This window comes from Acinetobacter sp. 10FS3-1 (assembly GCF_013343215.1).
GTDB lineage: Bacteria > Pseudomonadota > Gammaproteobacteria > Pseudomonadales > Moraxellaceae > Acinetobacter > Acinetobacter lwoffii_C.
Window position 1 is genome coordinate 1,670,987 of record NZ_CP039143.1, and the last position, 57,252, is coordinate 1,728,238.

Here is a 57,252-nt window from a genome sequence, read left to right on the forward strand (position 1 = left end):
GTGGCTTCTACATAATCTTCAGCTTGTTTTAAAGGCAGGCCTGTAATTTTCGCTAAATTTTCGATCACATGCTTGGCATAACCTGAAGGCGTGTTGACACCGGTTCCAATTGCAGTAGCTCCCAGATTCACCTCAAGCAATAACTGGCGCAGTTGCTCAATCAGCTTAAAATCTTCCTTTAATAAAGTTGCAAAAGCCCGGAATTCCTGCTCCATGGTCATTGGCACTGCATCCTGCAACTGGGTACGCCCCATCTTGATCACATGCTGAAATTCAAGCGCTTTGCTATATAGGCTCTCAGTTAAGGATTTAAGCGCAGTTAAGAGCTCATCTATTCGAGTATATGTGGCCAGACGCAAAGCCGTAGGATAGACATCATTGGTAGACTGGGAAGTATTCACATGATCATTCGGATGAAGAAGCTGGTACTCTCCTTTACCATGCCCCATCAGCTCCAGCGCCCGATTGGCAATAACCTCATTGGCATTCATATTCACGGAAGTACCCGCACCGCCCTGATAAGGATCAAGTGGAAATGAAGCCTTCCAGTCTTGCGGCCGCTGAATCAGTTCATCACAAGCTTGCTGAATAGCAATACTTTGCTGTTTTGAAATTTTCTGAAAATGCAAGTTACTTTGGGCCGCAGCTTTTTTAACCTGTGCCAGAGCACGAATAAAATGAGACTCCTGGCCCACTACCAATCCTGAAATCTGAAAGTTTTCAAGCGCACGTAAAGTGTGAATTCCATAATAACTGTGCTGTGGTATGTGTTTCTTCCCCAATAAATCCTGTTCAATCCGGGTAGATTCTAGTTGAAGCATATTGTCCATGTAATATTACTCTTGGCGATGATGCACCCCTACGGTGCGGATTTACTATGCGTAGCTGGGCCTGGAATAAAGCAGGCTTTTTCAACAAAATTTGCTACAAATTATATCTAATTTAAGCTTCTTGTTAACTTTGTAATTTTATGTAACAAAAAACTTAAAAGCCAGTAACTTTTTCATACCACTTAAAAATACCCGTCATTAGCCAAAATATAGACAAAATAAGTCTTGGAAAGCGCCTTTTCAGCATTTAAAATAAATTTTCAAAAACAAAAATATTTACAATAAATACACACAAAAGCCGCTAAAATGTTACTAAATATAAACACTCAACTTTATTTGCGGCACTGGCTCATGATTTTGGTACACAAATCATCCAGATGTTGTTTTTATTTTTTTTAAGGATGCTTGCCTATAACTTCTCTAAGTTTCAGCCTGATGACTTTCATACTGATAATTGCCAGGATCAATCAGTTTATATGCCTAGCGTGCAAGCTCCAGTTTTGCTGAATATATTCTGAGCCGAGGGAATCTGGGCAGTCTAGTCACCACACTTTCGGCCAGAACAATTTATCTGTCTGGTTTATCCGCAGTCTGGATTGCGGTAGATTTGATTGTTGGAGCATGGTTGAACTGGTTGCTGCTCGCCGGACATAGAGTTAGTAGGCGCGCATACAAAATATCAGAACCACGGCGTTATCGCTGGCTGCAACTACAACCCTTCTATATATTTGCATTGGGGGGGTCTGACCAGATGTTATTTTTATTTTCTTAGCCATGTCCAGCGAAGCTGTAGACACGCGGGTAATACCAGCCTGATGACCATGTCGGATTAATCAGCCCTTTTAAGCAAGTCTTTCTTTTGCTCTTGATGGCCAAGTTTCTCCCCTTAGAAGATTCGGTCTTTTTTATACAGCCTTCCCCGTGTTTGCCTGAATAATCTTAGGCAGATCAGCAAATTTTTGCTACCATCTCGACTTTCAAGTATTTGCGATGTTTTAGTGCATATGACCTCATCTTATCAGCAACAACTGGATGCCAAAGTTGAACGTATTCGGACGCAATTTGCCGAGTATCAACCACCTGCTTTAGAAGTATTTGAATCTCCAGAACAATACTATCGCATGCGTGCTGAATTCCGTATCTGGCATACTGAAGATGACCTGTTTTATGCCATGTTTGAACGAGATGAAAATAATAATAAAAAAGTCATCCGTATTGACACGTTCCCAATTGTCGATCGGCGCATTAATGAGTTAATGCCCCAGCTCCTCCAAGCATTTAAGGCAGATCCAATTCTGGGGACACGCCTGTTTGAAGTGCATTTTCTGGCGACCTTAAAGGGCGAAGTTCTGGTGTCTCTGATTTATCATCGCAAATTCGATGAAAGCTGGGAACCTGCGGCAAAAGCACTGGCTGAAAAACTCAATATCAAACTGATCGGTCGTAGCCGTGGACAAAAGTTTGTGCTCTCTGACGAATTCGTGATTGAAGAGCTGGCTGTATTTGATCGCCGTTATCAATATAAGCAGATTGAAAGCAGCTTTACGCAGCCTAATGCGCAAGTTTGTCAAAAAATGCTGGAATGGGCATGTGAGGCTGCAGAGCAATCTGATAAAGATTTACTGGAACTGTATTGTGGAAATGGCAATTTCACCCTACCACTCTCCACCAGATTCCGCCGTGTGTTAGCCACCGAACTGGCCAAATCTTCTGTGTATGCCGCTGAATGGAATATCGAACAGAACCATATTGATAATATTCAGGTGGCTCGCCTGTCTGCTGAGGAGTTTACCCAGGCCTATAAGGGTGATCGTACTTTCCGCCGCTTGCAGGAAGCCCAAATTGATATTTCAAGCTATGACTTCAGTACCATTTTTGTCGATCCGCCACGTGCTGGTATAGATGATGAAACGCTTAAACTGTTGCAGCACTTTGAACGAATTATCTATATTTCATGTAATCCGGACACATTACATGACAATTTAAAACAATTAACCCAGACCCATAAAATTAGCAAATTCGCCCTGTTCGATCAGTTTCCTTATACCCATCATATCGAGTCGGGTGTGCTGCTAGAAAAGCGCTAATACTTTGTTTCAATTTATTTTTTAGTTACACAAATGGAGTCTACAGAGACTCCATTTTTTATTTTAAAAATTAAGTACTTACATGAGTCAAAAGGGATCTCAATCAAGAAATATCGTTGAGAACCAGCTTGTCTATCGGAAATTCAAACGACTGTTTGCTGCTTTTATCGCACAGCTTGGCTTGCTTTATTTATTATATTGGCTATATTTCATTCTATGTTAGGTTGTGTATGAAGGCTCTATGAGTTTTTGGCAAAAGTTGTTTTCTGATGAACAACAGAATGATCACAAGAATCAAATTGCTTGTGTTGAAAATGATTGCTCTTGCAAGACAAATGAACAGCTTCTTGAAGCACTATCTAAAGCAACTGAGGAAGATGTTATTATCGGAATCAAAAAGGTTCTCGCTTCTCGCGGCTATAGCCGTAAAGAACTTAATGAACTTCAGCACCTGCCGCTGCAATAAGCAGCTTAGGTCACTTAAAAAAAGCATTTGCGCAAGCAAATGCTTTTTTTATCGCTGAACTTTAATTTTCTGATTTATTTTTAAACGACAACTGCCTATTTTTGAGGTCATTCCACTCCCTGGTCGCTCAGCTAGGCTGTGGTGAGACTGGCCAGAACGTTTTGCTTTAGAGTCAGTCGTGCATACTCACTTTAGCCGTTGGGGCTAAAGCAGGCCTGTGACAGAGGATATTTGAAATGTTGTCATATAAATAGTGACAATGAATATGCCACGTTGAACTCAACGACTGTACGTACTCATCAGCACAGAGCTGGAAAAAACGAGCAAGCGTAATACGTACTAAAAATGGCTTACACACTGAAATTCATCCCCCTACCGGTATTTGAGGCAGCATAACAGGATTTCTTCTGGCTGATGGACAGACTCATGATTTAAATGCTGCTGATGAGCTACTGGACTTATTAAACCAGACTTAGCGCATGGACGAAGTTTACAATTCCAGAGCACTGGTGATTGATCCAATTCATAAAATCAATGGTCAGGTTGATGCCATCTAAAAATTTTGAAGTAAACATCAAGGCCGGTTGACACTTCTTCTATATTTACAAGGTGAGAGTTCTATTTCGCCAGAATTTTTGCTGCTTCATATTAGGGCGTGTCCTCATTTGGCTTTACACCAAATAAACATGCAAGAAATGTAAATTATAGAATGATAATTTCGTGCAAGCTTATCAAATCGGGTAGCAATAGCACGGAAATGTTTTAATCTCGCAAATGCATTTTCAACTAAATGTCTTAATTGATATAGATATTTATCAAACTCCTTATTAGACCTCTTACTATTTGATCTCATTGGAATAATGGAAATCATATCCTTATTCTGGGCATATATTCTAATCTGCCCAGCATCATACCCCTTATCAGCAATAAGATAAGTTGCCTCGTCTACAGTATCAATCAGTTGTTTTGCAACCTGACTGTCGTGGACGTCACCCCCAGTGATTTTAAAATCAATCGGTAATCCATTCGCGTCGGTTGCAAGATGTATTTTTGTTGTTCGTCCACCACGTGATTGTCCAATTGCTCTTTTGAAACCATGCCGAGCTCCACTTGCATGTTGATGCACGCGTATGTAGCTTCCGTCAATGAATACCCATTCTTGATCCAGGACGCCTCGTAATCTAAAAAAAATTTATCCCACAATCCCTTGCTTGCCCAACGATTAAAGCGATTGTAAGCAGTTTGCCAAGGACAAAATTCTTGGGGAATATCCCGCCATGTGGCGCCTGTACGCAGTTTCCATAAGATCGCTTCCATGATATTTCTACTATTCTTTGAACAGTAGCAACCATGTAATCGCATAGTATCTTGAATTTTCTGCCGGATATCATCGGTAAGAAGAGTGCGTGCCATTGAAAATGTAGAAATAAAAATAACTCAAAGGAGGATTTTAAGTATTTAAAACCAATTCTTCAAATGAGGACACGCTCTAGATTTCTAAAAGAAATGATTCACCTTTAGAGCAATCACCATTAAGCCATTGCCAATTTTCTATGAGTTTAATTTTTCCATTATTCTGGATTTCAATCTCAGTATTACACTGCCCTACACGTAATTCATTCTTTTCATTTATGTGATGGTAGCTCATTGTAAATGTGCTTTCAGAAGTCATGAAACCTATTAAATGTCCACTTATAATCCGACCTCCAGAATATGTAGCTTCTATTTGTTTACCAACTTGCTGATAGTGAAAAATAGTTTCACAGGATACTTCTCCATTCGCTGTATTGTTAGTATTCATGAATTTTTTATTATTCAGCAGTAATTTCATTTTTATCCCAAGATTTCCTAAAATTAATATAGACCTGATGAATTTATAAAAATAAATTTAAAATGACATGCATTTTCTTAATCAATATCCGGGCAACTGATTATAAAAATGTCTCATTTTCAAATAGTCACACCGCTTGCTGGGCCAAAAACTTCTCAATGGCCATTTGTGCTATTTCAGTATCCTGAAATGATTTCGCCCCAGAAACACCCATCGCCCCCACCAGTTGGCCTTGATATAAAATCGGCTCTCCACCTTCTAGCATGCCCGAAAAACTTTCCATAGTCAGAAAACCCATTTGACCACCTTTAATCATATCTTCGAATAGTTTGGATGGACGGCCACTTATGGCTGAGCATTTTGCTTTTTCAATTGCCAGATTTGCAGTCATTGGTGAACTGCCATCCATACGCTTCATTACCAGCAAATGACCGGTTTCATCCATAACCGCAATACTGACCTTAAAATTGTTCTGCATGGCATATTGATATGCCTGATCTAATAAAAATTCGGCATCATTTAAAGTCAGATAATGTTTGGTGTGCATCCCTCTTTTTCCTTGTTCAAGATCTCTATAAAAAAAGCCCGAAAGAATTCAGGCTTAAATAAATAGCAGAAAACTAAAAAGTTTAGGCTTTCATTTCGGCAAACGTCTCAGCCGCAGCCTGAAGCGTAAAGGCAATATCGTCATCACTGTGTGCTGCTGAAATAAAGCCAGCTTCAAAAGCGGATGGCGCCAGATTTACTCCACGTTTTAACATACCGTGGAAGAATTTACGGAAAGCATCAACATCACATTTCAACATGGAATCAAAACTGGTGATGTCTACCTGATCCGTGAAATACAGACCGAACATGCCGCCCACTTGTTGAGTCTTGAATGGAATACCCGCTTCATCTGCTGCCGCTTGCAAGCCTGTAAGAAGTTTTTCAAGTTGTGCAGTCAGTTTTTCATAGAAGCCTGGCTCGCGCAGATGTTTAAACATCTCAATACCTGCACGCATTGCCAGCGGGTTACCAGACAATGTGCCTGCCTGATAGACCTTACCAAGTGGTGCGATGCACTCCATGACTTCTCGTTTACCACCAAAAGCACCCACTGGCAGACCAGCCCCAATGATTTTACCTAGAGTCGTTAAGTCTGGCGTAACCCCATAATGCGCCTGTGCACCGCCTAGTCCGACCCGGAAACCGGTCATGACTTCATCAATAATAAATACCGAACCGTGCTCATCACACACGTCACGAATCGCTTGCAAAAATCCTTCAACGGGTGCAACCAGGTTCATATTACCTGCAACTGGCTCGACAATTACACCGGCAATTTCAGAACCGAACTTGGCAAAGCATTCTTTTAAAGTTGCAATATCATTGTATGGCAGCGTTAAAGTATGTTTGGCAAAATCAGCCGGCACACCTGCCGATGTCGCCTCGCCCTCACCTGTAGTCAAAAGACCTGAGCCGGCTTTGACTAGCAGAGAGTCGGAATGACCATGGTAACAGCCTTCAAATTTGACAATCTTGTCACGGCCTGTATAACCACGTGCCAGACGGATCGCAGTCATGGTCGCTTCAGTACCCGAGTTGGTCATACGAACCAATTCAATTGATGGCATGATGTCACAGATAATATCTGCCAGTGTCGTTTCATGCACGGTCGGCGCACCAAAGCTCAAGCCGTCTACAGCGGCATCTTGTACAGCCTTAATAATCGCAGGATGTGCATGGCCCAAAATCATTGGCCCCCACGAACCAACGTAGTCTACATAGCGTTTACCATCGACATCATAGAGATAAGCCCCTTGCGCCTTCTCAATAAAAACTGGCGTACCGCCTACGCTATTAAATGCACGCACTGGTGAGTTCACGCCGCCTGGAATATGTTTACTGGCCTGTTTAAACAATTGCTCTTGCTTTGGAGATAAGCTCATGGATGCACTCAACTAAAAAATGAAATATAAACAAAAAAAATCAAATTAAACTGTTTCTGCAAACAATGCAGCCCACGCATTTACACGCGCAGGAATGTCTTGAACCGCTAAGGCTAATATATCACTGATCACCGCACAAAGGTCAGCCCCTGCTTCAATCACGGCCTGAGAGTTTTCTACGCTTAACCCCCCAATTGCACAAATCGGCAACTGATATTTTGCTTTCGCCTGCTTTAGCGTTTCAAGCCCGATATTACCTGCTTCAGGTTTGGTATCGGTGGCATAGATCGCCCCGAAAGCGACATAAGTGGCGCCATCAGCAATCGCTTTGTCTGAAAGTTCAATTGAATTATTGCATGAACGTCCAATAATTGCGCCATGTGGCAAACGTCCAGCAGCGTCGGAAATCTCACCATCCGACTGTCCCAGATGCACCCCCAAGCCGAATTTTTCTGCCATAGCCAGATCATCATTAATCACAAAAGGTGTCCGGTATTTCTCTGCTAACGCTTTTATTAGCTCAACTTCTGCGTCTTGATCCGGTTTTGCCACTTTTTTACGGCGGTATTGCAAGATCGCAATATGGCCTGTCGCCAAGGCTGCTTCGAGTTTCTCTAATAAAAGTTCCAATGCATCATCATTGGTAATTAAATATAGACCGCGCATCGTACTCGCCACTAATAGAATGGCTCTATTATAGCCCGAAGCGTTGTTATTTTTGTGGTTCAGTGAAGTAAACCGCTGAATATCAAAGCCTGAATCTATTTTTATCTAAGGGGAGACAGTGGACTTGTTCTCCAACCTCAAAAGTCTTTTTATAAGTAGAAAAGTTATGTAATCATCTGCTGTATAAAAAATTTGGCCCATTGCTGTCACCGACAGCTTGATCGATTCAGTATTTTTAGGCATAAAAAAAGCCCGGAGAAGGTCGCTCCAGGCTTGGAAAACTGGTTGATTCAGAATAATTTACCTTGATAAAAACCTCAACTAAGTCATATCACGATTAATAAAATAATAAAATTTCGCTTACAAGTCTTTTTATCTGTTTGCACTTATCCATTAAAGCACTATTCAATAAAACATGGATATGAATTAAACAGAAATTTTATCGTATTGAGTATCAATCAAACTGATATTCATCCGTAACACATCAGCAAACATACGCCAGTCAGAAATAAAGCTGTAGAAAGGCTGCTTGAAGCTGGCCGGTTTATTTTTTTCAAAAACAAAATGTCCAATCCATGCGCAGGCATAACCTGAAAGCAGCCCATAAGTCAGATATTTGGCCTTACGCTGACGAAGCGCCTTGCTAAAAAAATAAAGTCCTATACTGCTTCCCGTAATATGCAGACGACGGCTCATAATGTGGCGATGTTCAGTCAGATAAAATCGGTAAAATTCATGATAATCACGAATGGGCATTTGCGGAGACGCCGCAACTATATTTCCCTGCTCTACTTGAATCGGTGCATTCATAACATCATCCTGAAGTCTTTCTGCAACATTAGCGCATAATTTGGACAATTAAAAGACTGTTCATCCTATAGTCTCAATCTCATTCTGGGTCTATTAATTACTGAATTTTCTAGTATTAAATAAACATATACCTATGAAATTTTATATTAATTTCTTTAATCAGCACTTTTTCCCTTTGGTCAAGTCTTACATGTGATTTGAATTTGGTTACAATCTGCTGCTTAAAAATCTAAAAATATTTCCGCGATCTTTCGCAACCTCATTACAGCAAGCAGGCTTCAGTCTTATTTGAATAGCTGAGCAGACAGGATAATTATCATGGTTGAAGTTGAACTCAAGTTTCAGATTCCGGCAGCACGCCGTCAAGCCCTGCTCAAGGCACTTGATCCTAAGAAATCGCAACAGATCCAGCTTCAGGCCAAATATTATGATACCGCTGACCGTCAGTTAGCTCAGCATGGTGTGGCATTGCGTCAACGCCTTGAAGGAACACGCTGGATCCAGACTCTAAAAGCAGCTGGCAAAAGTCATATCGAACGCTTTGAGCATAATCATGATTTTGGAGAACTGGCTCATTCGCCTGAACTGGAGCTGGGTATTTATCAGCAGTGTCCTGAAGCTCAGGAAATTCTGGTGGGTGCCCTAGGGCAACAATTTGACCATCTAAAACTTCAGTTTGAAACGGATATTGTACGTACCTTACGTGTCATTGAGTATGAAGACAGCCAGATTGAAGTCAGTCTGGATGTTGGTCATATCCGCACGCCAGATGCTGAACAGGACGTACACGAGGTCGAGTTTGAGCTTAAACAGGGTTCTGTGCAAAACCTGCTGGCTATGAGCTTTGAATGGGTCAAAAAATATCAGCTCTGGCTGGATGTACGCAGCAAGGCTGAAATAGGCAATCTCCTGGCCAGTGCCCAAACGGTTAGCCCGGCAACACAGGCTAAAGAATTTCAGCTGAGCAAAAAATCCAGTGCAGGCGAGAATCTATGCAGCCTGATTGCCCAACAGATGCAGCATCTTTTACCTAATATTGCGGCCATATCGGCGCATGTGGCTGAACAGGAGCACATTGAGCAGGCACAACAGGCCCTGCATCATCTCCATTTAAGTCTGCTACTGTTTAAGGACTGGCATACAGGCGTTTCGGATAAATGGGCACATCAGCTGGAAGCATTTAAAAAACAGTTTGAACATTTACAGCATTTGCAACATATGCAAAACACGCTGGCCAGTTTCCTGCAAAATCCAACCACCGCAGAAAACCTGACCAAAGATATTCTGTATGCTCAGGAGAAACTGAATCATCTGGTGAAATCCACCCAAAATGTGCATCATTATCTGGAATTGCTGATTTTCAGTTTAAGCGGCCATCAGAAATCCGGGCCAGATCTGAAAACTGCAGCACAAACCTGTCTACAACAACAGTATAAAGCCTTGCAAGAACAAATGAATCAAACAGATAGTGCCGATTTTGACAGTCTGGATCAGTTGTCGATGCGTATTCAGGAACTGAAATTCAGCTTCCCGATTTTGACGCATGTCTATGATGTAAAGAATCTGCAAAAATACAGCAAGGCTTTGAATGATGCCCAGCAAGCCGCCCAAGAATATCAAACTCTGGCATCTTCAGCGCTTTATATCCAGCAGACTGAACTGGAAGCCAGTGACTGGTTTGTTCTGGGCTGGCTGACCGCCAAGCAGGAAGTTTATGCACAAAAGCTGCTAGAAACGACCGAACAGTTTCTGGTCAGTCGCAAATTTCTTAAATAAATCTCATCAAAGAGTTTCAAGCACGCTACGGCGTGCTTTTTTGTTGCAGAAGTGCCTCACACAGCTATGGATCTTTGGGATATATTGAATGCTATCCCGTTACATCGTGCAGGTGTGATCCGATGGCAGAGGTTGAATTGAAATTTCAAATCCCTTTACATACACGCAGCCAGTTTGAACAAGATTTTCAGCAGTATGCGCCTGCCCGGCATCATCTATATGCCCAATATTTTGATACTCACGATCAGCAATTACAGCAACATAAAATCGCACTGCGGCAACGTCTGGAAGATAAACAATGGTTTCAGACGTTAAAGGCACCTGCGCGGCATGAGTTTGAGCGTTTTGAACTGGAACATTGCCTGGGGGAAACCCAGCCAGAATCGTGTAATTTTCATCTATATCAAAAAGATAAGCAGGCCAAAAAAATACTCAAGCAGGCAATAGGCAAGCTGAATACTCCCCTACTGCTCCAATTCGAAACAGAGGTCAAACGTCAGGTCATCCAGTATAATTACCAGCAGAGCCAGATAGAAATAGCTTTCGATATTGGAGAAATTCGCTCTGGAGACCAGATTGCTCATATTTATGAAGTCGAATTTGAGCTTAAAACTGGTACACTGGATCAACTGATTGCATGTGTAGAAACTTGGGTTGAACCTTATCAGTTGTGGCTGGATGTACGCAACAAATCTGAACGCGGTTATGCCCTATTAAAGGCTGAACAGCAGCTTCCAGTTCAGCATCAGGTTGTACTCAATTTAGAAGAGGAAACCGATGTTGCTAAAATCCTGCAAAAAATTGTAGCAAACTGTCTGACTCATCTTTTTCCGAATGCAACGGCAATTGCCCTAGAACACTATAATAGCGACCATGTGCATCAGGCACGTGTTGCAGTCCGTCGTTTACGCAGTGCCTTAAAAATTTTCCAGTCCGAAACCAAAAAATGTCCAGCTGAATGGCAAGATCAGCTGCGGGATATTTTTCAGCAATTAGGCGCTACCCGCGATCGGGATGCCTTAGCTGGAAGCCTGCTCCCACAATTAAAACAAGCCGGTTCACCACTTTTAGTATTACCTCCTGCTCCTAAAGGGCAGTTCAATATCAGTCAACTGTTTCAACAGCCCGCGATTACAAAGCTGTTTCTTGAACTTTTAGGCTTTAGCCAGCGCAAATTTAAGCCACATCCATCTTCCCATAAAACACTTTGCACCAGTCTCAGCAGCTTGCACCACAAAATTTGTGAGGATGCAGCCAATTATATACAGCTGGATATTGAGGCACGACATCGTACTCGCAAGCGAGTCAAGCGTTTACGCTATAATATTGAGTTTTTGCAAAGCCTGTTTGTCGAGCAGGAAGTAAAAGCGTATCTCAAAGCATTAAAGCCTGTTCAGGAAAGTTTAGGACATTATAACGATCTGTTCGTTGCAGAAGAGCTATTCCTTCCCTATGTGAAAAAGCAGCCCAAAGCCTGGTTTGTGCTGGGATGGATTAAAGCTGAACAACAACGCCTGTCTGCTGAAGCTGCGGCCCGGTTAATACAGTTTACTAAAACCGAGCCATTCTGGTCATAGCGACATGGCTTTAACGATTTTTGCCATACACTTTCCAGATATTATTATCTGCCAATGGATCGCTATAACTATCACTACGTTGTTTGCGTGGCTTATCGCGTGCATCCACCAGCTCAAAGTCTGGCTCGACACTCAGCACGATCCCATTTACATAAAATCGGGTGCGCGTATATTCACTTTGCCTATGCTGAAATACATAAGTCCGTAAGTCAACAAATTCACGGTGTGCCACCAACGCTGCTGTTTCATCACTGTCCAGCCAACGCTGCATGGCAGCCACCTGTTCTGCTTCAAACTGTCCGCATTTTTCTATCAGACTGGCAGTACCGCGAAAGGTTTTGGATTCTTTGGCCCGAGTCTTATTAATACGGATGCGATCCACATGAAAATAGAATAAGGGTAGATTCAGGTGACCGGGCAGGTGAACTGCATCTACGACCTCATCTTCCATAAACGGCTGAAACAGGTCTTGTGCTCTTTCAATCAGACCCAGCCATTGTGTGTAATATTCATCCACCTGCGACTTGGTGCCATAGTAAATCGGTAAACCTTCAACATTGGCCAGATTTGCGGGTGGCCATATATTCTGGCGCAACAAGGCAATATCACTTTTCAGGCTTTGTACCGCAATTGCATCTTGCATGGTATTCACACTTTAATTGCTTAGGCTATTTTTAGATTAAGGCAAAGGTTTAGTTTCTGCAAGGCTTTGCCTATAATTAGACATCAAGATTTTATAGTCAGGAAAAATTCATGGTTCAAAAGATTGAAGCAGCCGATGTAACCGAAGAAGAAGCGTTAAATGCTGCATTCTTTGAACGTGCTGATGAATTTATTAAACAGGCCAATGAATTTAGCCGCGTAAAAAAAGGTTCTCAGGAAAATCCGGCAGACAAACGCGGTCAGGTCAGCGCTGCAATGCTGTTTGGTACAGCCCGTTTTAATACCTGGGTCGCTGCCAACAATTTTAAAGATGGCAATGAAATGCGCGATGCTAAAGATCAGGTCATGTCTTATATCTTGCAGCAGTTCCAGATGATGCTGGAAGACAATTATGATGAATACTGCGAGCAGTTTGAAAACTATTTACGTTTCCGTCGTAATGAAGAGTTTCATGCCAATAAGCATCAACACGACCATGATCATTAATGAAAGCCCTACGGGGCTTTTTTTATGGACACAAAAAAATTGACTGTAGGCTGACTGTAGGCCTATATAAAAAATAATAAAAATTAAGGACGGACCAAGAATATTATGCAATCACTTCCCTTTTCAATCATTGACCCGCATATCCACCAATGGGATCCCTATACTACCCCGCATGCCGCGGCTTTCGCGGTGAAGCTGTTTGGCAAACATCCTAGATTGCTAGACAAGATGGTTCGACTGTTAAAACCCAAAGATGTGATTGAAACGATTGGCTTGACTGAACATCTGACTGCACCCTACCTGCCTGGAAATTACAAGAAAGATGCAGGTCATTATAAGGTGGAGCAGATTGTGCATGTCGAAGCCAGTTGGCATCAACAGAAAGGTACGGGCGTGGTAAACGAAACCCGCTTCATCGCTGGACTTCCTTTTGATCAGCATAATATCCAGTTAGGTGGCATTGTCGCCACGGCGGATCCACGACAGAAAAATTTTAAACAGCTCCTGCAATTACATCGTGAAGCCTCACCCAAGTTTCGTGGCATCCGTAAAATGGCAGCAGTCCATGCAGATAAAGCTATTCATGCATGGGCAGATGAACCGCATCTGTACCGCAATAAAAAATTCCTCAAAGGTTTTGAGGAACTGGCCAAGCAAGATTTAAGCTTTGATGCCTGGGTATATTCTCTCCAGATTTCAGATGTTACTGCGCTGGCCAAAGCCTTTCCAGACACACCTATCGTGCTGGATCATCTGGGTACGCCTGCTGGTTTATTTGGCAAGGTGGGTAAAAGCACTGGCAAGACAGCTCAGCAACGTGAATATATTTTTCAGGCATGGATAGAGGATCTGGCTGAACTGGCACAATGCACGAATGTATCGACTAAAATGTCTGGCTTGTTTATGCCTGTTTTAGGGCATGATTTTCATCAGCAGAAACGACTGGCAACTAAACAGGAACTAGTAGAACGTGCAGCTCCCCTGATTCAGCATGCTTTAAACTGCTTTGGAGCTAAGCGCGTGATGTTTGCGTCCAACTTTCCGATGGATCGTGTCAGCAGCTCACTCACTAACATTATTGATGCGTTTAGCGATATTGTGCAGGCTTATGATGAAAATGCCTTAAAGCCGATTTTTTATGAAAATGCTAAAGCGTTTTATAAATTATAAGAATAAGCGTCTGGATCCTTAAAAAAGGAGGAAAATACATATGCTCTGGGAAGAAATGATCGCTAGTCCCTTGTCAGAAAAACTTTTATATATTTGCCTGGTGATCTGTTTTAGTGGAATGGCATCCTGCTATTACCAACATATGATTCACTTACCCTTTAATAAAGATATTGCTTTCGGAGCAATCTTAATATCAGGTGGTATTTTCCTGTTTCTTTTTGCCACTTTCTGGTGGAGCTTAGCCAGTGCTGTGCTATCTGGCGTTTTAGGTGGAATCCTGTTTACCAGAAAAGTTACTTAAATTAGGGCTTTAAATAATATTGAAAAATAAAAAATCCCCGACTTGAGGGGATTTTTCTATTTACCTACTCACACTATGATTGCTTAACTTCTTTTCCATACTGATCGGCCATCACTTCCACCAGCTGATTTGGCTTGATGTATTTTTTAATCACGGCATCAATGTCGGCTTTACTGAGTTGGGCAATCGCCTGATCACGTTTTTCCCGATACAACAGATTACGGTCTTTATCCAGTTGCGGAACCAGCATGTTATGAATACGGCGATCATCTTCCAGCGCATTTAAGCGTTTTTTTAGAATACTGGCTTTGGCAGCTTCCACTTCCTGTTCCGTGACACCCCGGGTCAATAGCTCATTCAACACTTTATATACTGCTTGTGAAACTTGTGCTGATTTCCCTGCCGTATAGTTTGCATCAATGGAGAGCGCGCCTGACTCCGCCCATTCATCAAACTGGAGATTGGCACCAAATCCATAGACCAAGGCATTTTTTTCACGTAGCTCCTGAGCCAAACGGGAAGACAACTGGGAATTCCCCAGAATATATTCAAAGACCTGCAAAGCCGGCACATCAGGATTGTCCGCCCCCACCGGCAAAGTCATCAGTGCCTGATAGCTGCCAAACTCACGCTGCTCAGATAAGGCATGAACTTGTTGGGCAGGATAAGCTCTATATACCGATTTCAGGCGCTCATAAGGCTGTTGGGTTTTCCAGTCAGCAAAACTTTTTTTCAGGATGTTTTGCATGAACTTGGGGTTAAATTCACCCGTAACCGCAATTTGTGCATGATGGGTTTTAAAAAACTGCTGATACAAGGCCACTACCTGTTCACGGGTGGCCGCTTTAAACTGTCGGGTCGCCAGCTCAGGTTCAAAATGATAGCGAATATCTCCTGGCTGGTAGATTTCAATGATTCGCGACATGGTCAGCCCAGCAACAGTATCTGGCTCCGTATAAGGACGATCCAGAGTTGATAAAGTCTGCCCCTTGATCAGATCAAACTGGCTTTGTTCAAATACCGGGTTTTTAAGCACCTCAACCACATACTGAAAAAACTCTTCGAATTTTTCTTTTTTGGCACTGATTTGAATGGTCAAGCCATTCACCGCTGCACTTGCAGTGGCAGATCCGCCAACTTCAATAATCTTGTCTGCAATCTGCTGCAAACTCTGGGTTTCTGAAGAACGCAATAATAGATATGCCATCAGATCCAGTACTTCACCCTTATTCAATAAGGTTTGTGCTGTACCAAAATCCAGAGCAATGGTGGCATATACCTTATCATCACGTGTAGTGGTCGGAAACAGCGCATATTTAATGCCATTTTTCAGCTTACCGCGCTGGATCTGCTGTTCTTTTTCATGCAGATATTGCTTGGACTGCTGCACATAATCTTTTACTTCCGCCTGATAAACTCTGACATCCTTTAATGGTTCTTCTGCTTCAGCCGAAGGCGCTAAACTTTTTTGTGGGGCTTCGCTCTGCGCCAGTTGCTGTGCTTTTTTCTGATCTTCTGGTGTAGGCAGAATATTCCCGAAAATACGATGCTCTGGTTTAAAAAAGACCTGATAGGCTCGATTGACATCATTCACACTCAGCTTTTGGATCGAATCCAGATCTTTAAAGTATTGGCTCCAGTCCCCAGAATAAGCCACTGCATAATCACTCAGACGGGAACCTATCGCGGCTGCACTATTTTTGATCATATCGGCCTGGTTACGTACCAGATTTTTTGTACGGTTAAGTTCGACTTCATTAAAAGGCTGACTCTGCTCAATGCCTTGTATCAATCCTTCCTTTATACCTGGTGCCTGATGATTCGGTCCATAAATCGCACCCATCATCACCAGATTAAAATCCCGGTCGAGCCAGGTTGCGGATTGCACTGTGGTGGATTTCCCGGTTTCCACCATACTTTGATACAAATGTCCACTCGGTTGCAGCGTATATAACGTCGGCGAAATGGCCAATGCTGTTTTAACACTTTCATTGGCACCCGTTAAATAAATACTGTATTTTGCCAGATCACTACCTTTTTGCACGGTAAACTCACGCGGTGCGATCTGTTCAGGTTTTAAAGGCGGTACCTGAGCCTGTGCCGGAATATTGCGCGACTGGATCGGGCTGAAATGGCGATCAATCTGCTTGAGCACATCCGCCTTGTTAAACTTGCCTGAGATCACCATGAAGGCATTATTTGGTGCATACCATTGACGGTAAAACCGGTTCAGCTCCTGCATGCTAATGGATTGCAGTTCCTCCAGATCGCCAATCGCCAAACGTCCAAGATACTGATTGCCATAAGCCGCTTTAAAAATTTGATCCATCATGACCGAGAAAGGCTGATCCAGACGAATTTCACGCTCACGTTTCACAATATCAATTTCAGTCGGGACATATTTTTCTTGCAGTACCAGTTTGTCCATCCGCTCGGCTTCAAGAAAAATCACTTCATTGAGTGCCGTCTGCTCAGGCCGAACCACATTGGTATATTTGGTAGAATAATAGTCGGTACTGGCATTGGTCATTAAAGTATATTGATCCAGTCGACGCTGGAATTCATCTCCTTTGACATTGCGAGTACCTTTAAAGGCCAGATGTTCCAGAAGATGAGCCAATCCCCCCTTGCCTTGCGGATCATTCAGTGAACCGGTCAGATAAACCGTGTTCATAAATACTTTATTTTCTTTGTCATTTGGCGCGAGAATAATTCTTAAGCCATTTTCTAATTTATATTCTTCAACATTCTGCTCAGTTTTTAGTAGCACTGGCTGGGCCAGACTCAGCACCGAATAACCAGATAATAAAATCGCCAGTGTTAAACTTTTAAAGCGTATTAACATTCTTTATCCAAAATTTTAAAGGTGAATTTTTATTACCGGTCTATATTAGAAAACGACTCTTACTCTGAATAATCTTTTAAACCGGATTGCCAGAAATACCATACCGTCTGCCAAGACGATATTATGTTTTACAATGTAATTTAGATAAAAATTTCAGCCTGCATATATAACCTGGCATAGCCCGAAATTTCAATCCGATCTTCAGCTTTCAGACTGCAATACAGCTCGCCACCCCGTGCCGAAGCCTGATAGGCGACCAGTTCGGTCTTATTCAGTTTTTCCGCCCAAAGCGGTGCAATACCAGTATGGATTGAGCCTGTCACCGGATCTTCATCAATTCCGTTACTGGGCGCAAAGTAACGAGAAATACAGTCATATTGCGTAGCACCTGTGGTAATCGCCACATCCAGCAAGCTCCCCTTTGCCGTAATGGCCGTTCGCTTGCCATTTAACTGTTTGAGCAGTTCAAAGTTCGGCCGTTCGTCCAGAACATCCTGTACCGATTCATATTCAATAATATAGCCCTGAATATTCAAATAGACATTTTTAAAAGGTTTGCTCAGGGCCTGTCTGAGTTCATCCGGATATTCTGTCACCTGCTTGGCTCGACGAACTGGAAAATCCATTCTGATTTTGCCATCTGTATCCTGAGTGACCGTAAAAATCCCCAGATCTTTAACGTGAAACTGAATAGTCTTGGCTGATGTAAAATCTTTAAACAGCACAAAGCTGCTGGCTAAAGTAGCATGTCCACAGAAATCCACCTCTTTAGTCGGAGTAAACCAGCGAATCGCATAATTTTCTGCATCCCGTACCTGAACGAAAGCGGTCTCGGACAAATTATTTTCCAGGGCAATATTCTGCATCAGGCTGTCATCTAGCCACTGGTCCAGCACAATCACCGCGGCCGGATTTCCTTTAAACAGTGCTGTAGTGAAGGCATCCACCTGGTACATTTTCATTTTTATGCTCCTGTATATTAAGGTCTGTTGACCATTTATCTATGTCTATGTTTGTGACGTAAAAGGAATATCTCGCACTATTTTTAGCGAAGATATGGCAGGCAATGATGCACTGAAATTCAATCGCCAAAACAACTGCGCTACTAAATCACAGCAGCAAAATCCGAAACACTATTAAAATTCAGGCTATTTCGTCCTGTACACTCTTGCTTTAAAATAACTTCTGCAAAATCACATCTGCATACAATATCAAAAGAATGGCAAATAGCCATCAATATTGAAAAGGCTATGGAAGTAGCCACGTCAAAATCGCAAAGCACTATCGTTAATATAATTTCTTGATCAATCGGCACTTTATGCGAACGCTAAAACATCGATAAATATGTTAGGTTATCAGCAAAACCCTTTAGGCTGATTCGCTATGTCCTCATACAAAATTCATTGCATTGATGTCAAAAACTCCTTACAAAACTATATCTGGTTACTGGAACATCTACCTTCCCATCAAGTCGTGGTGATTGATCCGACTGAAGCAGAACTGGTTAAAACCTATTGCACCGAACATGCTCTGATACTCAGCCAGATCTGGCTGACTCACTGGCACAAAGACCATACGGGCGGTGTAGCCGGATTAATTCAGGAGCAGAACCTCCCTGTTTATGGTCCACGCGCAGAACTGAGTAAAATTCCGGTGATTAGCCATCCGCTTGAACATGAAAATCAATTTAACTTTCATGATATTGAAGTTCAGGTTATCTCCGTTCCCGGGCACACCTTAGGCCATATCGTTTATTTTATTGATACGCTTGATGTGCTGTTCTGTGGTGATACCTTATTTGCAATGGGCTGTGGCCGTGTTTTTGAAGGTACGTATCAGCAAATGTATCACTCTCTGTCGCGTCTGGCTGCCTTACCTCCCCGTACACAGGTCTATTGCACCCATGAATATACCTTGTCTAATGCACAGTTCGCCAAATATGTCGAGCCAGACAACCTGGAGATTCAGGAACGTTTGGAACAGGTGAAGCGTTTGCGTATGCTCGGTCAAAACACTCTGCCAAGTACCATTGAGCTAGAACTTGAAACCAATCCATTTTTACGCGCCAATAGTGTTGAAGAATTCCAGCAACTGAGAATGCAAAAAGACAATTTCTAATTCCTCATTCTCAGGATTTTAAATCCTTCTAAAGAATCTGGTTGCTTTGCGCATAAGCATCCAGTTCTGCCTGCGTTACTACGCGTAGCGTATTCATTTCATTCACTCTAACCAGCAGCAAACCACCCAGTGCTGGCTGGTAGCGACGTGCACTTCCAAAGGGTGTATAAGCCACCTGGGATTGCACACTAAACTCCAGCCAGTCTTCATGCCCCAGCATGACAGCAACCGGAGTTAAAGCCTGTTGCTGCATCTGTTCAATCTGCTGCTTTACATACTGTTCAATGTTGGGCTGAGTCATGATCTTTCAATTTCAATCTGTTTTTTCATAGTATAAATCAGAGAAATAGAAATACTGCTCAGAAAATCTTCAGCCAAGCATGCTTGAATAAAATAGAATCCAACCGGTTTATCATGAAAAGTCATGCAATAAATCTTTTACTTAACAGTCTCATTCATAATTTTCTCTTAACCAGTTGAATATTAAAAATAATTTATAATTTTTATAACCTAAAAACATACAACATTTAGTTACAACATCTTAAAAAACATAAAAATCATATACTTAAGCTATATTTGATGGCTTTTCTCCAGCTATGAATGTTCATTAAATCTGCATTTTCCTTTAAATTAAAATTATTTAAGGCAATCGCCCTTTAAAACAATTTTTTTCACCCTTATCTATCATTTAACAATGATGAAGGAGTTATCTCATGAAAAAAGTGGTTAAAGCTAAAAACTTGATCGCCTTTCGCCTGTGGTTAGAAAAATTAGGTTATTCAGTTCGCACTCTGGCTGATGACCGTGGCTTCAGTTTCAGTTTTAAAAAAGAATATGGCCTGGTGACCTGTGACCTCTCCGGCAATGCTTTAGCCATGCAGCTCGGTGAAGAATTTGAAGATCACTTAAAAGCCTGATCAGCAGGTTTGATACACTTGAAGATAGGGATGTCGATTCAAAGAAGTGAATGCAATAAAATTTTAAATCTTTTCAGCCCATTGTTATGGGCTTTTTTATACTTCTAAGATTTAGAAATTTCAGGCGAAAAAAAACAAGGTCATCGCCTTGTCTCTTTTGATGGTGGGGACGGAGAGACTCGAACTCTCACACCTCGCGGCGCTGGAACCTAAATCCAGTGCGTCTACCAATTTCGCCACGTCCCCATCAGGGTACCAACCCAAGGTTGGATTTTATAAACTTTGGCAGAGGATCAAGGATTCGAACCTTGACGAACGGTTTTGGAGACCGTCATGCTACCATTACACCAATCCTCTACTTCCACCCAATATCTAGTGACCTAAATACTGTTGGTGGGGACGGAGAGACTCGAACTCTCACACCTCGCGGCGCTGGAACCTAAATCCAGTGCGTCTACCAATTTCGCCACGTCCCCAATGGCTGTGTATACTATAGGGATCACACACTGTTGACAAGTGTTTTTGCAGTAAAAGGTAATCTAACCTGCTATAAATTAAGCAGTTAACTTTATTTTTCACATTCGATAAAATTTGAGGAATTTAAAAGCCACTCTAAACGTCTGGCCTTTATTCTTGTTTCAACCTTACTGATCTCATTAATATAACCTGAGTTCGATATAAAAAAGAGTATAAAAAAAAGCCTTGTATTTGTAACATATTGGTTATCAAGACAAAATGTTATAAAACAAGGCTTTTCAATGGATCATATTACCGAATTATTTTGTATTTTGGATGATTTCTGCAAAAAATTTAATAAATCTTTAGAGAAAGCTTTAATTTCTGATCAAAAATCCAGGCTAAAAAAGTCAGCTTTAAGCTTGTCTGAAGCAATGACCATTGTCATTTTATTTCATCAATCCGGGTTTAGATTCTTCAAATATTTTTATTGCCAAATGATCGTTCCATTCTGGAAATCTGCTTTTCCTAAACTGCTTAGCTACAACCGATTTATTGAAATTATGCCCCGTTGTTTGCAGGCTCTGAGTAGTTTCTTCCATCAAGTAAAAGGAAAAGATACGGGAATCAGTATCATTGACTCCACTAAATTGGTAGTTTGCCATAATCTTCGGATTAAAAGGCATCGTGTATTTAAAGGTTTGGCAGGTCGTGGAAAAAGTAGTACGGGGTGGTTTTATGGTTTTAAATTACATTTGGTTATCAATAATTTAGGTGAAATAATTAACCTCAAACTGACATCAGGAAATGTTCATGATGTTGCTATATTAGATTCTTTAACTCAAGAATTAAAAGGGATCCTACTCGGAGACAAAGGCTATTTGAGCAAAGCAAAAGCCGAAGTTTTAGCAGCAAGAGGACTGAAAATATTGACCCCATCACGTCGGAATATGAAAAACAAACCTATCCAAACAGAAGAAGAAAAACAATTGCTTTGCAGAAGAGGATTAATAGAGACAGTGAATGATCAATTAAAAAATTTACATCAACTTGAACATTCACGTCATCGTTCGGTAAATAACTTCATGGTGAATATCATGGCTGCTGTAGTGGCTTATTGTTTGAATCCCAATAAGCCAACTTTCCAAAATATGTTAAAAGGCTAAGTGGATTTCATCGAACTCAGGTTAATATAAAAACGATACCAATGCCCTACTTACGGGTTGCTATGCTTTTTATCCTATTATTTTTAATGGTTTCTTAACGCAGTAATTCACGACATTTCTATTCAAAATCTCAGACAAAATTGAGAAGCCAAGAAAATACAAAGCATCCTGCTAAATTCCAGGCAAAAAAAAACAAGGTATTCACCTTGCTTCTTGTATATATGGTGGGGATAGAGAGACTCGAACTCTCACACCTAGAAGGCGCTGCGACCTGAACACAGTGCGTCTACCAATTCCGCCATATCCCCGTGGCTGTGTATATTATAGAGATCGACTCGTATTGACAAGCACTCATCTAGAAAAATAAGTACTGTTATATCAAAAATTAATCAATTAACCCGGATTTTATTTTACAGCCCTTATTTTTGAACAAATTCACTTCATTTTATGAAAAAAATAAACACTGAATGGCTAGGTAGTATCTAATACAGATTTAGAGCTGACGGAGTTTAAAGTGGGGAAAATATCATCAGCCCATTGTTATGGGCTTTTTTATACTTCTAAGATTTAGAAATTTCAGGCGAAAAAAAACAAGGTCATCGCCTTGTCTCTTTTGATGGTGGGGACGGAGAGACTCGAACTCTCACACCTCGCGGCGCTGGAACCTAAATCCAGTGCGTCTACCAATTTCGCCACGTCCCCATCAGGGTACCAACCCAAGGTTGGATTTTATAAACTTTGGCAGAGGATCAAGGATTCGAACCTTGACGAACGGTTTTGGAGACCGTCATGCTACCATTACACCAATCCTCTACTTCCACCCAATATCTAGTGACCTAAATACTGTTGGTGGGGACGGAGAGACTCGAACTCTCACACCTCGCGGCGCTGGAACCTAAATCCAGTGCGTCTACCAATTTCGCCACGTCCCCAATGGCTGTGTATACTATAGGGATCACTTTGCCCTGACAAGAGCTTTTTAAGAAAAACCCACCCATTTGATTAAATAAAAAACAATCTGCAATTTATTGTATTTTTCTCATTCAATTTCAGTCATCAAGCAGTATTTGACCACTTTGAAATCAGCCAATCTGTTTTGCTGCTGCCTGCATAGCATTCCCTCCAACAGTTTTTGAAAGGCTTTTAAACCTGTCGGAAGCTCAAGTTTGAAACGCTGGCAATGTATATATGCCCAATCTTCATAACTGGCCGCTTGTAGACGTTGCCCAGACAGCCATTCATAAAAAATGATTCCCAAAGCATAGACCTCACTTTGCAAAGACTTAGGCTTGCCGTGAAATAACTCAGGTGCCATATAACGCGGTGTTGCATTCATTTCTTTTATTACTGATTCAGACAGGGAATGTACCTGCTCAAAATCGATTAGATAGACCCTGCCCTGATCATGCACAAAATGTTCACGCTTTAAATCGGCATGAAAATAGCCCAATTCCTGTAATTCAATTAAGGGTTCTAAGACGCGCAGCAAATATTGCTGAATTTCCAGAATAGATAGCGTTTCTGGTGTACCGTCAAAATAAGCAGGAAAATCTGGCAGAATCAAAGCCTGCTGAAAAGTGTCATAAGCAATTTTAACAGGTTGCTGAATGATCCAAGCGGGCAATAGGCATTGCAAACCTGCATGCTGATAAGCACGGTAAAATTCCAGCTCATGCTGAAAACCCTGTTGAACCTGTTGCCATACAGAACTGGAAGAATCAGCAAGCTGTGTCTTCAGCCAGTAAGGCCCTGGTTCATTTAAATAATAGAGACGGCGACCAAAGCCCAGGCTACGGGCTTTGGTTTTTAGCTGCCAGTTTAAAGAAGAGAGCGTGTCTGGATTAAGTTGCAATATATTCGTGCTGTAGATCTGGTGTCTTCTGATAATTTAACAGTTCCAGACAATGCTGAATAGTTTTACCTACCCGCTCCTGCATTTCGATCAGGGAAATTTTAGGCCAGGTCGCCCGTTCGCCCTCGCGCTGTAAGACTTTAAACAGATGCGGCCGCGGATTCTGGAGCATATAAGTATAGTGACGTAAGCCATATTTTCCGACGATGTTTACATCGCCATAATAACGCTGATTGACCACCCCATGCCCATGGTCCAGCAGACGGCGGACTGGTGGCACCCGACCGGCATGCTCACGGGCAAAGTCCATCATGCCTTTGGTAATGACCGCACCTTGACGGCGTACAATACGTTGTGGCCAACTTAAGGTCCCTTTGCGGAAACGTGCTACATCATCCTGCATAAATGGCACGATATGCGGGTTCACCTGACTGGCGATGGTGTAATTGATATTATAAAGCCGCGCCATTTTCTCTTGCGGAAAATCACTGCGCACACTGCCATCGACCCAGCGCGTGGCTCCCATATACGGGGTATATTGACCATCATAGCGTTTACTGGTCAGACGTACGGGTGGAAATAGAATTGGCACTGCACAAGAGGCCAGCACTGCACTCCAGACCAGCACATCTGGTGAGGTATAGGCATTCATAATCCGTGCCTCCTGCGCAGCATCATAAGGAGCAACCGCGATATTAATATGTAGACCGGAAATTTTTAAGGCTTCTGCAAAAGTGACATCTCCCAGATTCTCAATCAGAAACTTTTTCAGGTATTTGACATCGGCCAGTCCACCATTACCTTTGAGCAGTTCATTCAGCTTACGAAAGTGAAAAGCTTCATGAAAAAAGTTATGTCCCTTCAACAGTTCTACATAAGTGGAAGGCTTGGACACGCCCAGCATGGCAGTCATAATAGCGCCGGCACTGGAGCCGGACATGACTTTGGGCAGCAAGTCTTGCTCCATTAAAGCCTTACATACACCAGTATGAAATAACCCCAAAGTGGAACCGCCGGAAAACATCAAAGCTGGCTGGCCATAAGCACGCTGACAATGTTCAAAGTATTCGATCTTTTCTTCAAATTTCAAGCACTGACATTCATCTGAGGCGATATAGGCCAGACCCAGACTGACTTCTTCTACATATTCTTCAATAATTCTTTTGGTGCCGACATAAGTCTCGGTAAAAAGCAAAGGATGTGCAATATTGGCAACATCATAGCTCAGCCCTTCACACAGGATATGCATCAGATCTCGGGTACGCTTTTGCTGGCGGTAACGTCTTAATTTCCCTAAGCGATGCGCAATCACTTCAGCATCAAAATACGGCGAGCTATTATCAAACTTCCACTCTTGTGCACCTGATTCCTCATCAATCTTTAGCGCAATATGTTTCCACTCCTCATAAGTCTCAGCAAGCTGTAACTGCTGTTTCAGCTTTTTGATCCGATAGGCCTGATGTGGATTAATATCCTGGGTAAAATCTTTGAATAGCATCTGTCATTTTCCCTATATATTTCTCATTCAGCCCGTAGTCTTAAATATGGAAAATGCCCTTTTCCTCCTTCTAGACTAAAGGAGCAAAACTCTCTGCTTTAAGTAAATTATCACACTTTTCAGACTTTGACTGTGAATTTTACAGTGATAGTATGCTAGACATAATTTTAAATCTGCATTATTTCATCATGGCGAAAATCGACTTACCTGACAATATTTTAAATGCGCTTTCTACTGTACTTTTGCAGCTTCAACATAGCTTGCCTGAGCTGAAGCAGACACCGGATTTTTCTGCGTATGCTTATAAATGGCAAAACGGGGAACTAAAGCCGATTCATCAACTTAAACAGATTGCGCTGGAAGATTTAAAAGGAATCGAGAAACAAAAAGAAAAAGTGATTCAGAACACTTTACAGTTTTTAAAAGACCTGCCTGCCAATGATGTGCTGCTGACCGGCTCGCGTGGCACAGGCAAGTCGTCAATTGTCCGCGCCTTGTTGACTGAATACGCAGATCAGGGTTTACGCCTGATTGAAATTGAACGTGATGACCTGTCAGATCTGCCTCAAATTCAGCAACTGATCGCTGGCCGTCCAGAAAAATTTATAGTCTATTGTGATGATCTGGCCTTTAATGCAGAAGATGAAAATTATCGCAGTTTAAAAAGTGTTCTGGATGGCTCATTGCAATCTGGTTCCAACAATTTTGTGATTTATGCGACGAGTAACCGTCGCCATTTATTGCCAGAATTTATGCATGAAAATACGCCGGTCACCAAAGTCGATGTACCGCAATATACAGAGTTACATCCTCAGGAAGCGATCGAAGAAAAAATTTCCTTATCTGATCGTTTCGGATTATGGCTGTCTTTTTACCCGATGGATCAAAACCTCTATCTGGAAATTGTGGAACATTATCTTAAAAAATCCAGTATGGAACTGACTGCAGAGGCACGTGCCGAAGCATTACGCTGGTGCCAGGCACGTGGGCAACGTTCAGGTCGTGCTGCTTATCAGTTTTCGAAGCATTGGATTGGGTCAGAGCAACTTAAAAAAGCTTAAAGTAGAACCATCATGATAAAGTAGAACCATCATGATAAAAAAAGAACCGCAAGTGCGGTTCTTTTTTTGAATATAATAAACGAGGCGTTAACTCTTAATCCTGACAAATTGGTGGTAATACAGAACGAATACCTAAACCATTGGCAATTTTCTGCACCATGTTTACCACATTAACATCATTCGCTTGATATGAAACCAACTGAATACCCATCGGCAATCCGCTATCACTCAGAGCTATGGGGAAAGCATAACTTGGTGCATCTAAATAGTTAAATGGACGTGTATATTCACCCACATGACTAAACTCGGCATCTTCTGAACTTGACACAGCTCCAAGAAATGGGCTCACTGGAAACAACAAACATTGACCATCTAAAGAGGCTTTAAACGATTGCTGAAACTCAGTTCGCTCTGCAATCAATGTCTCATATTTTTGCTGTGAGATGGTCTTACCACGTAGCACACGCTGACGTACCAATTCCCACATTTTTACTTCAGCATTTTCAGCTGTATCACCATGATACAAATAGCTTTCATAGGCAATAATATCAGATGTTCGATCTGATAGATCATGAAAATCAAAATGTGCAGGTGGTTGCCAGTTTTTAATTTCAATTCCTAAAGCCTCTATGCGTTTTAGCACTCCGCGCCAAAGCGTTAATACCTCATGCTCAAGCGGATATGGAAATGCAGACTCATCTAAAGCATAAATTACATTTTCACTTGATGCCACTTCAACATTTGTATCCATCAATAAATTAATTAACGCACTAATGTCATCTGCAAAACGCGCAAACGGACCTAAAGTATCTAATGTTTTAGATAATGGCACTGCACCCATGTCAGCAATTTTATGAGCTGTGGGTTTAAATCCAAATATGCCATTCAATGCTGCTGGTGTACGAATTGAACCACCAGTATCACCACCAAATGCTAAAGGACTTAGATTACATGCAACTGCGACTGCTGAACCTGAAGAAGATCCACCTGGCGCGAATTGCTGTTCTGCCCAAGGGTTTTTAGGTGTACCCTGCATTGGATTTTGCCCTGACAAACCAAAGGCCAACTCGGTCATTTTAGTTTTACCTAAGATTACAAAACCTAAATTTTGTAACTGATCAACCAGTTCGCAGTTTGCTAACGCTTTTTGATCTAGATAAACTGTACCGGCATACGTTATATGACCCGCTACATCCAGATTATCTTTTAGTAAAATTGGAACACCATGAAATGGACTTAAACGTGTTCCTTGCTGAAGCAACTCATCTAAGTACTTAGCATGTTGCAAAGCCTCGGTTTCAAATAGTTCCGAAATGCAATCTAGATGTTTAAATGTCTGGTTTCGATCAATATAAAATTGAACTGTCTCTACTGAAGTTATCTTTTTGCAAGCAATCTGTCGACCTAACTCAAGTGCAGATAAATTCACAATATTCATTTTATATCTTCCAAACCTTTTCCTGCCGTTTCAGGCATCTTAATAAATGTGATTAATGTTAATAAAGCGCCAACCAGTACCATAAAGTAGAAGTAATCTTGTTTACCAATACTTTGTAACCAAGTCAGTACATATGGGGTCGTGCCGCCGAGTAAAGCCACCATCAAATTGTAAGGTGCACCAATACCGACCGCTCTAACTTCTGTCGGAAACTGCTCAGACATGACCGCGGGGCCAATGGCTGTATATAAAGCATATAAAACCAATCCAAAAAGCTCGACCAACAAAATCGATGCAAAAGTCCCATCCATCCACTTAATGATTGGATAAAAGAAAACTAAATATCCCGCAGCAAATACGATCAACTGCGGTTTGCGACCAATTTTGTCTGATAGCCAGCCAAATACAGGCTGACACAGTATGAAAATAATTAAGCCAACAGTATTCGCAGCAAAGGCTGTTTGTGGCTCTGCACCTAAAACTTTAATGGCGTAAGTTGGGACATAAACTACAAAAATATAAAATGCAAATGTCGTTAAGATAGAAATACCGACAATACGGAGCGTTTCTTTCGGATGACGTTTAATCAATACAGCCAAAGGATTTTTTACGGATTCTTTTTTATGGGTCATTTCACTATCAGGTACGGATTTACGAATCCACATACCCACCAAGCCGCCAATCGCACCCAGAATAAACGGAATACGCCAACCGTATTCACTCATTTGCGTTTCAGTCAAAGCACTTGTTAAAGCCCAAGCAAGACCTGAGGCCATCAAAATACCAATTGCTGAACTAAAAAACATAAAGCTCGAATAGAATCCACGTTTATGTTTTGCTGCCATCTCTGAAAGATAGGTTGCAGCTGAAGCGAACTCGCCGCCTAACGATAAACCCTGAAGTAATCGTGCCAATACCAAAATAATTGGTGCAAAAATACCAATTGATTCATAGGTTGGTGAAAGACCAATCATCAAAGATCCACCTGCCATCATAATGATGGTGACGGCCAAAGCGGCTTTTCGACCATAGCGGTCCGAAAAGATGCCCAATACGATTCCACCTAATGGGCGCATGAAGAAACCAACAGCAAAAATTGCGAAGGTCGCCAGCAACGATGCCGTTGGATCATCTGAGGGGAAAAACTGTTTCGCGAAAAATACCGCAAATGTGGCATAAATCGTCCAATCAAACCATTCAATCGCATTTCCTACAGTTCCTGCAAGAATAACTTTCTTTTGTGATACATTTCCTTGAGCGGAAATTGAGTTTTGCATTTTTGACTCATCCATAAGCGTCTCATTTAATATTTAGACATATATACAGGTTGTATTTTATTTTCTAGACTTTAATTAAGACTATAATTAGTTATTAGACAAGTCAATCATCATGAGTGAATCTTTTAGTTTCGACGAAATCGATACCGCATGCATCAAAGCTCTCATCTCTAATCCGAGAGGATCATGGAGAGAACTGAGTCAGATTAGTGATGTTCCGGAAAAAAAGCTGTCTCGGCGTCTGGTTAAATTGCTAAATGACCAAGTTATACGTACTGCGATTGAGTTAAATCCACTGGTTACCAATAAGGGTTACACAGTTCATGTATGGATCAGTGTGAAATTTGGGAAGGAAAAAGAAATTGCACAATTTTTTGCAAACCGCCCAGAAGTGCGTATTGTTTTTCTAACTACAGGACTTGCAGATATTTTCTTAGAGATTGGACTAGAAAAAGCAGCGGATCTCTCCATTTGGATGCATGACTTTGTTACGCAAATTCCAGATATTAAAACTGTAGAAACACAAGCGGTCTTAAAACCCTTTACATGGGCCAGTAAACCTAAAGCATTAGATGGCATCAGCGTTAAAAATGTTAATGTTAGAAACTTGACTGAAACTGAATTAAAGTTAATTCATGCTCTATCTATTGATGGCCGTTCATCTATTAAAAGTTTGGCAGAACAAATTGAGCTCAGTGAACATAAAACTCAGAAATTATTGAGTGACTTATTGGAAGAAGGTATTTTCAACATTCGTGTCGATGTAGAACCTAGTTTGATGGGCTATAAATCCGAAGCAATTATTTTGATTAAAGCTCGTCCAGATTCAGCGAATCATATTGCCAAGACCTTGTCTGAACTCAAATATACACGTTGTCTATTTGGAATTAGTGGTGATTCGCAATTTTTCTGGCATGTACTATGTAATGATTTAAGTGATTTATGGAAATTAATTACTGAAGATCTTGGTAATTTTGAAGGTATTCAATCCTGTAATACCAACATGGTGACTTTAGCTTTAAAGCGTGCAGGATTTATGCGAAAAATCAGCAGTGCACAGTTATTTTCAAGTTTGGAATAAAAAAAGAACCGCAAATGCGGTTCTTTTTAAACGATTGTCACGCTTCGTTTGGATTACTCAATTCCGTCATCGGCCAACGCGGTGTGGTAGTAACCGCCAGACCATCTTGCTGCCCGGCTTTTAAACGCTGGTAACCTGCAAAAGCAATCATTGCACCATTATCGGTACACAGTGCAGGTTCAGCATAGTATACAGAGGCTCTGATCTTGGTTAAATCCACTTCCAATCGCTCACGCAAACGCTTGTTGGCACTTACTCCACCGGCAATCACCAGACGTTTTAAGCCAGTCTGTTTCAATGCCTTGACAGATTTTTTTACTAAAGTATCCACAATGGCTTCCTGGAAGCTGGCAGCAATATCGGCATCCCGGTTTTCATCCCCCAGCTTTTTCATTTGTACAGACACCGCAGTTTTTAAACCGCTAAATGAAAACTCCAGCCCCTGATGCAGCATGGGACGCGGGAAAGCAAAAGCGTTTGGATCACCCTGCTCGGCCAGTTTTGAGATATTCGGCCCCCCCGGATATGGCAGGCCCATCATTTTGGCGACTTTATCGAAAGCTTCACCAGCCGCATCATCAATCGACTCGCCCAGCAGTTCATACTGGCCAATACCATAAGCAGCCATTAACTGTGAATGACCACCCGAAACCAGCAGCGCAACAAATGGAAATTCTGGCGGCGTTTTTGAAAGTAAAGGGGCCAGCATATGACCTTCCATATGATGCACACCAATTGCCGGCTTGTTGAGGGCAAATGCCAAGGTACGACCAAAAAGTGCACCAGTCATCAGTGCGCCCATCAGACCCGGACCACGAGTATAAGCCACTGCATCAATTTCAGATTTTTTCACGCCGCTTTGTTCGAGCAGTTCATTCATTAAGGGAATGAGCTTGCGCACATGGTCACGTGAAGCCAGTTCTGGCACCACCCCGCCATACTCTGCATGCAGTTTAATCTGACTGTACAACACCTGTCCGCGCAACCCCAGCTCGCTATCATACAGTGCCAGTCCTGTTTCATCACACGACGTTTCCAAGCCCAAAACGATCATTAAACTGCCTATAACCTGTATCAAATCTATTGCAGCAACTATTATAGACTTGTGGTATGAGATGTAAATGAGTAAAATACTGACCTTCACTTGTGATCAAGGGCAATTCGGCCCTGATCTTATCCATAACTTAATGAGGATTCTTCATGCCACAAGTTAAATTGAAAGAAGGCGAACCAGTAGACGTAGCTATCCGTCGTTTCAAACGTTCATGTGAAAAAGCGGGTGTTTTAGCTGACGTACGTAAGCGCGAATTCTACGAGAAACCAACTCAAGAACGTAAGCGCAAAAAAGCTGCTGCTGTTAAACGCTACCAAAAGAAATTGGCGCGTGAATCAGTACGTACAACTCGCCTTTACTAAGATTAATTTGTGATTGACCGCTTGGAATAAATAATGACTATTTTAAAAAACCAGATTACTGACATTTTGAAAGCCACCATGCGTGCTAAAGAAATGGACAAGTTAACGGTCATTCGTAGTCTCCAAGCCGCAATTAAGCAAATCGAAGTCGATGAGCGTAAAGAACTTGACGACGCTCAAGTTCTTGCGGTCATTGAAAAACAAATTAAACAACGTAAAGAATCGATCAAAGCCTTTACAGGTGCTGGTCGAGAAGATTTAGCTAGTAAGGAACAAGCCGAAGTTGAGGTTCTCTCTCAATTTCTACCAGAAGCTATGACTGAGGAAGAACTTGATTCCGTGATTGCGCAAACGATTGCAGCGCAACAAGCTACTAGCATGAAAGATATGGGTAAGGTGATGAATTCTCTGCGTCCGCTCATAGCCGGGCGCGCCGATCCTGCACAGGTTTCAGCCAAAATCAAAGCCAAGCTTGCTTAATCCCCTATTCAATTCAGCTCTAAATCCGTGCTGAACTGCCTCACTTTTAGACAGTTCTCGCCATATTCTCATTTTTTTTATTGCAAATTACAATTCACATGATGACGTTTTAGCAACTGCATCTCTTTAGAAGATTTGACCTGCAATATCACCTCCTGTTTGCCTACATTTTGAAACTGACGATCCAGATAGGCCCGGTTCTGATCTGCTGCCTGATATAAACGGTCAACATAACGCTGCACAATAGCGCAAAACTGCTGCTGCTGCGACGCCGTAAAACCCTGCTGCTGTGGATTTAACGCTTTTAAAAACTGACGTGATTCTTTTTGATAATCAGTATTAATCTGCTCAACCGCTTCTACATATTCGACTGCACTTGCAGCAAAACCATTCACACCACACCCCAATAGCAATACCGCTAATAATATTTTTTTCATACAATGATTTAAATAAACAATTCTCTTTGGCCCGATTGTAGCGTGATTTACCCGGATTGGGATACATCTTCTACCCACAAAATCCGCATAAAACTATTTTCAGATTTTATCTTGTCGTTCCCGCTGCATCTGCTTTAAACGCTGATTAATGGTGGCCGATAAAGACTGATTACTTTTACTGACCCGCTGTGCATGTAATAAAGATTTAATCGCTGTTTCCTCATGACCTGACCAGTATTCCACTTCAGCCCGATAGCGCAGAACAGTCGCGGCTTTAATCTCGGAGGCTGGCTGAGCATTTGCAGCCATTTGCATAAGACGCCAACCACTGACATCCCGCGGATTTGCACTTAAAAAGCGCTGTACAATAGTTCTAGCATGATCAGGCTGTTTGGCACGAATCAGCACCTCAGCATGCTTATAATTCAATGCCCGGTTTTCCGGCATAATGCGTGCTGCTGAACTCACACTTTTTAAAGCCTCATTAACATGATTTTGGCCCAGATAAACATCCGTCTGACTTAATATCCATAAAGGATGCTTCTGGTGCTTCTGGCTCACCTGATCAAGAACAGCCTGTGCAGCCTGAAAGTCGCCCTGTTGCAGATGATACGTCGCCAAGGCCAGTTGACCAGCAAAACTATTGCGCCCTGCCAGCAAACTTAACTGCTTTTCACTGGCCTGACGGGACACTACCCGGCTATACCATTTGATAATTTCAAAATCCTGATCATTCAGCTTCGGTTTGACTGCCGGAAGCTGACCAGCACGCAGTCGCGCTTCGCTCATCCTTTCGGTCGTCAAAGGGTGAGTAAGCCAGAAATCCGGTAAAAAACTTAAACGGCTGGTAGATCGATGCATAACCTCGAAAAAATCTGCCATGCTATGCGGATTATAACCCGATGCGTACATGTACTGCATACCAATGCGATCCGCTTCACGTTCCTGATTACGGCTATAAGTGAGCTGCTGATCAAGTAAAGCTGCCTGAGAGCCCATCATGACCGCAGCACCTGCATCACCATCTGCCTGCGAGGCCACCAAGGCTCCCACCAGAATTCCTGCCAAAGCCAATAAGCCCTGCCCCTTAAAGGCCTCTTGGGAACGGCTATAATGGCGCTGGGAAACGTGAGCAATTTCATGCGCCATCACCCCAGCCACTTCATCCATATTACGTGCAGAATTAATCAAACCTGCATTTAAAGCAAACAAGCCACCGGGCACGGCAAAGGCATTAATTTGTGCATCATTAATAACTAGCAGGCCAATCGGCTGGGATAACTGGGTTTGACTGAGAATATGGGAAAACACTGAGAGGAGCTGATCTTCAAGCCAGGGATCCTGCATCACTGGCATCTGCCTATGTACTTCGCGATAGACTTTTTCACCGATCATTTTTTCTTTTTGCTGATCGAGCAAGCCTATACCAGCCCCAATATCGGGCACAGTAAATAGTGCTGTCGGTCGATCAAAATAAGTGCTGTCGGTATGTCCTACGGACATACATATACTTAAACTACAAGCCAGTAGCAAACGTTTCAATGAAAATTCTCTGAGCCTAATATTTCCAACTTCCACGAATATAGCATTGAAGCTTGAGCATAAATGCAAGAAAATGTTATTTAATATTAACTTCGTATAAATCTAAAACTGTGGATTAACCACATAGCGTGGCACTTTCCCTTCCAGTGCATCCACCAGATTCTGATAGGCCAGTTCTGCCATTTTCTTCCGTGTCGCTGCTGTCGCCGAACCCACATGAGGCAAAGTAACTACATTCTCCAGCTTAAACAGCTCTGACTCTTTTAAAGGTTCTTTCTGATAAACATCTAGCCCTGCTGCAAATATCTGCCTAGCTTTTAGGGCATCAATCAAGGCCTGCTCATCAATTACTGAACCACGGGCAATATTTACCAGCACAGCATGAGGCTGCATTTGGGCCAGTTCTGCTGCGGCTATTAGGGATTTTGATTCTGCATTTAAATCTACCGCAATCACCACAAAATCCGAACGCTGTAAAAGCTGGCTTAAAGTACAATATTCTGCACGAAGGCTTTGGGCCAACTCCGGTTTTTCGCGGCGGTTATGGTAAAGAATATTCATATTAAAACCATAAAAACCACGGCGTGCGATTGCAGCACCAATATGACCAAGGCCAATAATCCCAAGCGTTTTTCCAAAAACATCTACACCGAATTGTGCTTCGCCTACAGTACGCTGCCATTGTCCCTGTTTGGTCCATTGATCCAGATAGGGAACTTTTCGGGCAGCGGACATCAATAAGCAAAAAGCCAGGTCAGCCGTAGTTTCAGTCAATACATGTGGCGTATGTGCAAGATAAATCTGCTTTTTATTTAAATAATTCAGCTCATAGTTGTCATAACCCACACTGACACTGGAAATAATTTTTAATCGGTTTGCAGTGGCCAAATTATGACGATTCAACAACCGTCCTGCACCGAGCATGCCCTCTGCATCCCGCACATGCGTCAAGAGCTGTTCATTGACATCACCCAACTTTGGCTGCAAACAGACCACCTGATAACGCTGTTCGAGTTTTTCCTGAATGTCTGGATCAATCTGACTGAATACTACAACTTTCTGTTTCATACTTTTTATTCCAACTCCTTTTGGTCTTAACGGATATTAATCCACACTATCCGGTTTATTTTGCATAAATTGCCATAAACGTTTTTTCAGAGTGGGCTGTTCCAGCATCTCCTGCAAGGAAGCCAGCTGAATCATTTTTACGGGATGGACATAGGGAACAGAGCCCAGAAAAATTATATTTTTCTCCATACTCATCATATCCAGAAAGCCCTGAATATAAGACTCTACCCCACGGCCGTCCTGCATATTCGCCCATGGAAATGGCCAGTTTAACTCATAAAATTCACCTTGCAGGGCGCGCTGGATGTTACTCCACAAATGCTGGGTCTCTTCTGTCATCTCTGTGGCATTCATCACAATGACACAATGCGGCAAATTAAGGGCCTGTAAACTGAATGGCGGAATATGTTGTATTTGCCGCTCTTCCTGAACTGGAACGACGGTTACTGAAGCTTCAACAACTTCCTTAACTTCATCAAGCTCAACGATGCTAACTGGTACAGATACAATTTCTTGTGGCAGCGGCTCATGACGCGCAGTTTGCGGTAAAGTAATCTCGCTACGAAGCTCAGGAGTTGCCTGATCCCGCCAGATGGAAACCTGATGCTGCTGGCATGCCTCATCCCTAGGAATCCATATATCAATTCCCAATGCTGCCAGTATGCCACGCTGATGCCCTATCATTTTTTCATCATCACCCATTTCAGGCCAAACATTTTAGCCGGATTCGCCTTACTCTGCCGAACTTTTTCCAGTTTTAGGGTTCTATCTTGCCTGTTTTCCACACTGTTATGTCTATAACATCAGACCTGAAATATGTCTATAACATCAGACCTGAAATTTGAATGCCTATCTTAGCATGAAGATGGGTCCACTTCGTCTCAGCGACCTAAAGAGAAACCTAAACAATCATCAGGCTATTTTTTTTCAGCATTTGCTCAATGATCTCATCCGTTTCAAACCCTAGACGCCAGTATAGCAATTCCATCACATCCAGCTCATCCTGAGTCACAATCCGGTCGCTCCACAAACAGGCTTCCGCAATCCCCAATATGCTTAAACGGTCACGCAACAATAACCCGGCAATATCATTCAAAATTTCAGCCAGATCAATTGGTTCATCAGAAATTTCAGCATACATCTCCTGCTCTTTTAAGGTCAAAATACGGTTTAAAATCCGCTCCCGAACTTCGAGCTGGTTCCCGCTGTTAATCTGCTGGACATGGAGTAAAGCATCAATCAAACGCACAATCTGGGACTTAACCTCTTCCAGTGAAGTGGGCGTATGTACAGGCAATAAATTCAATTCATGCTTGACTCGCTCCAGCAGCAAAGCATCCAGCAAGCCAATTTCTCCATCTTCCTGAATAATCCGTGCCAGCTTCATCAGAAACTGCCGGGCAACAGTAATCGGCATGCCACCAATATTTTTGCAAGCCTGTAAAAAGATGGGAGTATGAACACGACCATCCAGATTCAACAATGAGTCCACAATCGCACGGCTGACCTCTGCTTCAGTCGGTATAAATTCACGATATTGCCGGATCATTAAAATAGCAACCATGACTTCACGAGAACCCGTCGAAGTCTGCAAAGCCCGTTCAATCAGATCCGGACGTGGCATATTGGTGCGAAATTCCGGATTCAGCGGCTTGATCGCATCTTTAATCGCAAAGCTAATGGGTGACAGGCGCAGCAAAGGTAATGGCTGTGGCGAGCTCCAAGTGGTTGTGCTTTGAGGCACCACATCCTCTAAAGAGCGGAACAGGCTAAATAAGGGCTGATTTTTCAACTTTTTCAGATTTTCGAGTTGCAGTTCCTGAATCAGCCCAGGATTTAACTCATAAATACGCTGATTAATATCCGGATGAATATTCAACCAGTTCTGCTGGCTCAGGGAGTTGGCAAAACACATATGTGAAATTGATTCAGCATATTCACTATAGATTTGCGAACCGGAATGATGCACATAAATCCTTAATAAGGTCTGAATGTTGGCATCATTTTGAATCAGGCGCCTGGTTTTCTGGTCATTCTTGAAAGTTCGCCCGCTCAGCGATATATATTTGATAAAACGAGAAATGAGTACCCCTAAACTGCCAACCAGCCAAATGACTGCACCCAGCGCCACATATAGCGTTTCAAACCGGTTTTCACGCGGAATACCATGACGGTAAAATCCGGACTTGGCCAACTTACTGCCCCACTGGCTAAAAGTCACCAGACTGCTATACAGGATTTTTAGCCGGGTATTTTCAGCAGCCTCACCAGACAGAATTTTATTAAATTCATGGCTTAGCAGACCATACAATTCCATTTCATCTAGCGTCTGTAGAGCGCCCCAAGTCAGAATAATTGCGGTATCTGCCGGGCCGAAACCTGCTGTCAGGGCATTGACTCCGACTTCATCGGGTAGTACATAAACCGCTGGAGCCTCAATCAAAAAAGTTTCCGCAAGCTGTTCGGTAACCCGTAATGCCGCGCTTTCTTCAGGAATACTTTCTATCTGGCTCAGCCGGCGTGCGCCCATTTGCTTGGCAAGCGAATAGCCACCGGCACGGAGTACATAAAATTCATGTGATACAGAAACTGCCATTAAAAACAGGACAAACGCAATCAGATAAGGACTGAAGCTATGCCAAACTAAAGACTGGGTGGGATCAATATAGAAGGCAAATAAGCCGGCAATTATATTTATAATAAATATTGTTAATAATACTGCAATCAGGCAAAAGCTCGCTGGCAGCCACATATTTTTATTCTTTATAAACGTATAGCTTACGCTTCTCAATGTACCACCCTAAGTCACATGATCTGCAATGCGCTCATCATAAAACAAAAAAGCGGGAAGTTCCCGCTTTTTCATTATGATTTTTATCGCTTTAATCGCTTAGGATTCACGTACACCCGTCAGGTCGACTGAAGCGGCATCGATATTAACATCGATATAGTTCTCACCTTTTTTGGCACTTTCCTTACGTTTTTTCTGTAAGTTATCAAGATATTCTCTATCAATTCCGCCTGTGACATAGATACCGTCAAATACCGAGCAATCAAACTCACGCAATTTCGGCACCTTGGTCGTACGTACTGCTTCTTTCAGGTCTTCCAGATCCTGAAACACCAGACGGTCTGCACCAATAATCTCACGGATTTCTTCTACACTACGTTCAGAAGCAATCAGCTCTGATTTTGCCGGCATATCAATACCATAGACGTTTGGATATTTCACCATAGGTGCAGCTGAAGCAAAGAAAACTTTTTTTGCCCCTGCATCACGCGCCATCTGGATAATTTCATTACAGGTGGTACCGCGTACAATCGAATCATCAACCAATAAAACATTTTTACCCTGAAATTCCAGCTCAACCGGGTTAAGTTTCTGGCGGACCGATTTTTTACGCTGTTGCTGACCTGGCATAATGAAAGTACGACCGATATAGCGGTTTTTCATAAAGCCTTCACGGAATTTCACGCCCAGCGTATTCGCCAGCTCTAGCGCTGAAGTCCGTGATGTATCCGGAATTGGGATGACCACATCAATATCATGCTCCTCACTCCATTCACGCAGGATTTTATGAGCCAGTTTCTCACCCATTTTCAGACGGGCTTTATACACTGAAATACCATCAATGATTGCATCCGGGCGGGCAAAGTACACATATTCAAAAATACATGGACGATATGCCGGCTTGCTCGCACATTGCTGGGTAAAGAAATTACCCTGGAGGTCAATAAATATTGCTTCCCCCGGCTCAATATCACGTTCAACCTTAAAGCCCAGTGCTGTAATCGCAACCGACTCAGAAGCAATGATATATTCCATGCCTTCTTCAGTCTGACGTGAACCATAGATCAATGGACGGATACCGTTCGGATCACGGAACCCTACCAGACCTTGGCCAGTAATCATGGCAACTACCCCATAAGCACCTTTACAACGCTCATGAACACGCGTTACCGCATGAAATACATCTTCTGAAGTCGGCATCAGTTTGCCGCGTTTTTGCAGTTCATGTGCAAAAACGTTAAGTAAAACTTCCGAGTCCGAATCGGTATTCATATGACGCAAATCTGTTTTAAACAGATCTTCATGAATTTCAGCCGAATTGGTCAGGTTACCGTTATGTGCCAAGGTAATCCCGTATGGCGAGTTCACATAAAATGGCTGCGCTTCAGCACTACTTGAAGAACCCGCAGTGGGATAACGCACATGACCAATGCCGTAGTTTCCTCTTAAGGCACGCATATGACGGGTATGAAATACGTCACGCACCATACCATTATCTTTGCGCAGGAACAGGCGTCCTTCATCGCATGTCACGATCCCAGCAGCATCTTGTCCACGATGTTGTAACATCGTTAATGCATCAAACAACATTTGGTTAACGGGCGTTTTACCAGCTATACCAACTACTCCACACATAGCAACCTCGCAGACAAGCTAGGGATTAATAAAAGGATTATTCGTAGATGCATCTGAAATTCCGTCTTTAGAAGATTCAGATGAAGAATCTGAAAGTCTCGGTGTACCTTCAGATTTGATGTGCTTTAAGGCACCGTTTGCAGCGTCTTTCGACAGCTCGGTTGCCCAAGGTGCATACGGAATTAAAGCCTGAATGAGCTTGGACTGTTTCCAGTGCGGGGAACTTTCTACCCATGGACCAATTCCCTGAAGTGTGATCAGGACAATCAGCAACCCTTTCAGGCTTCCAAAAACACCGCCTGCAAGACGATTGAGCGGGCCAAGTTTAAGTGTTTTTAAAATACGGTTCAGAAGAAAGGTGACGATCCAGGTCAAAACAACAATAATCAGTACAATAAAAGCAAAGGCCGCAATCTTCTGTACCACTGGATCAGTACTGAGAGCCACCATGGAAGGCGCAAGTAGTGTTGAATATTTCGCCGCAACAATTAAGGCGAAAATCCATCCCACCAAGTTCGCAAAGGCTTTGATAAATCCTTGACGCAAACCGTTTAACCCTCCAATAAGCAGGATAATCAGTATAAAGATGTCAATGGCATTCATAAGTTTTAAAGTGCGTCTACACAGTCTTTGACAAGTTTTGGTCCAGTATAGATAAGACCACTATAAACCTGTACCAAGCTGGCTCCTGCCTGCTTTTTGGCAACAGCATCTGCACCTGAAAGAATACCACCCACACCAATTAATGGAATTTGTCCTTTCAAAATCCCTGCAAACGCAGCGAGGCATGCCGTACTTTTCTCAAAGACCGGTGCACCCGATAAACCACCTGCTTCTTCCGCATACGCCAGACCTTCAACGCCTTCACGCGACAATGTGGTATTGGTCACGATCAGACCATCAATTTTATATTGCAATAACTGCTTGGCAATAAAGGCAATATCTTCTGATTCCAGATCTGGAGCTACTTTCAATACTAACGGCACATAGTGCTGATGTTCCTGCGCCAATTCCAGTTGACGATTTTTCAGCGTTTCTAACAATTCAGTCAGCGCATCGCCGCTTTGCAAGCTACGCAGGTTCTTGGTATTTGGAGAAGAGATATTTACAGTAATGTAGGAAGCATAATTATAGACTTTTTCTAAACAAATGAGATAGTCATCTACAGCTTTTTCTACCGGTGTATCGGCATTTTTACCGATATTAATGCCCAAAACACCTTTAAATTTTGCCGCTTTGACATTTTCAACTAACTTGTCTACCCCATCGTTATTAAAACCCATCCGGTTAATAATTGCCTTGGCTTGCGGCAGACGGAATAAACGCGGGTGTGGATTACCGGCTTGCGGTCGTGGGGTAATTGTCCCAATTTCAATAAAACCAAAACCCTGGCTAGCCAGAGCATCAATATAGGCACCATTTTTATCCAGACCGGCAGCAAGACCGACCGGATTCGGAAATTCAATTCCCATACAGCTGACAGGTTTTGCAGCTACACGTTGATGCACCAAGCCCATTTTATGGGTTGATTGTAATAATGATAGTGTTAGCTCATGTGCACGCTCTGGTGCTAAAGAAAACAACAAAGGGCGGGCTAGAGAATACAACATATCTAGAAAAGTCTGCTACTTTTTAAGTCGCCATATTATAGGCATAGGCAGCCCAAAAAACCATGCTTTGTAAATCTTTATTTTTAGTTGCTATTGCACAGTCGCTGCTAATTTAATCTGCTCTGCTTCCTTATTTAGCTCCATTTTTTCGATACTTAGCCCCATTTGGGTCAACTGGGTCAGGAAGTTTGCCAGCACTGCATAATTTTCATGCAGAACGACCAGCTGAATTTTTCCATCTATGTGCTGGGAAGCAACAGACAAACCTTGCTGCTGAGCAACACGCTGGACTTTCTCCGCAGCATCCAGCTGTAAGTCTCCAGCGGGTTTCATGGTCACGGCATTACTCTGCATCCACACAATTGTATCTTTAAGCTGATTTAAACGCTTTTGCTGGGTATCCGCAGCTTGATGCATATACCAGAGTGCAGAGCCAATTGCTGCAACCAGCACAAATATAATGGTGAAAATGACCAGTACCCGCTCACGCACGGACAAGCTGTCCAAATAATCACTGAATCGTTCAAACTGCTGGTCAAGCCGGTTTTGTAATTGTTGCATCGTTTTCATTATTGTATTTTCACCAGTCCTACCGCACCTGTAGCTGTTGCCTGTATATTGCCTAACTCCACCTTGAATCCCTGTTGATTCAACTGCTGGGAAAGCCCATTCAAGCTCTCCGAGGTTGCAGCTTGTAACTCCAGACTCAGCCCCGACGCATCATAATGAACGCGCTGCGCCACCATCTGATTCTGCATCAACACTGGCCCCACGCGGCTCATTAACTGTAAAGCATGCATATTGGCAGTCTGGCTCTGACGCAACTGCGCCTCAAACTGGCTTTCAATATTTTGCTCGGTCACCGGATAATTCTGCCCAAACCAGTATTTAAACTGGTCTATGGCCTGCATGGCCGTCTGATTGGCAACTTTTTTATATTGATACCAACGCACTGCATCATAACTAAACTGAACCAGCAAAATCCCCACGAAAACCGCAGCACAAGCCTTCCAGTAGCCTGAAATTACACCCTCTGATTTTGCCTTAGGCAGAATATTAAACGGGTGCTGCTTGGGTTTTTTAATGACTGGTAAGGTGTACTGAAAAGATTCAATTTGCTCCCGCGTCGTCACCGCTTCCAAGCTATTTAACTGCTCAACATCCAGACCACTGACCTGGTATTGTAAATCTTTGGGTTGAAAATCCAGATATAAGCTTAGGTCATCCAGTGACTGGCCTATATACTCATCTTCTCGAACCAGCAATTGTCCGCCAATTTGTGTAATCACCCGCTGATTGGCATGCGCAGGCACAGGCACAATCAGAAAATCTGGCAACAATGCGGTAACTTTTACCGGAATCAAGTTTAGGGCATGCTGCAAGGTTTCTACCGTAGAGTTTGCAATTCCCATAAGCCTGATCTGGTCAGGCTGCTGAAAATGATGCAAAACCTTCATGGCATCGACCGGCAGCACCACATATTCTTCCAACAAATATTTAATGCCTTCATTGCCCATTTTCTTATATTGGCTGCGTGACAAAGTCTGCTGCAAGATTTGCACATGACGGCTTGGAAAAAAAACCACCGCCTCTTTGGCCTGATAAGCTTGTATGTCCTGAATCAGCTGCTCTAGTGTCGCTGCCTGGTTCCAGAACTCCCCCACTGACCATTGCCAAATTCCATTGGCTTCTGGCATCCATAAATACAACATCGATTGTGTTCTACCGTTTTTTAACTGGTTTTATATTGTTGGGCTAAAGCTTTTTATCTGGGTTGATAAACCCGCTGCAATCACCGCCTGATCATAAATACGCGCTTCAGCCAGCGCATAAGGCTGAAAAGAATCTCCCACCAGAATTGAAGCAATATGTGCCACGACATTCATATGACAGACCACTGCAATCGACTCATAAGGCAGTTGCGATAACCATTCCACGGCTACTTTTGCATCATCATCTGGCTTGATGGCATTACAGATCACCACAGGCACATCTTTAAAATAATGCTGTAAATGTGCCAAAGTTTCCTGTGCACGCACCAAAGGACTGACCACAAAGACTTCAGGCTTGATCCTATCTTTTAAAAACTGCGCCGTCTGTTCTGCCTGCTGGTGCCCACGCTCCGTTAACGGACGTTTGCCGTCATGACCATTGACCGGAGGAGCAGCCTCGCCATGTCGTACTAAAGTCAGTTGCATCTTTCATTCCTTCATTTCTTGTATTTGTATGATAACGATCAGATATGACAGACATTATACAATTAGGGTAATAAATTAGACCTGATGATGGGGCAAAACAAATTCAACATCACTGCGATGACCATTTTTCATCAGCGACAACGCAATCGACAAGGGTGGCGCCCCCTGGAAAATCACCTCATATAATGCAGTGGTAATCGGCATATAAACTTCCAGCTCTTCAGAACGCATCTTAACCTGCACAATGGTATTAATCCCTTCTGCAGTTTGGCCCAGTTCGGTGGTGGCCTGTTCCAGAGTTTTACCCTTACCTAAGGCATAACCCACCTGATAGTTACGGCTCAGCGGGCTGTTACAAGTCGCAAACAAATCACCCACACCAGAAAGCCCCAAAAAGGTGAGCGGATTGGCACCGAGCTTTACGGCAAAGCGGCTCATTTCAGCCAATGCACGGGTCAGAATCATACTTTTGGTATTCTCACCCACGTTATAGGCAGCGGCCATTCCCATGGCAACCGCATAAATATTTTTCAAGGCTCCGCCCAGCTCCACGCCATGCACATCATCACTGGCAAAAACACGGAACAAGGCACTATGCAAGGCCTGCTGCACTGCATAACGCACCAGCTCAGATTCACTGGCGATCACTGTACCTGCCGGCTGCCCCGCCATAATCTCTTTGGCCAGATTAGGACCGGAAAGTACACCACAAGGCACTTCTGGTAAAACTTCACGAATAATATCACTCATAAAGCTAAATGTTTTCGCCTCAATCCCTTTGGTCAGGGAAATGACCGCCTGAGAACTAATAAAAGGCTTAATCTGCTGCAGGACATCACGGAAAGAATGACTTGGAATCGCAACCAGAATAATATCGCGATCACGCACAGCCAGCTCCAAGTCAGATACAGCATGCAAATTGGACTCTAACTGAAAATCCGCCAGATAGCGCTTATTAATATGTGTCGCATTAATATCAGCTGCGACTTCCGGATCACGAATCCAGATCATGGTATTGCAACCATTACGCACTGCGGTATTGGCCATAGCAGTTCCAAAACTACCACCACCCAGCACCGTAACTCTTAAAGCAGTATTCTGATTTACTGCTACCGGTTCAACCAAATCGGAAAAATTCAACTCTGACATCTTGTTTTTAATATCCTGTTTTGCAGTACATTTTAATTATTTGGATGCCAGTAACTGACATAATTACTGGTCTGAATGTCTGCGCGTGATGCAATGGTTTTGGCCGCCGTACCAATATAAATAATGCCAGAAATCAGGTCATCTTTGGAGATTCCTAAAGCCTGCTTAAACAAAGTCGATTCCACCACTACTCCACTGCGCCACATGGTCGAAAAACCCTGTGCTTGCAAAGACAACAGGAAATTTTGAATCGCGGCCCCAGAGCTCAGGATTTGTTCAAAATGCGGAACTTTGGGATGATCTTGCAAACGTGTCAATGCCAGCACCAGCAATGGCGCACGAAAAGGATGGTTTTTAACTCGCTCAATCTGTGCCGTTTCAGTTTCACCCAGATCAATCAACGCCTGAGACAATAAAAGCCCAAAAGCTTCACGCTGCTCATCAGGCACCACCACAAAGCTGGTAGGCTTTAACCGGTGATGGTCCGGTGCAGTTAAGGCAGCCTGAAAAGCATACTCCAACTGTTCTGCATTGGGTGCAGGCGCTACTAGACTTCCAATAGACTGTCGCTGGTGAATATTTTGATGAACGATGTCGACCACTGATTCCGTCATTGCTTTCTAAATCTGTCACTTAAAAACTACTTTTAAGGTTAGCATATTCATAGCTGAATACTCTAGAAACTTCACAAGTATTGCTAGCATACACCAGATGCTGACAGCCATTATTTCCTGTTTTAAAGAGAATCGGCAACTATTGAAATTTCAGAAATGGATTGCGCCATAAGCTAAAGCTGGGCAGATCAGGTATAAAACGAAGCGAATAGCAAGACCGGACTATTAATAGCAAGCTTCATAACCAAATTTGAGATCGTTTTAGCCACATGAACGGAAACAAGGCATCGTTTTGTTTAACAAAGCAAAAGTATAAGCACGCTTAAGTGCACAGGGCTATACTAAAAATTGCTAAACTTATACATCAACCACAAAATTTGTAGTTCTTTCTGTGGTGAAATAACTTCTATTTAGCGGATTTATCAGGACAGCATCATAAAAAAAACAATGGCATTCGGCGGGCTAGCTCTTTCTACGCTCATTTTAACAGCATGTGCTTCCAACCCAACTTCCTCACTAGCAGTGCAAAAAGAAAATAATCTGTTTGAGGTAACCGGTTTAGGAAAAACCCAGTTAATTGCGAAAAACAATGCAATTGCGGCAGCCAATAAAGCCTGTGGGTCGCGTAGCACCACCATCGTTGTGGATGAGCAGACTGCCTATAATGGTGCATTAAAAGGTGTTGTGGATGAGCAGACAGGCCAAATTATTCAAGCCGCTGCAACGGTTTTAGGGAATATTGCCGGAACCAATACCGGGCTAAACCAGAAGGATGACTATCAAACCACCTTAACTTTCCGCTGTCAGGCTAAATAATTTTTTTAATAAATAAGCATAAAAAACCGCTCTTAAAGAGCGGTTTTTTATATTCATCCACTGCTAATCTGATTAACAGTAACCTTCCAGGCGGGTTAATGGCAGCTTTTGCCCAATTGCTTTTTCAATTTCAGGCAGATAGAACGCATCATCCTCAGAAAGAAAACTGATACTCACACCTCGACTTCCTGCACGTCCAGTACGACCAATACGGTGCACATAATCATCTGACTGTTCAGGTAAGGTGAAATTCACTACATGCGATACACCATCAACATGAATACCACGTCCTGCGACATCCGTTGCAATCATGATGTTATGGTTGCCATTTTTAAACTGATCCAACATCTTCAGACGTCTGTCCTGTGCAATTTCACCAGAGAGCATCACCACTTTATAACCATCACGTTTTAAATGATCATACAGTCTACGCACCTGGTCACGACGGTTGGCGAAAATCATGACCTTCTCGATCGGCTCATCCCGCAACACTTCTTGCAGCAATTTATATTTATCCGCTTTAGCGACCATATAAACACGCTGCTCAACATCAGCATTGGTTTTCTTTTCCGGTTCAATCTCTACAGTAACAGGTTCAAAGAGCCATTGCTGTGCCAGATTTAGAACATCATAACTAAAGGTTGCAGAGAACATCAAAGTTTGGCGCTGCTCTTTACGCGGAGAGAAACGCACAATCCGCTTAACTGATGGAATAAAGCCCATGTCGAGTAAACGGTCCGCTTCGTCAATGACCAGAAACTCGATTTGATCCAACCAGACTTCTTTCTGGTCGACAAAGTCGATCAGACGACCTGGGGTCGCGACCATAATATCCACGGGTGCTTTATCCAGTTGTGCCTTCTGCTTGTCAAAATCAACACCACCCAGCAAAGTCACGACACTCAAACCACTGAACTTCGTCAAATCCTGAGCATCACTTTCAATCTGCAAAGCCAGCTCGCGGGTAGGCGCCAAAATCAGGGCACGCGGTTCCCCACGATAACGCTGCTCCTTAATCGGATTATTCAGCAGGTCGTTGATCACACTAATTAAAAAGGCTGCTGTTTTTCCGGTACCTGTTTGTGCACGACCAATCGCATCATGACCCGCCAGTGTGAATTTTAAAACCTTCTGCTGAATCGGCGTCATGGAGTTAAAGCCTAAGGCATCAATTGCTTTTTTCAGTTGGGGATGTAAATTTAAGGTTTCAAAACCAGATGACATAAAGCGCTGCTCTAATTCAATGATCACAAAGATGGGAATAGTATAAACAAAAAACGCCCCAATTTATATTGGAGCGCTTTTCAGATTAATCCGAAGATTAGTCTAACGGTTGAACTTCTTCAGCTTGGAAGCCTTTTTGGCCTTTTACAACACTGAATTCAACACGCTGGCCGTCACGAAGTGAACGATGACCGTCACCTTGGATAGCACGGAAATGAACAAATACGTCATCACCGCCATTGCGTTGAATAAAGCCGAAGCCTTTAGTGTCGTTGAACCATTTTACTACGCCTTGTTCACGAGCAGCTGTCATTAGTTAATCCTCATTGATACTAAAAAAAGGACCACCCGGTGTTGCAAACAGCAGAGCAAACAAGTTTGAAAATATTATTTTTAAGCTTGTAATCATTCTGTAAAACTATTAACAAAATCCCGGTTACATCCATGGTGTTATAGGGTGAAAAACAACTAAGTTGTTTAACTGAAATCCTAATTACCCAACGAGCTTAGCACGGGTTTATGACAATTAATAGATATTTTTTAGCTTTGTTCTTTTTGATTTAGTTATTTTTTCACAAAATATGTCAAATAGCAGATAAGTGTTAGTTGATGTATCTTTTTGCTCAAAAATTTGGGTTTTGGCATCCTATTTGCTATTATTTATGGTCTTTTTAAAGGTGGTACGGATAAAGCAGTCATGGGGCAAAATAGCGACCAAATCAGTATCATAGATGCGATGGGCAAACCCTGTCCAATGCCACTACTTATGTTAAAGCGCGCATTAAAAGCCCAACCTGGTCTGACATTTTTACTAAAGTCTTCTGATCCGCATAGCAAGACTGATGTGACACGCTATTGTCAAATCCATCATTTAACATATGAATTTAGACAGATTTCGGCCACAGAGTTTCACTACCTGATTGAATCTTAAAAAAATTCAATTAGACTGGATAGCTTCACAAACGTATAAAACTTTACATTTCTCTACCCAAATATCCATTATTTGCGGAGAGTTTGGATTAAGATTAAACCTAGTTAAGGGTTAAATCCCCCGCACTTCAAGGAGAACACATGAGTGACAGCCGCAATCAATTGATGCCCCTGTCATTATCGGCGCCAGGTGTCAATCTCGGTGCTTATATTAGTACTGTCAATCAAATTCCTATTTTAACAGCCGAACAAGAAAAAGAGTTGGCTGAACGCTATTACTATGACCAAGATCTCGATGCAGCAAAAATGCTGGTCATGTCACACTTGCGTTTTGTGGTACATATTGCACGTAGTTATGCAGGCTACGGCCTGCCTCAGGGTGACCTGATTCAGGAAGGTAACCTGGGTCTGATGAAAGCAGTAAAACGCTTCGACCCGAACATGGGTGTACGTCTGGTGTCATTTGCAGTGCACTGGATTAAAGCTGAAATTCATGAATATGTGATTCGTAACTGGCGTATTGTCAAAATTGCCACCACCAAGGCACAACGTAAACTCTTCTTTAATTTACGCAGCCTGAAAAAATCATCAAAAAAGCTGACGCTCGAAGAAGCAAAATCAATTGCGAATGACTTGAATGTCACACCAGAACAAGTACTGGAAATGGAAGGCCGTCTGACGGCGTATGATGCTGCTTTTGATGCTTCAGGCGATGACGATGACGAAGGTTCAACCCATGTTGCACCGGCTTTGTATCTTGAAGATAACCGTTATGATCCGGCACGTCTGATTGAAAATGAGGACTATGAGGAACAAAGTACCTCTGCCCTGCACGACGCCATGGAGCAACTGGATGACCGTTCACGTAATATCTTGCAGCGCCGCTGGCTCGATGATGAAAAATCGACTCTGCATGAACTGGCAGCCGAATATAATGTTTCTGCCGAACGTATTCGTCAGCTGGAAAAAAATGCCATGGAAAAAATTAAAGTTGCAATGTCATCTAACTGATATTTTGAATTTGCATAATTTGGTATTTTCAAAAAAAGCCTTCCTCCCAGAAGGCTTTTTTATGCCGGCAATTTGACTTTTATGCTAAAGTTAAGCGCAAACTTTATGGGGAAGATCAATTCAAATGTGGATTGCGATTTCAGCACTCAATCTTGCACTTGCAGTCCTGCTCGGTGCATTTGGTGCACATGGTTTAAAGGCACGGGCAACTGAAGCGCAATTGGCCTGGTGGCAGACAGCGACAGATTATTTTTTCTATCATGCGCTGGGTTTACTGCTTCTGGCCATCATGAGCCGAGTCATTCCAGAGTTGCCGATCAAGTGGAGCTTTGTCCTGATTCAGGCAGGAATTTTCTTCTTTTGTGGTTCTCTTTATATTATGGCACTAGGCCTGCCACGTGGTTTAGCTGTTATTACGCCCATTGGCGGTGCTTTAATGATTGCCGGCTGGTTAATTCTGGCCTGGAATGCCGTAAAATATATCAAATAAGTCTGAAGCTTTAATCAATCATGGAGGGTTGCCAATGCTGGTTTATATCAATGGCGAACAACAAGATACTCAATGCAAAAACCTGCTGGAACTGGTTCAAAGTCTTGCACTTGAAGGCAAGCGCTTTGCAGTTGAGGTCAATGAAATGATTATTTCTAAAAGCAGATTAGGTGAAACATTAATTTGCGAAGCAGACCAGATAGAAATTATTCATGCAGTCGGTGGCGGCTAATACTTGGGACAACTATGCAAGATTTATTACAGATTGGTTCACGCCAATTCCAGTCTCGCCTTTTAGTAGGTACAGGCAAATACAAAGATTTAAATGAAACGGATCAGGCAATTCAGGCCAGTGGTGCAGAAATTGTGACCGTTGCGATTCGCCGTGTAAATATTGGCCAGCATCCGGATCAACCGAATTTACTTTCAGTGATTCCACCTGAAAAATATACGATCTTGCCCAATACAGCGGGTTGTTTTGATGCCAATAGTGCAGTACGGACCTGCATGCTGGCACGGGAACTACTCGACGGACATAATCTGGTCAAACTGGAAGTCTTAGGTGATGAAAAAACACTTTATCCGAATGTGACTGAGACCTTAAAAGCAGCTCGCACTCTGATTGATGATGGTTTTGAAATCATGGTTTATACCTCAGATGATCCAATCGTGGCTCAGGAGCTTGAAAGCATGGGCTGCGTGGCGATCATGCCATTGGGCAGTCTGATCGGCTCAGGCCTTGGTATCCTCAACCCGCATACGCTTTCCATTATTAAGGAAAATGCCAAAGTTCCGGTACTGGTCGATGCAGGTGTCGGTACAGCCAGTGATGCCGCCATTGCGATGGAACTGGGCTGTGACGGCGTACTGATGAATACTGCAATTGCAGCTGCACAAAACCCGATTCTGATGGCCTCTGCGATGCGTAAAGCAGTAGAAGCAGGCCGTGAAGCCTTCCTGGCAGGTCGCATGCCGCGTAAGCGTATGGCCAATGCCAGTTCGCCGGAAACTGGTTATTTCTTTAAATAAATCTCATCATAGTCAAAGAATTGTATGATTCTTTGACTATGATTTAGCTTTTACTCATCCTAAATTATCTATTTTTATAAATCAGTTCGACGGATTCAAGCTTTAATAAAGCATCAGGAAAGAGCAACTCCCCCTGCAAGCCTGGCAATTCAACCTTACTCCAGACCAGTTTATTACGTAAAGATAATGGAAGTTTCTCCGCAATAATCGTAGTGCAATAACGATGCGTCTCACCTCTTGATCCTAAAATAAATTGCTCTCCTACCTGCCTTGCCACGGCCCTAGCAATATCTTTTCTTTTATCTGGCTCTAAACTGCTTTCTCTATAAACCGCCCACTTTTTTGCTCGTTTTGAGTCAACAAAATCCCTGATATCTGATTGAATCACTTGATTTAAATATGAGGGATCGTCATCTGTGGTCGCATGCACCACTAAAATATTCGGTTGAATCGCTGCAATCACGCCAATATGTGAATATTCACTCCCACTCAGCTTTTTGATTAAAAAACTTTCGTAACCCATCCCCTCCCGAACAATCCAATCACCCACTTGAAATGCATGCTCGGGCATATAAATCTGTTTATCTGGCTTTATAGTATCTTTGGAGGAGAACCCAATAAAAAGGCAGATTAGAATAACTAATCCGCCCAAAAACAAAATAAACCGATTATAAATCAACTTTCCATTTATCTTCATTTTTGATAAGTTTTACTCGATCTGTTACAGAATTAGAGCCTTCATTTTTAAAGCTGACTCCGATAGTCACCCGTCCTTTGCCATTTGCTTCATCGATATTTTTGTCTACCACACTAATTTCTTTGACTCCGCCTTTACGTTCAGCTTGCTCTTTAGCCTTTGCCGCGCCAGCTTTTATTTTGCCTTGAATCATTTCTTCAGAACCCGCTTGGGCTTTAACATTTTCAGGTATATAAATATAAGAAAGCATTTTTTCTGAATCGCCTTTATAGGCTGCTGTAACATACTCTTGAGCTACATTTTCTGGATTTTTAACATTACTACATGCAACCAACATTCCCGTTAAACCAAAACTTAATACTAAATTCAGTATTTTCTTCATCTTATTTATTCCAATAGCAATTATTAAATGAAAGTCAAAAAAAAAGCATAATAATTATGCTTTTTTTAAAATTTTATGGAATTAGACCTTCATCTCGCATTGCAATCTGTACAGACTGCCGCGCCGCAACTTTGTTTCGAAGATGAATAATATTCTTATACGGACTTAAATCATGCTCAATATGATTCGACCAATTGGTCAACACAAACAGATAAGCATCGGCTGGGCCAAAGTTATCATCAACCAGATAGTCATTGTCTGATTCAGCAATCGCTTTGTCGATATAACTTAATAGACGATCAACTTCTGCATAGGCTTTTTTCTTTTCATCATCGGATAACTTGCCACCAAAGAACACCGCATAAGCATCATGCAATTCTGAATTGAGATAACCTAACCATTCCAGCACTTTGGCACGTCCCATGCCAGAGGGTGGAATCAGATCCTGCTTGGGATCATGTTGTGCAAGAAACGGTAAAATTGCCACATTCTCTGTCAGAATTAAACCCGGGTTAATTTCGAGTGCAGGTACATAGCCTTTGGGATTAATTTCGTAATAATCCGTACCTTTTTCTGTTGTATGACTTTTTAAATCAACACGTTCTAAATCAAAGTCGACATTAATTTCATTTAAAATAATATGTGCTGCCAATGAGCAGGCACCCGGCGAATAGTAAAGCTTCATTTCTGATCCTTGTTCTACACTTCTCAATGTTTTAAAACGCTTCTGACAAACTTTCAAGCGATCAAACCTGTAAATTGCAAAAAAGCGTAACTGTCATTCCAAGACATTTACTTCTTCAATATTGAGGAAATCACAAGCTTTTGCAAGCCTATCTTGTGTAGATTTTTATCTGCATCTGTTTAAGAGATACGGGCTTTCCTTATTGAGAAGCGATTTTGTGATACGCCTTAAAAGTGGAAAGTTTTCTAGCCTCTGGAGAGAGTATTGGCAGAGCAGAGGATGAAGCCTGAATTACAAGTAAGTTTAAATATTCGGGACTGGATCTGACTCATGCATGGGTTTAAGAGATAACTTCGGTGAATATACTGGATCACGTGGTTCAGAAATTTAAAGTCAAAAATATTTGAACATCTCATTTAGTTTTATTGACAAATAGAGCCAAGAGTTCTTTTTATTTGACTTTGGGAATCCAACCGGCTTTTTATGGATAAATACCGAGAAAAGTTTGACTTGCTCCGCTCAGGACTTAAAATACCGCATTCTGAATTTTTAGTTTTGCCAAAATTATGTCGAACGATCAATTAGACCAGCACGTCGTAGAGCTGGACAATTTAAGCGAACACCGTGAAATTGTGACGTTTATGCGCCGTTCAGCGCCATTAAATACCTCTCAACGTACTGCGCTTGAACAATATGGTCACTTAATTTTGGAATATCCGGTAGGTGATTTACGTCAGCACTTTGAACATCCTGAACGCCCATTAACGGTAGAAATCGGTTTTGGTATGGGCCGTTCACTGGTATTGATGGCCAAAGCCAATCCTGAGCGCAATTTTGTCGGGATTGAAGTACATGTTCCAGGAATTGCCCAATGTGTCTATGAGGCTGGAATTGAAGGCCTGACTAACCTGCGTGTGCTAGATGCCGATGCAATTCAGGTATTGCGTGAAATGCCGGACAATAGCATTAATACAGTTCAGTTATATTTCCCTGATCCATGGCAGAAGAAACGTCACTTCAAACGCCGTTTTGTTTCGCATGACCGTATGCCACTGGTAGAGCAAAAGCTGGAGCTTGGTGGAACTTTCCATGCCGCAACGGACTGGGAACCGTATGCGGAATGGATGCTTGAAGTATTGGAAGAACGTCCACGACTGGAAAATCTGGCGGGCAAAGGCAACAGCTACCCACGCCCGGACTGGCGTCCACAAACCAAATTTGAGCGTCGCGGCATTGAAGCCGGCCACAAGATTAATGACTTTATCTTCAAGAAAATTTCTTAAGAAAAGAGTTTTAAAAAAGCGCTGACCTGATCAGCGCTTTTTTATTGGAAAAACTTATCTTTCAGCCAGAAGATTAGTGCAAGTCCTGTGCCTATCATCGGGCTTAAAAAGACAAACAACGCTTCATCCCTATAGCATGTCCATTTTATTATTTTTTTCTGCGCATTTTCACTTAAATTTAAAGAGTGAATGCAACCAAATTAGCTTATTCAATTAAAGATCAATCCTTTCATTTTTGATGACGCGCTAAAATCTGCTGGCTTAACAGCTGATAAACCTTTTGCAAATCGTCTCGTTGCATCTTCGCCAGCATCTGCTGATGCATTTTAAGGATATTTTCATCCCCTCGCATTGCAGGTCCAGTTTGCATTTGGCGTGGATCATTCTGAGTGGCTTTCTTGGCCGTTTCCAGCATCAATGGAGAAAGCAGGCTAAAATCAACCTGCTGCGCATCGACCACTTGTTTGGCCATATCATAACAGTAATTGCTAAAATTACAGGCAAATACCGCAGCTAAATGCAGGCTTAAACGTTGCTCAGAGCTGTATAGATAGACCTTTTTGCTTAGGCTATTTGCCAGAGTATGAAGTTTCCCCTTGTCTTCATCATGATGTGCTTCAATAAACAAAGGGGTATTTAACCAGTCAATTTCACGCTCCAGACTGAAGGTTTGAAGAGGATAAAACACTCCGGATTTTGGATGTACATCACGCAGCACATTTAAGTGCGTACTGCCTGATGTATGTACTATCAATACGTCTGGCAGATAGTTATGTACCTGCTCGATGACTGTTCGGATCGATTGGTCACTGACTGCAATAATAACCAGATCTACATGACTATTTAGCTGTTCAGGGCTGGTGATGGCCTGAGCTGTGCATAGATCAGCCAGTTGCTGGGCTTTTTCAACACTCCGGCTATAGATCTGTACAATTTCATGCTGGCCTGACAATACACGGGCGAAGTGATAAGCCACGCGCCCTGCCCCGATGATACTTATCCGCATCTGCATATATTCCTGATAAATTGCACACAGCATGCCAATAAAAAAAGGACGAAGCAATTCGTCCTGATTTTTAAAGAGATGTTAAAATTTCCGAAGGGTCAGAATCTGCTCACTGCGTCCGAATGGCCCGTGAATATCATGCAGAATGCCGCTGGTCAAAGCGATACCATCTTCGCCATATTGCTGCACTACTTCCAGCCCCAACCATTCACCTTGTGGCAGACGGTGCATGTGAATCTGCAAGTCCAGATTCGGGAATCCCCAGCCCGCACTCGGATCCTGACGTGGCACGATACCATTCGCCGTGTCGACCATACCGAGCAAACGGCTAAAGGCGGTCGTTGTCTGTCCTTCTACCATGTCCAAAGAGTTTTTGAGCCAGACAATCCCTTTGCCTGCCCGATGATCGGCATGCGCACGCGTTTCAATACTCTGGATATAACCGCCTGGCCAGCAGCGCATGCCTTCCCACACGGGTAAAAATTCCGGACTTTCAATCGGAAAATCTTCTAGACCGGCGATAGCGCGGGTATCCGAAGTCAGCATTTTCCAGGCACGCGCAACGATACAGGTTTTTCCATTCGCACACATTTCTGCTTCAACCAGCTCAATGGTTTTACCCGGACGAAGCATGCGGGTGGTAATTGAAAACTCACCAAAAGCAATCAATCCAAAGATATCCAGTCCGACCCGACCAATTCGCATATCCTCTCGTGGCTGAAACTGTTCCAGCTCTACACAGAGGATACCTGTTGCTGGAGCCATATGCTGTTCATGAGGATTCCATGCGCCTTGGGCATGAATATTGGAACGGTAATAAGCTGTAGTACTACCATCTGCATGCTGCTCACGTTGAATTAAACTGTAATATGCCGACATTCTTCTCTCTACTTCCTTGAATAATCTCTTTAACTTTATCGCAAATATAATGCTTTATGATCTTTATTTTTTCAGAAAAAAGCCATAATAATTCATAATTTGACAATAAGTTTTGCAGTGCTTGAATCCGACTTTTGTCAAAAGGCCTTTGAAGTCTTCAGTCGAAATCAATGCAAAATCCTGCTGTAATCTGGCCAGCATGTTTTCACTTTGCCGGAGACTTAATCCCGTCTGCTGCGCCATTTTTTGCATGATCTGTAGTGCAGTTTCATTTTCTGGCTGCATCAGGTCATAAGTCAACACGATCCCGCCTGTTTTAAGACTTTCATAAATATGCTGAAAAAATTCGGTTTTCTGTGGCTCAGGAATAAAATGGGCGACCAGAATCGCCAGTGCTGCATCAAAAGTATCCTGCTCCAGTCCGTGGGTAGTGCTCTGTATAAACCGGACTCTCTGCTCGGCAGCAAAAGGAGCCAGATTTTTCCTTGCCTGTTCCAGCATGGTGACTGAAGGATCAATCGCCGTAAAAGTCCAGTGTGGATGCTGCTCTAACAGATAGGACAACTCATATCCTGTTCCGCAGCCCGCAATCAGAATATGTGCATTTTCTGGTAATTCCGTACTGAGAATAGCCTCAATCTGCTGATGCACCAGTTCATAAGCAGGAATTAATTTACGGATGTGATCATCATAACTGGCGACCACCACTTCACTGTGAAAGTTTTTTGCCATCTGTTTACTCTGATTTAGATAGTCGATATATGAAGTTTTATATTGAAATAAGACTTTATATAGAAATGCATTTTTATCTATTTAAAGAAATTGCTAAACGCATGACCTCAATTTGCACGATGGATTCTTCTTCCATTCTGCAGGTGCTTCGTTACTTTGACTGGGCAACGTAACCAAACCCCTCTGTTTCATTGATATGGCATCCTTGCCATGCAATGAAACGGCGGCATCCTTGCCGCCAGGTCATCTGATCAAATACTATTTAAACTTAACTTTAATTAATTTAAGCAATCTCTTTTAGATTTAGTTCTTCACGCATAAATTCACGCAATTTAAATTTCTGCGCCTTACCTGAAGCTGTCATCGGGAATTCATGAAAGAAACGTACATAACGTGGCACTTTGTTATGAGAAATATGCTCGATACAATACTGACGAATCGCCTCTTCAGTACATGAATAATTTTCATGCAGAATGATACAGGCACAGAGTTCTTCCCCATATTTATGGTCTGGGACACCAATGACCTGTACATCTGAGATCGCAGGATGGGTATAGAGAAAATCCTCAATTTCTTTCGGGAACAGGTTCTCGCCACCACGAATCACCACATCCTTAATACGCCCCTTGATTTTAATAAAGCCTGCATCATCCATTTCAGCAATATCACCGGTATGCATCCAGCGGGCAGCATCAATAACTTCGTGGGTTTTTTCCTGATCTTCCCAATAGCCGAGCATCACGGAATAACCTCGCACACAAAGCTCGCCCAGTTGACCACGCGGAACCACTTTGCCCTGTTCATCTACAATTTTAACTTCCAGATGCGGATGGACGCGACCAACA

At 42.5% G+C, this 57,252-nt stretch carries 59 protein-coding genes, 7 tRNA genes and 1 pseudogene (2 of these 67 only partly in view); 22 read left to right on the plus strand and 45 right to left on the minus strand.

What is annotated here, in order from left to right; translation table 11 throughout:
• Positions 1-830, minus strand: partial view of an aspartate ammonia-lyase gene (gene aspA / locus E5Y90_RS07925; protein WP_174659914.1) — the 5' portion only. The gene continues 622 nt to the left of window position 1, outside the view; 830 of the gene's 1,452 nt are visible here — the first part of the coding sequence; the start codon lies at positions 828-830; the stop codon falls past the left edge of the window.
• A 435-nt stretch (positions 831-1,265) separates the two neighbouring features.
• On the opposite strand from aspA, the pseudogene E5Y90_RS17475 reads away from it, so the two are divergent.
• The 3 genes and pseudogenes from E5Y90_RS17475 to E5Y90_RS07935 all read left to right on the plus strand — a co-directional run.
• Positions 1,266-1,479: pseudogene (locus E5Y90_RS17475) on the plus strand (sodium:proline symporter); the annotation flags it as partial.
• Positions 1,480-1,834: 355 nt separating this feature from the next.
• Positions 1,835-2,917, plus strand: coding sequence for a tRNA (uridine(54)-C5)-methyltransferase TrmA (gene trmA / locus E5Y90_RS07930; RefSeq protein ID WP_174659915.1), 1,083 nt, complete (start codon positions 1,835-1,837; stop codon positions 2,915-2,917).
• A gap of 241 nt (positions 2,918-3,158) precedes the next feature.
• Entirely contained in the window at positions 3,159-3,383 is a 225-nt protein-coding gene (locus E5Y90_RS07935) for a hypothetical protein (protein WP_151203942.1), read from the plus strand.
• A 661-nt stretch (positions 3,384-4,044) separates the two neighbouring features.
• On the opposite strand, the gene E5Y90_RS07940 is transcribed toward E5Y90_RS07935, so the two are convergent.
• The 6 genes from E5Y90_RS07940 to E5Y90_RS07965 form a co-directional block, all read right to left on the minus strand.
• Positions 4,045-4,796 (minus strand): IS5 family transposase gene (locus E5Y90_RS07940; protein WP_416377162.1). Its coding sequence is split into 2 segments (ribosomal slippage): positions 4,045-4,562 and positions 4,562-4,796, totalling 753 coding nucleotides; the frame shifts between segments, so codons are not numbered across the junction.
• A gap of 76 nt (positions 4,797-4,872) precedes the next feature.
• Entirely contained in the window at positions 4,873-5,214 is a 342-nt protein-coding gene (locus tag E5Y90_RS07945) for a hypothetical protein (RefSeq protein WP_174659916.1), read from the minus strand.
• A gap of 127 nt (positions 5,215-5,341) precedes the next feature.
• Positions 5,342-5,761, minus strand: a complete 420-nt coding sequence (locus E5Y90_RS07950) for a GlcG/HbpS family heme-binding protein (protein ID WP_174659917.1) — start codon at positions 5,759-5,761, stop codon at positions 5,342-5,344.
• 82 nt (positions 5,762-5,843) lie between these two features.
• On the minus strand, positions 5,844-7,145 hold the full coding sequence (hemL, locus tag E5Y90_RS07955) for a glutamate-1-semialdehyde 2,1-aminomutase (RefSeq protein ID WP_151204580.1): 1,302 nt from the start codon (positions 7,143-7,145) through the stop codon (positions 5,844-5,846).
• Between the two features lie 45 nt (positions 7,146-7,190).
• Positions 7,191-7,811 (minus strand): thiamine phosphate synthase, encoded by a 621-nt coding sequence (thiE, locus tag E5Y90_RS07960; protein WP_174659918.1) that lies wholly within the window; start codon positions 7,809-7,811, stop codon positions 7,191-7,193.
• 426 nt (positions 7,812-8,237) lie between these two features.
• Positions 8,238-8,621, minus strand: coding sequence for a DUF962 domain-containing protein (locus tag E5Y90_RS07965; RefSeq protein WP_174659919.1), 384 nt, complete (start codon positions 8,619-8,621; stop codon positions 8,238-8,240).
• 318 nt (positions 8,622-8,939) lie between these two features.
• On the opposite strand from E5Y90_RS07965, the gene E5Y90_RS07970 reads away from it, so the two are divergent.
• Positions 8,940-10,397: an inorganic triphosphatase gene (locus E5Y90_RS07970; protein ID WP_174659920.1), complete on the plus strand. Its 1,458-nt coding sequence runs from the start codon at positions 8,940-8,942 to the stop codon at positions 10,395-10,397.
• A 122-nt stretch (positions 10,398-10,519) separates the two neighbouring features.
• Positions 10,520-11,974: a CYTH and CHAD domain-containing protein gene (locus tag E5Y90_RS07975; protein WP_174659921.1), complete on the plus strand. Its 1,455-nt coding sequence runs from the start codon at positions 10,520-10,522 to the stop codon at positions 11,972-11,974.
• Positions 11,975-11,984: 10 nt separating this feature from the next.
• Here E5Y90_RS07975 and E5Y90_RS07980 read toward each other — a convergent pair whose 3' ends face one another.
• A complete protein-coding gene (locus tag E5Y90_RS07980; protein WP_174660582.1) occupies positions 11,985-12,617 on the minus strand; it encodes a hypothetical protein in 633 nt (210 codons plus the stop codon).
• Positions 12,618-12,727: 110 nt separating this feature from the next.
• On the opposite strand from E5Y90_RS07980, the gene E5Y90_RS07985 reads away from it, so the two are divergent.
• From E5Y90_RS07985 to E5Y90_RS07995, 3 genes are all read left to right on the plus strand, one after another.
• Positions 12,728-13,123: a DUF3144 domain-containing protein gene (locus tag E5Y90_RS07985; RefSeq protein ID WP_174659922.1), complete on the plus strand. Its 396-nt coding sequence runs from the start codon at positions 12,728-12,730 to the stop codon at positions 13,121-13,123.
• Between the two features lie 105 nt (positions 13,124-13,228).
• A complete protein-coding gene (locus tag E5Y90_RS07990; protein WP_174659923.1) occupies positions 13,229-14,293 on the plus strand; it encodes an amidohydrolase family protein in 1,065 nt (354 codons plus the stop codon).
• A 40-nt stretch (positions 14,294-14,333) separates the two neighbouring features.
• Positions 14,334-14,594 (plus strand): hypothetical protein, encoded by a 261-nt coding sequence (locus E5Y90_RS07995; protein ID WP_174659924.1) that lies wholly within the window; start codon positions 14,334-14,336, stop codon positions 14,592-14,594.
• Positions 14,595-14,667: 73 nt separating this feature from the next.
• On the opposite strand, the gene E5Y90_RS08000 is transcribed toward E5Y90_RS07995, so the two are convergent.
• Together E5Y90_RS08000 and E5Y90_RS08005 are read right to left on the minus strand one after the other, a co-directional pair.
• Positions 14,668-17,439 carry a M16 family metallopeptidase gene (locus tag E5Y90_RS08000; protein WP_174659925.1) on the minus strand — a complete coding sequence of 924 codons (2,772 nt, stop codon included), beginning with the start codon at positions 17,437-17,439 and terminating at the stop codon, positions 14,668-14,670.
• 140 nt (positions 17,440-17,579) lie between these two features.
• Positions 17,580-18,401, minus strand: a complete 822-nt coding sequence (locus E5Y90_RS08005) for a PhzF family phenazine biosynthesis protein (protein WP_174659926.1) — start codon at positions 18,399-18,401, stop codon at positions 17,580-17,582.
• Positions 18,402-18,822: 421 nt separating this feature from the next.
• On the opposite strand from E5Y90_RS08005, the gene gloB reads away from it, so the two are divergent.
• Positions 18,823-19,557 (plus strand): hydroxyacylglutathione hydrolase, encoded by a 735-nt coding sequence (gene gloB / locus E5Y90_RS08010; protein WP_174659927.1) that lies wholly within the window; start codon positions 18,823-18,825, stop codon positions 19,555-19,557.
• A 28-nt stretch (positions 19,558-19,585) separates the two neighbouring features.
• Here gloB and E5Y90_RS08015 read toward each other — a convergent pair whose 3' ends face one another.
• Positions 19,586-19,858, minus strand: a complete 273-nt coding sequence (locus E5Y90_RS08015) for a hypothetical protein (RefSeq protein WP_151208170.1) — start codon at positions 19,856-19,858, stop codon at positions 19,586-19,588.
• Between the two features lie 412 nt (positions 19,859-20,270).
• Here E5Y90_RS08015 and E5Y90_RS08020 point away from each other — a divergent pair, with 412 nt between their 5' ends.
• Positions 20,271-20,474, plus strand: a complete 204-nt coding sequence (locus E5Y90_RS08020) for a hypothetical protein (protein WP_151204559.1) — start codon at positions 20,271-20,273, stop codon at positions 20,472-20,474.
• Between the two features lie 161 nt (positions 20,475-20,635).
• On the opposite strand, the gene E5Y90_RS08025 is transcribed toward E5Y90_RS08020, so the two are convergent.
• From E5Y90_RS08025 to E5Y90_RS08035, 3 genes are all read right to left on the minus strand, one after another.
• A tRNA-Leu gene (locus E5Y90_RS08025) sits at positions 20,636-20,720 on the minus strand.
• Between the two features lie 37 nt (positions 20,721-20,757).
• A tRNA-Trp gene (locus E5Y90_RS08030) sits at positions 20,758-20,831 on the minus strand.
• 34 nt (positions 20,832-20,865) lie between these two features.
• Positions 20,866-20,950 (minus strand) — tRNA-Leu (locus E5Y90_RS08035).
• A gap of 282 nt (positions 20,951-21,232) precedes the next feature.
• Here E5Y90_RS08035 and E5Y90_RS08040 point away from each other — a divergent pair.
• Entirely contained in the window at positions 21,233-22,096 is an 864-nt protein-coding gene (locus E5Y90_RS08040) for an IS982 family transposase (protein ID WP_174659411.1), read from the plus strand.
• 222 nt (positions 22,097-22,318) lie between these two features.
• Here the strand turns inward: E5Y90_RS08040 and E5Y90_RS08045 are convergent.
• The 6 genes from E5Y90_RS08045 to E5Y90_RS08070 all read right to left on the minus strand — a co-directional run bounded on the left by E5Y90_RS08045 (position 22,319) and on the right by E5Y90_RS08070 (position 25,446).
• Positions 22,319-22,404, minus strand: a tRNA-Leu gene (locus tag E5Y90_RS08045).
• 309 nt (positions 22,405-22,713) lie between these two features.
• Positions 22,714-22,798 (minus strand) — tRNA-Leu (locus tag E5Y90_RS08050).
• A gap of 37 nt (positions 22,799-22,835) precedes the next feature.
• A tRNA-Trp gene (locus E5Y90_RS08055) sits at positions 22,836-22,909 on the minus strand.
• A gap of 34 nt (positions 22,910-22,943) precedes the next feature.
• Positions 22,944-23,028 (minus strand) — tRNA-Leu (locus E5Y90_RS08060).
• Between the two features lie 107 nt (positions 23,029-23,135).
• Entirely contained in the window at positions 23,136-23,951 is an 816-nt protein-coding gene (locus E5Y90_RS08065) for a protein kinase domain-containing protein (RefSeq protein ID WP_174660583.1), read from the minus strand.
• On the minus strand, positions 23,938-25,446 hold the full coding sequence (locus E5Y90_RS08070; protein ID WP_151206143.1) for a DUF3336 domain-containing protein: 1,509 nt from the start codon (positions 25,444-25,446) through the stop codon (positions 23,938-23,940). The genes E5Y90_RS08065 and E5Y90_RS08070 overlap by 14 nt, the downstream gene beginning before the upstream one ends.
• Positions 25,447-25,634: 188 nt before the next feature.
• Between E5Y90_RS08070 and E5Y90_RS08075 the strand changes: the two genes are divergently transcribed.
• On the plus strand, positions 25,635-26,507 hold the full coding sequence (locus E5Y90_RS08075; RefSeq protein WP_174660584.1) for an ATP-binding protein: 873 nt from the start codon (positions 25,635-25,637) through the stop codon (positions 26,505-26,507).
• A gap of 94 nt (positions 26,508-26,601) precedes the next feature.
• Here the strand turns inward: E5Y90_RS08075 and E5Y90_RS08080 are convergent, their stop codons facing one another.
• The gene (locus E5Y90_RS08080) at positions 26,602-27,945 is read right to left on the minus strand and encodes an amidase (RefSeq protein ID WP_174659928.1); all 1,344 of its coding nucleotides are present in this window, start codon (positions 27,943-27,945) and stop codon (positions 26,602-26,604) included.
• Positions 27,942-29,237, minus strand: a complete 1,296-nt coding sequence (locus E5Y90_RS08085) for an MFS transporter (RefSeq protein WP_174659929.1) — start codon at positions 29,235-29,237, stop codon at positions 27,942-27,944. The genes E5Y90_RS08080 and E5Y90_RS08085 overlap by 4 nt, the downstream gene beginning before the upstream one ends.
• A gap of 97 nt (positions 29,238-29,334) precedes the next feature.
• On the opposite strand from E5Y90_RS08085, the gene E5Y90_RS08090 reads away from it, so the two are divergent.
• Positions 29,335-30,303: an Lrp/AsnC family transcriptional regulator gene (locus tag E5Y90_RS08090; protein ID WP_174659930.1), complete on the plus strand. Its 969-nt coding sequence runs from the start codon at positions 29,335-29,337 to the stop codon at positions 30,301-30,303.
• A gap of 37 nt (positions 30,304-30,340) precedes the next feature.
• Here E5Y90_RS08090 and tsaD read toward each other — a convergent pair whose 3' ends face one another.
• Positions 30,341-31,357, minus strand: coding sequence for a tRNA (adenosine(37)-N6)-threonylcarbamoyltransferase complex transferase subunit TsaD (gene tsaD / locus E5Y90_RS08095; RefSeq protein WP_151204202.1), 1,017 nt, complete (start codon positions 31,355-31,357; stop codon positions 30,341-30,343).
• Positions 31,358-31,503: 146 nt separating this feature from the next.
• Here tsaD and rpsU point away from each other — a divergent pair, with 146 nt between their 5' ends.
• Both rpsU and E5Y90_RS08105 read left to right on the plus strand, forming a co-directional pair.
• Positions 31,504-31,719 carry a 30S ribosomal protein S21 gene (gene rpsU / locus E5Y90_RS08100; protein WP_001136722.1) on the plus strand — a complete coding sequence of 72 codons (216 nt, stop codon included), beginning with the start codon at positions 31,504-31,506 and terminating at the stop codon, positions 31,717-31,719.
• A 33-nt stretch (positions 31,720-31,752) separates the two neighbouring features.
• A complete protein-coding gene (locus E5Y90_RS08105) occupies positions 31,753-32,199 on the plus strand; it encodes a GatB/YqeY domain-containing protein (RefSeq protein ID WP_151204201.1) in 447 nt (148 codons plus the stop codon).
• A gap of 77 nt (positions 32,200-32,276) precedes the next feature.
• Here E5Y90_RS08105 and E5Y90_RS08110 read toward each other — a convergent pair whose 3' ends face one another.
• From E5Y90_RS08110 to E5Y90_RS08170, 13 genes are all read right to left on the minus strand, one after another.
• The gene (locus E5Y90_RS08110; RefSeq protein WP_151204200.1) at positions 32,277-32,636 is read right to left on the minus strand and encodes a hypothetical protein; all 360 of its coding nucleotides are present in this window, start codon (positions 32,634-32,636) and stop codon (positions 32,277-32,279) included.
• A gap of 99 nt (positions 32,637-32,735) precedes the next feature.
• Positions 32,736-34,178, minus strand: a complete 1,443-nt coding sequence (locus E5Y90_RS08115; RefSeq protein WP_217485899.1) for a M48 family metalloprotease — start codon at positions 34,176-34,178, stop codon at positions 32,736-32,738.
• Positions 34,179-34,280: 102 nt separating this feature from the next.
• Complete coding sequence (locus E5Y90_RS08120) at positions 34,281-35,246, minus strand: 2-hydroxyacid dehydrogenase (protein WP_174659932.1); 966 nt, start codon at positions 35,244-35,246, stop codon at positions 34,281-34,283.
• A gap of 36 nt (positions 35,247-35,282) precedes the next feature.
• A complete protein-coding gene (locus tag E5Y90_RS08125; protein ID WP_174659933.1) occupies positions 35,283-35,930 on the minus strand; it encodes a hypothetical protein in 648 nt (215 codons plus the stop codon).
• Positions 35,931-36,147: 217 nt separating this feature from the next.
• Positions 36,148-38,037 carry a M48 family metalloprotease gene (locus tag E5Y90_RS08130; protein ID WP_174659934.1) on the minus strand — a complete coding sequence of 630 codons (1,890 nt, stop codon included), beginning with the start codon at positions 38,035-38,037 and terminating at the stop codon, positions 36,148-36,150.
• 99 nt (positions 38,038-38,136) lie between these two features.
• A complete protein-coding gene (purF, locus tag E5Y90_RS08135; RefSeq protein WP_151204195.1) occupies positions 38,137-39,672 on the minus strand; it encodes an amidophosphoribosyltransferase in 1,536 nt (511 codons plus the stop codon).
• Positions 39,673-39,690: 18 nt separating this feature from the next.
• Entirely contained in the window at positions 39,691-40,275 is a 585-nt protein-coding gene (locus E5Y90_RS08140; RefSeq protein WP_151204194.1) for a CvpA family protein, read from the minus strand.
• Positions 40,276-40,280: 5 nt separating this feature from the next.
• Positions 40,281-41,282: a quinone-dependent dihydroorotate dehydrogenase gene (locus E5Y90_RS08145; RefSeq protein ID WP_151204193.1), complete on the minus strand. Its 1,002-nt coding sequence runs from the start codon at positions 41,280-41,282 to the stop codon at positions 40,281-40,283.
• Between the two features lie 90 nt (positions 41,283-41,372).
• On the minus strand, positions 41,373-41,852 hold the full coding sequence (gene gspM / locus E5Y90_RS08150; protein WP_174659935.1) for a type II secretion system protein GspM: 480 nt from the start codon (positions 41,850-41,852) through the stop codon (positions 41,373-41,375).
• On the minus strand, positions 41,852-42,994 hold the full coding sequence (gene gspL, locus E5Y90_RS08155) for a type II secretion system protein GspL (protein ID WP_174659936.1): 1,143 nt from the start codon (positions 42,992-42,994) through the stop codon (positions 41,852-41,854). The genes gspM and gspL overlap by 1 nt, the downstream gene beginning before the upstream one ends.
• Before the next feature lie 30 nt (positions 42,995-43,024).
• Complete coding sequence (gene sixA / locus E5Y90_RS08160) at positions 43,025-43,480, minus strand: phosphohistidine phosphatase SixA (RefSeq protein ID WP_174659937.1); 456 nt, start codon at positions 43,478-43,480, stop codon at positions 43,025-43,027.
• 75 nt (positions 43,481-43,555) lie between these two features.
• Positions 43,556-44,629 (minus strand): NAD(P)H-dependent glycerol-3-phosphate dehydrogenase, encoded by a 1,074-nt coding sequence (locus E5Y90_RS08165; protein WP_151204189.1) that lies wholly within the window; start codon positions 44,627-44,629, stop codon positions 43,556-43,558.
• Between the two features lie 32 nt (positions 44,630-44,661).
• Entirely contained in the window at positions 44,662-45,243 is a 582-nt protein-coding gene (locus tag E5Y90_RS08170) for a nitroreductase family protein (protein ID WP_151204188.1), read from the minus strand.
• A 447-nt stretch (positions 45,244-45,690) separates the two neighbouring features.
• Here E5Y90_RS08170 and E5Y90_RS08175 point away from each other — a divergent pair, with 447 nt between their 5' ends.
• On the plus strand, positions 45,691-46,059 hold the full coding sequence (locus E5Y90_RS08175; RefSeq protein ID WP_174659938.1) for a hypothetical protein: 369 nt from the start codon (positions 45,691-45,693) through the stop codon (positions 46,057-46,059).
• Positions 46,060-46,131: 72 nt separating this feature from the next.
• Here E5Y90_RS08175 and rhlB read toward each other — a convergent pair whose 3' ends face one another.
• Both rhlB and E5Y90_RS08185 read right to left on the minus strand, forming a co-directional pair.
• Positions 46,132-47,283, minus strand: coding sequence for an ATP-dependent RNA helicase RhlB (rhlB, locus tag E5Y90_RS08180; protein WP_151204186.1), 1,152 nt, complete (start codon positions 47,281-47,283; stop codon positions 46,132-46,134).
• A 97-nt stretch (positions 47,284-47,380) separates the two neighbouring features.
• Positions 47,381-47,596 (minus strand): cold-shock protein, encoded by a 216-nt coding sequence (locus E5Y90_RS08185; protein ID WP_004280099.1) that lies wholly within the window; start codon positions 47,594-47,596, stop codon positions 47,381-47,383.
• Positions 47,597-47,980: 384 nt separating this feature from the next.
• Here E5Y90_RS08185 and E5Y90_RS08190 point away from each other — a divergent pair, with 384 nt between their 5' ends.
• The 5 genes from E5Y90_RS08190 to E5Y90_RS08210 all read left to right on the plus strand — a co-directional run bounded on the left by E5Y90_RS08190 (position 47,981) and on the right by E5Y90_RS08210 (position 50,743).
• Positions 47,981-48,214, plus strand: a complete 234-nt coding sequence (locus tag E5Y90_RS08190) for a sulfurtransferase TusA family protein (protein ID WP_174660585.1) — start codon at positions 47,981-47,983, stop codon at positions 48,212-48,214.
• A 140-nt stretch (positions 48,215-48,354) separates the two neighbouring features.
• Positions 48,355-49,224 carry an RNA polymerase sigma factor RpoH gene (gene rpoH / locus E5Y90_RS08195; protein ID WP_151204185.1) on the plus strand — a complete coding sequence of 290 codons (870 nt, stop codon included), beginning with the start codon at positions 48,355-48,357 and terminating at the stop codon, positions 49,222-49,224.
• A gap of 124 nt (positions 49,225-49,348) precedes the next feature.
• Positions 49,349-49,714, plus strand: coding sequence for a DUF423 domain-containing protein (locus tag E5Y90_RS08200; protein ID WP_151206128.1), 366 nt, complete (start codon positions 49,349-49,351; stop codon positions 49,712-49,714).
• A gap of 34 nt (positions 49,715-49,748) precedes the next feature.
• Complete coding sequence (gene thiS, locus E5Y90_RS08205; RefSeq protein ID WP_174659939.1) at positions 49,749-49,946, plus strand: sulfur carrier protein ThiS; 198 nt, start codon at positions 49,749-49,751, stop codon at positions 49,944-49,946.
• A gap of 14 nt (positions 49,947-49,960) precedes the next feature.
• A complete protein-coding gene (locus E5Y90_RS08210) occupies positions 49,961-50,743 on the plus strand; it encodes a thiazole synthase (protein ID WP_151204182.1) in 783 nt (260 codons plus the stop codon).
• Between the two features lie 64 nt (positions 50,744-50,807).
• Here E5Y90_RS08210 and E5Y90_RS08215 read toward each other — a convergent pair whose 3' ends face one another.
• From E5Y90_RS08215 to E5Y90_RS08225, 3 genes are all read right to left on the minus strand, one after another.
• Complete coding sequence (locus tag E5Y90_RS08215; RefSeq protein WP_174659940.1) at positions 50,808-51,440, minus strand: hypothetical protein; 633 nt, start codon at positions 51,438-51,440, stop codon at positions 50,808-50,810.
• Positions 51,412-51,822 (minus strand): DUF4878 domain-containing protein, encoded by a 411-nt coding sequence (locus E5Y90_RS08220; protein WP_151204180.1) that lies wholly within the window; start codon positions 51,820-51,822, stop codon positions 51,412-51,414. The genes E5Y90_RS08215 and E5Y90_RS08220 overlap by 29 nt, the downstream gene beginning before the upstream one ends.
• Before the next feature lie 73 nt (positions 51,823-51,895).
• Complete coding sequence (locus E5Y90_RS08225) at positions 51,896-52,507, minus strand: glutathione binding-like protein (protein WP_151206124.1); 612 nt, start codon at positions 52,505-52,507, stop codon at positions 51,896-51,898.
• A gap of 566 nt (positions 52,508-53,073) precedes the next feature.
• Here E5Y90_RS08225 and trmB point away from each other — a divergent pair.
• On the plus strand, positions 53,074-53,790 hold the full coding sequence (trmB, locus tag E5Y90_RS08230; protein WP_174659941.1) for a tRNA (guanosine(46)-N7)-methyltransferase TrmB: 717 nt from the start codon (positions 53,074-53,076) through the stop codon (positions 53,788-53,790).
• Positions 53,791-54,019: 229 nt separating this feature from the next.
• Here trmB and E5Y90_RS08235 read toward each other — a convergent pair whose 3' ends face one another.
• The 4 genes from E5Y90_RS08235 to E5Y90_RS08250 form a co-directional block, all read right to left on the minus strand.
• On the minus strand, positions 54,020-54,796 hold the full coding sequence (locus E5Y90_RS08235) for a Rossmann-like and DUF2520 domain-containing protein (protein WP_174660586.1): 777 nt from the start codon (positions 54,794-54,796) through the stop codon (positions 54,020-54,022).
• 81 nt (positions 54,797-54,877) lie between these two features.
• A complete protein-coding gene (locus E5Y90_RS08240) occupies positions 54,878-55,675 on the minus strand; it encodes a thioesterase family protein (RefSeq protein WP_174659942.1) in 798 nt (265 codons plus the stop codon).
• A gap of 63 nt (positions 55,676-55,738) precedes the next feature.
• Positions 55,739-56,407: a class I SAM-dependent methyltransferase gene (locus E5Y90_RS08245; protein ID WP_174659943.1), complete on the minus strand. Its 669-nt coding sequence runs from the start codon at positions 56,405-56,407 to the stop codon at positions 55,739-55,741.
• Between the two features lie 283 nt (positions 56,408-56,690).
• On the minus strand, positions 56,691-57,252 hold the 3' portion of the coding sequence (locus tag E5Y90_RS08250; RefSeq protein ID WP_174659944.1) for an AMP-binding protein. 1,127 nt of this gene lie beyond the right edge of the window; only the last 562 of its 1,689 coding nucleotides appear in the window; its start codon lies beyond the right edge, outside the window; its stop codon occupies positions 56,691-56,693.

Coding starts and splice junctions, on each gene's coding strand:
- E5Y90_RS07980 (WP_174660582.1), bottom strand. CDS start 12,617: ATGCAAGATGCAATTGCGGTACAAAGCCTGAAAAGTGATATTGCCTTG.
- E5Y90_RS08225 (WP_151206124.1), bottom strand. CDS start 52,507: ATGAAGCTTTACTATTCGCCGGGTGCCTGCTCATTGGCAGCACATATT.
- rhlB (WP_151204186.1), bottom strand. CDS start 47,283: ATGTCATCTGGTTTTGAAACCTTAAATTTACATCCCCAACTGAAAAAA.
- E5Y90_RS08080 (WP_174659928.1), bottom strand. CDS start 27,945: ATGAATATTGTGAATTTATCTGCACTTGAGTTAGGTCGACAGATTGCT.
- E5Y90_RS08235 (WP_174660586.1), bottom strand. CDS start 54,796: ATGCGGATAAGTATCATCGGGGCAGGGCGCGTGGCTTATCACTTCGCC.
- E5Y90_RS07975 (WP_174659921.1), top strand. CDS start 10,520: ATGGCAGAGGTTGAATTGAAATTTCAAATCCCTTTACATACACGCAGC.
- gloB (WP_174659927.1), top strand. CDS start 18,823: ATGTCCTCATACAAAATTCATTGCATTGATGTCAAAAACTCCTTACAA.
- E5Y90_RS08170 (WP_151204188.1), bottom strand. CDS start 45,243: ATGACGGAATCAGTGGTCGACATCGTTCATCAAAATATTCACCAGCGA.
- E5Y90_RS07990 (WP_174659923.1), top strand. CDS start 13,229: ATGCAATCACTTCCCTTTTCAATCATTGACCCGCATATCCACCAATGG.
- E5Y90_RS08125 (WP_174659933.1), bottom strand. CDS start 35,930: ATGATAGGGCATCAGCGTGGCATACTGGCAGCATTGGGAATTGATATA.
- tsaD (WP_151204202.1), bottom strand. CDS start 31,357: ATGATCGTTTTGGGCTTGGAAACGTCGTGTGATGAAACAGGACTGGCA.
- E5Y90_RS07995 (WP_174659924.1), top strand. CDS start 14,334: ATGCTCTGGGAAGAAATGATCGCTAGTCCCTTGTCAGAAAAACTTTTA.
- E5Y90_RS08245 (WP_174659943.1), bottom strand. CDS start 56,407: ATGGCAAAAAACTTTCACAGTGAAGTGGTGGTCGCCAGTTATGATGAT.
- rpsU (WP_001136722.1), top strand. CDS start 31,504: ATGCCACAAGTTAAATTGAAAGAAGGCGAACCAGTAGACGTAGCTATC.
- E5Y90_RS08075 (WP_174660584.1), top strand. CDS start 25,635: ATGGCGAAAATCGACTTACCTGACAATATTTTAAATGCGCTTTCTACT.
- E5Y90_RS07950 (WP_174659917.1), bottom strand. CDS start 5,761: ATGCACACCAAACATTATCTGACTTTAAATGATGCCGAATTTTTATTA.
- E5Y90_RS08110 (WP_151204200.1), bottom strand. CDS start 32,636: ATGAAAAAAATATTATTAGCGGTATTGCTATTGGGGTGTGGTGTGAAT.
- rpoH (WP_151204185.1), top strand. CDS start 48,355: ATGAGTGACAGCCGCAATCAATTGATGCCCCTGTCATTATCGGCGCCA.
- E5Y90_RS08145 (WP_151204193.1), bottom strand. CDS start 41,282: ATGTTGTATTCTCTAGCCCGCCCTTTGTTGTTTTCTTTAGCACCAGAG.
- E5Y90_RS08240 (WP_174659942.1), bottom strand. CDS start 55,675: ATGTCGGCATATTACAGTTTAATTCAACGTGAGCAGCATGCAGATGGT.
- purF (WP_151204195.1), bottom strand. CDS start 39,672: ATGTGTGGAGTAGTTGGTATAGCTGGTAAAACGCCCGTTAACCAAATG.
- E5Y90_RS08185 (WP_004280099.1), bottom strand. CDS start 47,596: ATGACAGCTGCTCGTGAACAAGGCGTAGTAAAATGGTTCAACGACACT.
- E5Y90_RS08215 (WP_174659940.1), bottom strand. CDS start 51,440: ATGAAGATAAATGGAAAGTTGATTTATAATCGGTTTATTTTGTTTTTG.
- hemL (WP_151204580.1), bottom strand. CDS start 7,145: ATGAGCTTATCTCCAAAGCAAGAGCAATTGTTTAAACAGGCCAGTAAA.
- E5Y90_RS08190 (WP_174660585.1), top strand. CDS start 47,981: ATGGGGCAAAATAGCGACCAAATCAGTATCATAGATGCGATGGGCAAA.
- gspM (WP_174659935.1), bottom strand. CDS start 41,852: ATGAAAACGATGCAACAATTACAAAACCGGCTTGACCAGCAGTTTGAA.
- thiE (WP_174659918.1), bottom strand. CDS start 7,811: ATGCGCGGTCTATATTTAATTACCAATGATGATGCATTGGAACTTTTA.
- E5Y90_RS08200 (WP_151206128.1), top strand. CDS start 49,349: ATGTGGATTGCGATTTCAGCACTCAATCTTGCACTTGCAGTCCTGCTC.
- thiS (WP_174659939.1), top strand. CDS start 49,749: ATGCTGGTTTATATCAATGGCGAACAACAAGATACTCAATGCAAAAAC.
- E5Y90_RS07945 (WP_174659916.1), bottom strand. CDS start 5,214: ATGAAATTACTGCTGAATAATAAAAAATTCATGAATACTAACAATACA.
- E5Y90_RS08085 (WP_174659929.1), bottom strand. CDS start 29,237: ATGGATGAGTCAAAAATGCAAAACTCAATTTCCGCTCAAGGAAATGTA.
- E5Y90_RS07970 (WP_174659920.1), top strand. CDS start 8,940: ATGGTTGAAGTTGAACTCAAGTTTCAGATTCCGGCAGCACGCCGTCAA.
- E5Y90_RS08165 (WP_151204189.1), bottom strand. CDS start 44,629: ATGTCAGAGTTGAATTTTTCCGATTTGGTTGAACCGGTAGCAGTAAAT.
- E5Y90_RS07985 (WP_174659922.1), top strand. CDS start 12,728: ATGGTTCAAAAGATTGAAGCAGCCGATGTAACCGAAGAAGAAGCGTTA.
- E5Y90_RS08015 (WP_151208170.1), bottom strand. CDS start 19,858: ATGACTCAGCCCAACATTGAACAGTATGTAAAGCAGCAGATTGAACAG.
- E5Y90_RS08005 (WP_174659926.1), bottom strand. CDS start 18,401: ATGAAAATGTACCAGGTGGATGCCTTCACTACAGCACTGTTTAAAGGA.
- sixA (WP_174659937.1), bottom strand. CDS start 43,480: ATGCAACTGACTTTAGTACGACATGGCGAGGCTGCTCCTCCGGTCAAT.
- E5Y90_RS08175 (WP_174659938.1), top strand. CDS start 45,691: ATGGCATTCGGCGGGCTAGCTCTTTCTACGCTCATTTTAACAGCATGT.
- E5Y90_RS08020 (WP_151204559.1), top strand. CDS start 20,271: ATGAAAAAAGTGGTTAAAGCTAAAAACTTGATCGCCTTTCGCCTGTGG.
- E5Y90_RS08105 (WP_151204201.1), top strand. CDS start 31,753: ATGACTATTTTAAAAAACCAGATTACTGACATTTTGAAAGCCACCATG.
- E5Y90_RS07965 (WP_174659919.1), bottom strand. CDS start 8,621: ATGAATGCACCGATTCAAGTAGAGCAGGGAAATATAGTTGCGGCGTCT.
- gspL (WP_174659936.1), bottom strand. CDS start 42,994: ATGTTGTATTTATGGATGCCAGAAGCCAATGGAATTTGGCAATGGTCA.
- E5Y90_RS07935 (WP_151203942.1), top strand. CDS start 3,159: ATGAGTTTTTGGCAAAAGTTGTTTTCTGATGAACAACAGAATGATCAC.
- trmA (WP_174659915.1), top strand. CDS start 1,835: ATGACCTCATCTTATCAGCAACAACTGGATGCCAAAGTTGAACGTATT.
- trmB (WP_174659941.1), top strand. CDS start 53,074: ATGTCGAACGATCAATTAGACCAGCACGTCGTAGAGCTGGACAATTTA.
- E5Y90_RS08220 (WP_151204180.1), bottom strand. CDS start 51,822: ATGAAGAAAATACTGAATTTAGTATTAAGTTTTGGTTTAACGGGAATG.
- E5Y90_RS08040 (WP_174659411.1), top strand. CDS start 21,233: ATGGATCATATTACCGAATTATTTTGTATTTTGGATGATTTCTGCAAA.
- E5Y90_RS08210 (WP_151204182.1), top strand. CDS start 49,961: ATGCAAGATTTATTACAGATTGGTTCACGCCAATTCCAGTCTCGCCTT.
- E5Y90_RS08120 (WP_174659932.1), bottom strand. CDS start 35,246: ATGAAACAGAAAGTTGTAGTATTCAGTCAGATTGATCCAGACATTCAG.
- E5Y90_RS08070 (WP_151206143.1), bottom strand. CDS start 25,446: ATGCTATTCAAAGATTTTACCCAGGATATTAATCCACATCAGGCCTAT.
- E5Y90_RS08090 (WP_174659930.1), top strand. CDS start 29,335: ATGAGTGAATCTTTTAGTTTCGACGAAATCGATACCGCATGCATCAAA.
- E5Y90_RS08000 (WP_174659925.1), bottom strand. CDS start 17,439: ATGTTAATACGCTTTAAAAGTTTAACACTGGCGATTTTATTATCTGGT.
- E5Y90_RS08140 (WP_151204194.1), bottom strand. CDS start 40,275: ATGAATGCCATTGACATCTTTATACTGATTATCCTGCTTATTGGAGGG.